General features: G+C 41.8%; 44 protein-coding genes, 11 tRNA genes, 1 pseudogene and 1 riboswitch. Of the genes and pseudogenes, 53 read left to right on the forward strand and 3 right to left on the reverse strand.

Going from position 1 to position 51018, the window contains the following annotated elements:
• The first annotated feature begins 78 nt into the window (after positions 1-78).
• From JCM16418_RS20270 to glmS, 18 genes and pseudogenes are all read left to right on the forward strand, one after another.
• A tRNA-Asn gene (locus tag JCM16418_RS20270) sits at positions 79-154 on the forward strand.
• Positions 155-157: 3 nt separating this feature from the next.
• Positions 158-233 (forward strand) — tRNA-Thr (locus JCM16418_RS20275).
• Between the two features lie 36 nt (positions 234-269).
• Positions 270-344: transfer RNA gene (locus JCM16418_RS20280), tRNA-Glu, on the forward strand.
• Positions 345-360: 16 nt separating this feature from the next.
• A tRNA-Val gene (locus JCM16418_RS20285) sits at positions 361-436 on the forward strand.
• Positions 437-490: 54 nt separating this feature from the next.
• Positions 491-565: transfer RNA gene (locus JCM16418_RS20290), tRNA-Gln, on the forward strand.
• Positions 566-570: 5 nt separating this feature from the next.
• A tRNA-Lys gene (locus tag JCM16418_RS20295) sits at positions 571-646 on the forward strand.
• Between the two features lie 38 nt (positions 647-684).
• Positions 685-768 (forward strand) — tRNA-Leu (locus JCM16418_RS20300).
• Positions 769-775: 7 nt separating this feature from the next.
• Positions 776-850 (forward strand) — tRNA-Gly (locus JCM16418_RS20305).
• 22 nt (positions 851-872) lie between these two features.
• A tRNA-Arg gene (locus tag JCM16418_RS20310) sits at positions 873-949 on the forward strand.
• Positions 950-959: 10 nt separating this feature from the next.
• Positions 960-1033: transfer RNA gene (locus tag JCM16418_RS20315), tRNA-Pro, on the forward strand.
• An 8-nt stretch (positions 1034-1041) separates the two neighbouring features.
• Positions 1042-1115, forward strand: a tRNA-Gly gene (locus JCM16418_RS20320).
• A 493-nt stretch (positions 1116-1608) separates the two neighbouring features.
• A complete protein-coding gene (ppc, locus tag JCM16418_RS20325; protein ID WP_036652644.1) occupies positions 1609-4404 on the forward strand; it encodes a phosphoenolpyruvate carboxylase in 2796 nt (931 codons plus the stop codon).
• A gap of 187 nt (positions 4405-4591) precedes the next feature.
• Complete coding sequence (sigW, locus tag JCM16418_RS20330) at positions 4592-5161, forward strand: RNA polymerase sigma factor SigW (protein ID WP_036652648.1); 570 nt, start codon at positions 4592-4594, stop codon at positions 5159-5161.
• Between the two features lie 117 nt (positions 5162-5278).
• On the forward strand, positions 5279-5893 hold the full coding sequence (locus JCM16418_RS20335) for a zf-HC2 domain-containing protein (RefSeq protein ID WP_036652652.1): 615 nt from the start codon (positions 5279-5281) through the stop codon (positions 5891-5893).
• Between the two features lie 275 nt (positions 5894-6168).
• Positions 6169-6995, forward strand: a pseudogene (gene cdaA, locus JCM16418_RS20340) (diadenylate cyclase CdaA).
• Positions 6996-7041: 46 nt separating this feature from the next.
• The gene (locus JCM16418_RS20345) at positions 7042-8469 is read left to right on the forward strand and encodes a CdaR family protein (protein ID WP_052020608.1); all 1428 of its coding nucleotides are present in this window, start codon (positions 7042-7044) and stop codon (positions 8467-8469) included.
• A gap of 41 nt (positions 8470-8510) precedes the next feature.
• Positions 8511-9851 carry a phosphoglucosamine mutase gene (gene glmM, locus JCM16418_RS20350; protein ID WP_036652653.1) on the forward strand — a complete coding sequence of 447 codons (1341 nt, stop codon included), beginning with the start codon at positions 8511-8513 and terminating at the stop codon, positions 9849-9851.
• A 581-nt stretch (positions 9852-10432) separates the two neighbouring features.
• Positions 10433-12265, forward strand: coding sequence for a glutamine--fructose-6-phosphate transaminase (isomerizing) (glmS, locus tag JCM16418_RS20355; RefSeq protein WP_036652654.1), 1833 nt, complete (start codon positions 10433-10435; stop codon positions 12263-12265).
• A 499-nt stretch (positions 12266-12764) separates the two neighbouring features.
• Here the strand turns inward: glmS and JCM16418_RS20360 are convergent, their stop codons facing one another.
• Positions 12765-14054, reverse strand: a complete 1290-nt coding sequence (locus tag JCM16418_RS20360) for a hypothetical protein (RefSeq protein ID WP_036652655.1) — start codon at positions 14052-14054, stop codon at positions 12765-12767.
• Positions 14055-14369: 315 nt separating this feature from the next.
• Here JCM16418_RS20360 and JCM16418_RS20365 point away from each other — a divergent pair, with 315 nt between their 5' ends.
• From JCM16418_RS20365 to JCM16418_RS20405, 9 genes are all read left to right on the forward strand, one after another.
• Positions 14370-14972: a hypothetical protein gene (locus tag JCM16418_RS20365; RefSeq protein ID WP_036652656.1), complete on the forward strand. Its 603-nt coding sequence runs from the start codon at positions 14370-14372 to the stop codon at positions 14970-14972.
• Positions 14973-15273: 301 nt separating this feature from the next.
• A riboswitch (purine riboswitch) is annotated at positions 15274-15373 on the forward strand.
• 76 nt (positions 15374-15449) lie between these two features.
• On the forward strand, positions 15450-16433 hold the full coding sequence (guaC, locus tag JCM16418_RS20370; RefSeq protein WP_036652658.1) for a GMP reductase: 984 nt from the start codon (positions 15450-15452) through the stop codon (positions 16431-16433).
• A gap of 83 nt (positions 16434-16516) precedes the next feature.
• Positions 16517-17233 (forward strand): purine-nucleoside phosphorylase, encoded by a 717-nt coding sequence (deoD, locus tag JCM16418_RS20375; RefSeq protein WP_036652663.1) that lies wholly within the window; start codon positions 16517-16519, stop codon positions 17231-17233.
• A 150-nt stretch (positions 17234-17383) separates the two neighbouring features.
• Entirely contained in the window at positions 17384-18367 is a 984-nt protein-coding gene (locus tag JCM16418_RS20380) for a ketoacyl-ACP synthase III (protein WP_036652664.1), read from the forward strand.
• 143 nt (positions 18368-18510) lie between these two features.
• Complete coding sequence (locus JCM16418_RS20385) at positions 18511-18939, forward strand: DMT family transporter (RefSeq protein ID WP_036652666.1); 429 nt, start codon at positions 18511-18513, stop codon at positions 18937-18939.
• A 46-nt stretch (positions 18940-18985) separates the two neighbouring features.
• Positions 18986-19702 carry a Crp/Fnr family transcriptional regulator gene (locus JCM16418_RS20390; RefSeq protein WP_036652668.1) on the forward strand — a complete coding sequence of 239 codons (717 nt, stop codon included), beginning with the start codon at positions 18986-18988 and terminating at the stop codon, positions 19700-19702.
• On the forward strand, positions 19699-20166 hold the full coding sequence (locus JCM16418_RS20395) for a DMT family transporter (RefSeq protein ID WP_036652670.1): 468 nt from the start codon (positions 19699-19701) through the stop codon (positions 20164-20166). The genes JCM16418_RS20390 and JCM16418_RS20395 overlap by 4 nt, the downstream gene beginning before the upstream one ends.
• 35 nt (positions 20167-20201) lie before the next feature.
• Positions 20202-20894, forward strand: a complete 693-nt coding sequence (locus JCM16418_RS20400; protein ID WP_036652721.1) for a YjjG family noncanonical pyrimidine nucleotidase — start codon at positions 20202-20204, stop codon at positions 20892-20894.
• Positions 20895-21059: 165 nt separating this feature from the next.
• Positions 21060-21563 (forward strand): DinB family protein, encoded by a 504-nt coding sequence (locus JCM16418_RS20405; RefSeq protein WP_373280735.1) that lies wholly within the window; start codon positions 21060-21062, stop codon positions 21561-21563.
• Positions 21564-21645: 82 nt separating this feature from the next.
• Here JCM16418_RS20405 and JCM16418_RS20410 read toward each other — a convergent pair whose 3' ends face one another.
• A complete protein-coding gene (locus tag JCM16418_RS20410) occupies positions 21646-22560 on the reverse strand; it encodes a tetratricopeptide repeat protein (protein ID WP_036652674.1) in 915 nt (304 codons plus the stop codon).
• A 75-nt stretch (positions 22561-22635) separates the two neighbouring features.
• Between JCM16418_RS20410 and JCM16418_RS20415 the strand changes: the two genes are divergently transcribed.
• The 21 genes from JCM16418_RS20415 (at position 22636) to pruA (ending at position 43211) form a co-directional block, all read left to right on the forward strand.
• The gene (locus tag JCM16418_RS20415; protein WP_036652676.1) at positions 22636-23424 is read left to right on the forward strand and encodes a WD40/YVTN/BNR-like repeat-containing protein; all 789 of its coding nucleotides are present in this window, start codon (positions 22636-22638) and stop codon (positions 23422-23424) included.
• Between the two features lie 147 nt (positions 23425-23571).
• Positions 23572-24852 carry a CapA family protein gene (locus tag JCM16418_RS20420; protein ID WP_052020610.1) on the forward strand — a complete coding sequence of 427 codons (1281 nt, stop codon included), beginning with the start codon at positions 23572-23574 and terminating at the stop codon, positions 24850-24852.
• Positions 24853-25088: 236 nt separating this feature from the next.
• Complete coding sequence (locus JCM16418_RS20425; protein ID WP_052020613.1) at positions 25089-28226, forward strand: hybrid sensor histidine kinase/response regulator; 3138 nt, start codon at positions 25089-25091, stop codon at positions 28224-28226.
• A complete protein-coding gene (locus JCM16418_RS20430; protein WP_036652678.1) occupies positions 28207-29349 on the forward strand; it encodes a response regulator in 1143 nt (380 codons plus the stop codon). Before JCM16418_RS20425 ends, JCM16418_RS20430 begins: the two co-directional genes overlap by 20 nt.
• Before the next feature lie 610 nt (positions 29350-29959).
• Entirely contained in the window at positions 29960-30070 is a 111-nt protein-coding gene (locus tag JCM16418_RS26515) for a daptide-type RiPP (RefSeq protein WP_036652680.1), read from the forward strand.
• Positions 30071-30282: 212 nt separating this feature from the next.
• Positions 30283-30396, forward strand: a complete 114-nt coding sequence (locus JCM16418_RS26520; RefSeq protein ID WP_305082453.1) for a daptide-type RiPP — start codon at positions 30283-30285, stop codon at positions 30394-30396.
• Positions 30397-30500: 104 nt separating this feature from the next.
• The gene (locus JCM16418_RS26525; protein WP_305082454.1) at positions 30501-30614 is read left to right on the forward strand and encodes a daptide-type RiPP; all 114 of its coding nucleotides are present in this window, start codon (positions 30501-30503) and stop codon (positions 30612-30614) included.
• 198 nt (positions 30615-30812) lie between these two features.
• Positions 30813-31883, forward strand: coding sequence for a zinc metalloprotease (locus JCM16418_RS20445; protein ID WP_148298876.1), 1071 nt, complete (start codon positions 30813-30815; stop codon positions 31881-31883).
• Positions 31880-32170, forward strand: coding sequence for a hypothetical protein (locus JCM16418_RS20450; RefSeq protein ID WP_036652683.1), 291 nt, complete (start codon positions 31880-31882; stop codon positions 32168-32170). Before JCM16418_RS20445 ends, JCM16418_RS20450 begins: the two co-directional genes overlap by 4 nt.
• Positions 32167-33318, forward strand: a complete 1152-nt coding sequence (locus JCM16418_RS23975; RefSeq protein ID WP_158442450.1) for a HesA/MoeB/ThiF family protein — start codon at positions 32167-32169, stop codon at positions 33316-33318. Before JCM16418_RS20450 ends, JCM16418_RS23975 begins: the two co-directional genes overlap by 4 nt.
• Positions 33315-33515, forward strand: coding sequence for a hypothetical protein (locus JCM16418_RS20460; protein ID WP_036652686.1), 201 nt, complete (start codon positions 33315-33317; stop codon positions 33513-33515). Before JCM16418_RS23975 ends, JCM16418_RS20460 begins: the two co-directional genes overlap by 4 nt.
• A 30-nt stretch (positions 33516-33545) precedes the next feature.
• Positions 33546-34493 (forward strand): ABC transporter ATP-binding protein, encoded by a 948-nt coding sequence (locus tag JCM16418_RS20465; RefSeq protein WP_052020617.1) that lies wholly within the window; start codon positions 33546-33548, stop codon positions 34491-34493.
• Entirely contained in the window at positions 34490-35200 is a 711-nt protein-coding gene (locus JCM16418_RS20470) for an ABC transporter permease (protein ID WP_036652688.1), read from the forward strand. Before JCM16418_RS20465 ends, JCM16418_RS20470 begins: the two co-directional genes overlap by 4 nt.
• A gap of 442 nt (positions 35201-35642) precedes the next feature.
• Positions 35643-36569, forward strand: a complete 927-nt coding sequence (locus tag JCM16418_RS20475; RefSeq protein WP_036652690.1) for an aldo/keto reductase — start codon at positions 35643-35645, stop codon at positions 36567-36569.
• 3 nt (positions 36570-36572) lie between these two features.
• Positions 36573-37160: a YdeI/OmpD-associated family protein gene (locus tag JCM16418_RS20480; RefSeq protein WP_036652692.1), complete on the forward strand. Its 588-nt coding sequence runs from the start codon at positions 36573-36575 to the stop codon at positions 37158-37160.
• Positions 37161-37313: 153 nt separating this feature from the next.
• Positions 37314-37949, forward strand: coding sequence for a hypothetical protein (locus JCM16418_RS20485; protein WP_036652695.1), 636 nt, complete (start codon positions 37314-37316; stop codon positions 37947-37949).
• A gap of 132 nt (positions 37950-38081) precedes the next feature.
• Positions 38082-38408 carry a thioredoxin family protein gene (locus tag JCM16418_RS20490; RefSeq protein ID WP_036652697.1) on the forward strand — a complete coding sequence of 109 codons (327 nt, stop codon included), beginning with the start codon at positions 38082-38084 and terminating at the stop codon, positions 38406-38408.
• A 185-nt stretch (positions 38409-38593) separates the two neighbouring features.
• On the forward strand, positions 38594-39799 hold the full coding sequence (gene rocD, locus JCM16418_RS20495) for an ornithine--oxo-acid transaminase (RefSeq protein WP_036652699.1): 1206 nt from the start codon (positions 38594-38596) through the stop codon (positions 39797-39799).
• 4 nt (positions 39800-39803) lie between these two features.
• Positions 39804-40709: an arginase gene (gene rocF / locus JCM16418_RS20500; protein WP_036652702.1), complete on the forward strand. Its 906-nt coding sequence runs from the start codon at positions 39804-39806 to the stop codon at positions 40707-40709.
• A 2-nt stretch (positions 40710-40711) separates the two neighbouring features.
• Positions 40712-41626: a proline dehydrogenase family protein gene (locus tag JCM16418_RS20505; RefSeq protein ID WP_036652730.1), complete on the forward strand. Its 915-nt coding sequence runs from the start codon at positions 40712-40714 to the stop codon at positions 41624-41626.
• Positions 41627-41639: 13 nt separating this feature from the next.
• The gene (pruA, locus tag JCM16418_RS20510; protein ID WP_036652704.1) at positions 41640-43211 is read left to right on the forward strand and encodes an L-glutamate gamma-semialdehyde dehydrogenase; all 1572 of its coding nucleotides are present in this window, start codon (positions 41640-41642) and stop codon (positions 43209-43211) included.
• Between the two features lie 112 nt (positions 43212-43323).
• Here pruA and JCM16418_RS20515 read toward each other — a convergent pair whose 3' ends face one another.
• On the reverse strand, positions 43324-43770 hold the full coding sequence (locus JCM16418_RS20515; RefSeq protein WP_036652706.1) for a MarR family winged helix-turn-helix transcriptional regulator: 447 nt from the start codon (positions 43768-43770) through the stop codon (positions 43324-43326).
• A 523-nt stretch (positions 43771-44293) separates the two neighbouring features.
• Between JCM16418_RS20515 and JCM16418_RS20520 the strand changes: the two genes are divergently transcribed.
• The 5 genes from JCM16418_RS20520 to JCM16418_RS20540 all read left to right on the forward strand — a co-directional run bounded on the left by JCM16418_RS20520 (position 44294) and on the right by JCM16418_RS20540 (position 50956).
• Positions 44294-45586 (forward strand): homocysteine synthase, encoded by a 1293-nt coding sequence (locus tag JCM16418_RS20520; protein WP_036652708.1) that lies wholly within the window; start codon positions 44294-44296, stop codon positions 45584-45586.
• Between the two features lie 199 nt (positions 45587-45785).
• Positions 45786-47033, forward strand: a complete 1248-nt coding sequence (locus JCM16418_RS20525; RefSeq protein ID WP_036652710.1) for a hypothetical protein — start codon at positions 45786-45788, stop codon at positions 47031-47033.
• 455 nt (positions 47034-47488) lie between these two features.
• Positions 47489-49462: a heavy metal translocating P-type ATPase gene (locus JCM16418_RS20530; RefSeq protein ID WP_036652713.1), complete on the forward strand. Its 1974-nt coding sequence runs from the start codon at positions 47489-47491 to the stop codon at positions 49460-49462.
• A 233-nt stretch (positions 49463-49695) separates the two neighbouring features.
• Positions 49696-50637 (forward strand): thioredoxin-disulfide reductase, encoded by a 942-nt coding sequence (gene trxB / locus JCM16418_RS20535; RefSeq protein ID WP_036652716.1) that lies wholly within the window; start codon positions 49696-49698, stop codon positions 50635-50637.
• A gap of 85 nt (positions 50638-50722) precedes the next feature.
• On the forward strand, positions 50723-50956 hold the full coding sequence (locus JCM16418_RS20540) for a glutaredoxin family protein (RefSeq protein WP_036652718.1): 234 nt from the start codon (positions 50723-50725) through the stop codon (positions 50954-50956).
• Positions 50957-51018: the final 62 nt, after the last annotated feature.

Below are 51018 nucleotides of genomic sequence, written 5' to 3' on the forward strand. Positions count from 1 at the left end.
AAAACTGTAAGATTGTTGGACACGCTTTGCGATGTCTAATAATCTTACAAATTGCGTTTGTACATCAAACGCTAATTTTCCCTGATAGCTCAGTTGGTAGAGCACTCGACTGTTAATCGAGTTGTCACAGGTTCGAGTCCTGTTCGGGGAGCCATTTGCTCTCATAGCTCAGTAGGTAGAGTGCATCCATGGTAAGGATGAGGTCACCGGTTCGAATCCGGTTGAGAGCTCCACAAAGCACATGATTCAGTCGCAGTTGAGTGATTTGCGGCCCGTTGGTCAAGGGGTTAAGACACCTCCCTTTCACGGAGGTAACATGGGTTCGAATCCCATACGGGTCACCATTATAATAACTCCTATGGAGGCTTAGCTCAGCTGGGAGAGCATCTGCCTTACAAGCAGAGGGTCGGGGGTTCGATCCCCTCAGCCTCCACCATATTTATTGCCTAATAAGAGCATGATAATATGATTGAGTTAAATTCATTCATCTTGGGGATTAGCCAAGCGGTAAGGCAACGGACTTTGACTCCGTCACGCATAGGTTCAAATCCTATATCCCCAGCCATTTATGAGCCATTAGCTCAGTTGGTAGAGCACCTGACTTTTAATCAGGGTGTCGTAGGTTCGAATCCTACATGGCTCACCATTTTACTCCTTGTTTTATAAGGAACTGCCTTCAAATGTGCGCGTGTGGCGGAATTGGCAGACGCACTAGACTTAGGATCTAGCGTCTATGACGTGGGGGTTCAAGTCCCTCCACGCGCACCATGATTTTGCGGACGTGGCTCAGCGGTAGAGCATCGCCTTGCCAAGGCGAGGGTCGCGGGTTCGATTCCCGTCGTCCGCTCCATTATTTTTACACCAATGTATTTGCGCCCTTAGCTCAGCTGGATAGAGCGTTTGACTACGAATCAAAAGGCCAGGAGTTCGAATCTCTTAGGGCGCGCCATTTTTACTTTCGGGACGTAGCTCAGCTTGGTAGAGCACCTGGTTTGGGTCCAGGGGGTCGCATGTTCGAATCGTGTCGTCCCGATACGTTACGCGGGTGTAGTTCAATGGTAGAACTTCAGCCTTCCAAGCTGATAGCGTGGGTTCGATTCCCATCACCCGCTCCAATTTTAAATCCAAAGCCGAAAGGCTTTTTTTGCTATATAACCTTCTATAACTCCTCACATCACTTGTAATTAAGGCCTCACATCTACATAACGTTATCATATTTTCACATGTAACCGATTATTTCTATAATGTAGCTAAGAAATTTAATTACAGAAAATCAAAATGATTCACATCGCTACGTTTGATTAATTGGAGTATTTATATGAAAATAATAGGGAATAACGACTTCAATGAAAATTATGTATAAAAATTTAGTTTAATGATTATTTAATAACCGCCAATTTCTGATAAACTATGTTTTATAAGGAATATAATGATTTTTTGATGAAAGAGTATAATGCATATAAATACATTAATAATCTATATGTTTTAATGTGTTCTTTATGCTTTATTAAATAAAAGTGCAGATTTTAAAATGCTTTTATTGTATGATATTAAGAAGGTGTCAAAAAGAGAAGACCATATAAACGGGATAGAGGCGGGAGGAGTATCATGACTGAACTGACGGTAGCCGCTAACAAAAGCAATTCAAATAACTTGCTGCGGCGTGACGTGCGATTTCTTGGAAACATACTCGGTGAAGTGCTTGTCCATCAAGGTGGAAATGAACTTTTAGAAATTGTTGAGAAAATTCGCGAGACAAGTAAATCTTTACGATCTGTATTCTTACCTGAATTGTATGACGATTTTAAGAATATTGTAGAAACGCTAGAGCCAGATATTAGACATCAGGTGATCCGGGCGTTTGCGATTTATTTCCAATTGGTCAACATTGCCGAACAAAATCATCGAATCCGTCGGAAACGTGATTATGAACGTTCAGCTGGTGAAGCAGTTCAACCAGGTTCCATTGAGAGTGCTATTCAAGACTTGAGGGAACGTAACATGGACGTTACTGAGGTAGAAAGTATTATTGAGAGCCTTTCACTTGAACTCGTCATGACTGCTCACCCGACAGAAGCCATGCGCAGAGCAATCTTAGATATTCATAAACGGATATCAGAAGATGTGATGCTACTGGATAATCCAACACTGACTTTCCGCGAGCGTGAACAACTACGTGAGAAATTGCTTAATGAAGTTATTACATTATGGCAAACGGACGAACTCAGAACGGGTAAACCTACGGTGCTGGATGAGGTTAAGAATGGTATGTACTATTTCCATGAAACCTTGTTCCATATACTACCTGATGTTTATCAAGAACTTGAGCGTTGCCTGACTAAATACTATCCTGGACAAAACTGGCATGTTCCTACCTATTTACGCTTTGGATCTTGGATCGGTGGAGACCGTGATGGTAATCCGTCTGTAACCGCCGATGTTACATGGAAGACTTTGCGTATGCAGCGTAAGCTATCGATTAGAGAATACCAGCGTATTTTGTCTGAATATATGCAATATTTAAGCTTTAGCACGTCGATTGTTGATGTATCAGACGAATTGCTTGATTCAATTAACAAAGATCGTGAACATGTAACGGTGACCAAAATGAATATCTGGCATAACGAGAAGGAGCCTTATCGGATCAAACTCGTTTATATGATGGAAAAAATGATCAATGTACTTGATGACAGTAAGAACGGCACAGCTGAGCGTTACACTTCTCCTGAGGAGTTCATTGCTGATTTAGGCGTTATTGACCGCAGCTTGCGTCATCATTATGCTGATTATGTAGCCGATACGTATATTAATAAACTAATCCGCCAAGTAGAATTGTTCGGATTCCATACAGCTGCGCTGGATATTCGCCAACATAGCCAAGAGCATGAGAATGCAATGAAAGAAATTTTGGCTAACGTTGAATTGACTCCTGATTACTCTGCTTTGACGGAAGAAGAGAAGATTGAGCTTCTTGCGAAGTTACTTACTGAGCCAAGACCTATTACTTCTAATTATCATGTTTATAGCGAAAGCACGAAGGAATGTCTGGATGTATTCCGTACGGTTTACAGAGCACAACAGGAGTACGGCAAGCACTGTATCACTAGCTATCTGATCAGTATGGCAGAGGGCGCTAGTGATATCCTTGAGGTCATCGTATTTGCTAAAGAGGTTGGATTATTCCGCCAAAATAGTGATGGTACGGTTGAGTGCACATTGCAATCTGTTCCATTGTTCGAAACCATTGAGGATTTGAACGCTGCTCCAGAGATTATGCGAACATTGTTTAACTTACCTATTTATCGTCAAAGTATTGCGTCTCGTAATGATCTTCAGGAAATTATGCTGGGCTACTCCGACAGTAATAAAGATGGCGGAGCCGTTACAGCAAACTGGGAGCTGCGGGTAGCATTAAAAGAACTGACTGCGGTGGGAGAAGAATTCGATATTAAACTGAAGTTTTTCCATGGTCGTGGTGGTTCTCTGGGCCGCGGGGGAATGCCGCTTAACCGCAGTATTCTTGCACAGCCTGCTTCTACTATTGGCGGGGGAATTAAGATTACAGAGCAAGGTGAGGTTATCTCATCACGCTACTCTCTACAGGGTATCGCCTATCGTAGCTTAGAGCAGGCAACATCAGCTTTAATTACAGCTGCCATTAATGCTCGCTATCCTGAAAGTGATGCGCTTGATGAGGAACATTGGGATAATATTGTTCGTGAAATGTCAGAAGTTTCACGTAATAAATATCAAGATTTAATTTTCCGTGATCCTGATTTCTTATCCTACTTCAAAGAATCAACACCTCTTCCTGAGGTGGGGGAGCTGAATATTGGTTCTCGTCCTTCTAAGCGTAAGAATAGTGACCGTTTTGAAGACCTACGTGCGATTCCTTGGGTATTCTCATGGACACAAAGCCGATACTTGCTTCCAGCTTGGTATGCAGCAGGTACAGGGCTTCAAAGCTTCTATGATAATAAGGAAGAGAATTTGAAGACCATGCAAGATATGTACGAAAACTTCTCGTTCTTCACTTCTCTGGTGGATTCGCTACAGATGGCAATCGCCAAGGCAGATATGGTTATTGCTAAAGAATATGCAAACATGTCTAAGAATGATGAAGCGCGCGACCGTATTTTTGGACTGATTGCGGAAGAATTTAAATTAACGTCCGAGCTTATCCTTAAGATTACAGGTCAGAAGGAAATTTTGGATAACGTGCCTGTTATTCAGGAATCTATCCGTCTACGTAATCCATATGTTGACCCACTAAGTTATTTGCAAGTGCAATTGCTTAGCGAGTTACGTGGTCTTCGTGATAAGGATGAAGATAACGCAGAGCTTCTACGAGAGGTACTTCTTACCATTAACGGAATTGCTGCAGGTCTTCGGAATACGGGCTGATACACATTACAACGACATGTCCTCATAGAACAGCTGTTAACCGAAATAGGAAAGTCAGGAGCCTTGAAAGAGGCTTTTGGCTTTCCTATTGTGCTGTAGGGGGCATGTCTTGCTTTTTAGAGAAAGTTGAATTACGCTTTATAAGGACTAGTAGGGTAGGTAGCCCATCAGCAAGTCTGGGGGAATCATGGTGGATAATATAGAAAATAGATTGACCAAGCTTGCTCTAAGAGGCGATCAGAGTGCTTTTGCCGAAATTGTTGAGCTGTATAAGGACAAAATTTATCATTTAGGATATAGGATGCTGAACAACCGTCATGAGGCGGAGGATATCGTTCAGGAGACTTTTTTACGTGTGTACAAAAATTTAGACCGGTATGATCAGAATCAGAAATTCTCCACATGGATTTATCGAATTGCAACGAACTTATGCATTGACCGGTTGAGGAAAAGAAAACCTACATATTCATTAGATGCGGATATGAATGATCAGGAAGGAATGGATGGCTACTCACTTATTCCGAGCGACAATCGTACACCTGAAAGTGAATTACTAATTTCCGAAACCCAAGAGATCATTTATCAGGCTATCGATAGTCTTCCGGCAAAATATAAATCAGTGATGATTCTAAGGTATCTCCAGGACCTATCCCTTCAGGAAATTAGTGATGTACTGGGTATGCCAGTGACGACAATTAAGACGAGAGTACATCGTGGGCGGGAATTTCTACGTAAAAAACTGGAGCCCAAGTTATAGTTTTCAAGCTTTTTAATGAAACATATCGAAGCCCCGTACGTATTAACAAATAAAACGAGTGATATGTCCTAGACTTGGGACTGAAATACAATTACTTTTAGGAAAGGATTGGCTCATATGGAATGCAAACTGGCCGTTTCTTTAATGCATGATTATTTAGATGACGACTTGTCCAAAGAGCAACAGATTGAGCTGAAGGCTCATTTGTTGACTTGTCTTGACTGTCGGATGCAGTTTAAAGAACTGGAACGGACGGATATGCTAATGTTCTCTCTCACCCATCATGCCTCGGCAGCGCCTTTTGAGTTAACCCACCGGATTATGAGCGCTATTCCACAGCAAAAAAAACAACAGCTTTGGGTCAAATGGGTCAAAAGACACCCAGCTATTACAGCAGCAGCTATTTTCTTAATGGTGATGCTGTTTAGTACAGTTAGCTTCTGGGATCAAGATGGACAATTAGTTGTTAAGGGCAACGATCTGGAACAAGTGATCATTGAAGGAGATACTGTGATTGTACCTGCAGGTAGAAGTATATCTGGCAATTTGACGGTCGAGAATGGAAAGACTCAGATATATGGAGATGTAAAAGGGAATTTGACGGTCATTGACGGATCGCTCTATCAGGCTTCAACTGCTCACATTTCGGGACAGGTGAAAAGCATTGATCAAGCAGTAGACTGGATCTGGTATAAGATTTCAAACATATTCTCGGACGTCGCCTATCGATAGAATACAATGTTAAAACCCTTATAAAAGGCGCCATTTGCTTGGAAAGCAGGCGCCTTTTTGTTGGCTTTTTTCCTAAAAAAATACAGTGATAAGCCTGCGCGGCTTGCAACCTGAGGTTGATCGTTATAACCTATGTAATATAGGGAAAATTAACTTATATAGAGAGAACGTAAAATGTTCTACATTCCAATTATAAAAACATTCATTTTTGCTGGATAGGGAATTTTAAATGTTTACATTTATTGAACATTTTAGAGGGGTACGGGGGCCAACATATGAGTTATTTTACGGACATGACGTGGAAAGAGTCCATTAAAGACATAATTGATGTTGCTATTGTTACATATATTATTTACCAGGTTATCCTGCTGGTGCGAGGAACCCGTGCTGTTCAGCTGTTAAAAGGTATTCTAGTCCTAGTTATTGTATGGGCACTCAGCACCTGGTTTGATTTGTATACACTCAAATGGTTGATGAACCAAATGTTCACCTTCGGTGTATTGGCGGTATTCATTATCTTCCAGCCTGAACTTCGGCGCGCACTGGAGCAGCTCGGTAGAGGGAAGTTTTTTGGACGATCCTCTGTTGAGGATGAAGAACTAAATAAGTTAATAGGCGAAGTGATTAAATCTGTTAATTATTTAGCTCGTCGAAAAATAGGAGCATTAATTGTTTTTGAAAGAGATACGGGGCTTAATGAATATACGGAGTCGGGTATCCCGATGCAGTCCGTTATTAGCTCACAACTACTCATTAACATTTTTATTCCGAATACACCTCTTCATGATGGTGCAGTTATTGTTCAGAACCAACGGATCTCGCAGCAGCCTGTTATTTGCCTTTATCGGAGAATCCTTTTATAAGTAAAGAGCTAGGCACACGCCACCGGGCTGCGATCGGTATCAGTGAAGTAGGCGATGCAATCTCGATTGTGGTATCTGAAGAAACGGGGCAAATTTCTCTAGCGATCAATGGACAAGTCGTGCGCGATATTAAAGAAGAGTCTCTAATTTCTAAATTATATGAGGAGCTGCGTCCCAATTCATCACTGAAAGAAAAACGTCCTGCGTTCTGGAAACGGAAGGGGAACGACAAAAAATGAACAAGTGGCTCAACAATAATAACTTTGTAAGGATCTTGGCACTCGCGTGAGTATTATACTCTGGGCCATGGTTCATTTGGATGATGTCACACCAACACCGTCAACAAGAATAGAGACTAAGATCATTGATAATATAAAAGTACAGCCTTTTGGCTTAAATGAGAAAAAGTACGTTCTTATCGGTATGGAGCCGCAAGAAGTCAGGTTAGAAGTGAAAGGGAAGCGTACCGATATCACATCATTATTCTCAGATGAATATAAAGTAAGAATTGATCTAAGTAAGGCGACCACAGAAACCAAGACGGTACCTTTAAAATTTGAGCTTCCATCTGGAGTCTCGGTCGTATCTGCGGTTCCTTCTGAAATTACGGTATATATTGAGAAACGTAATTCAGCAAATTTCCCAGTAACGATTGTTACGAAAGGGACAGCAGCAGAAGGGTATCAGGCAGGCAAGGTGGCTATGGATCCGGCGACAGTAAAGGTTACGCTGCCGGAAAGTGAACTGAGTGACGTGGATAAGGTGCAGGGAATTGTTGCCATCGATGGCCAAAGCAGCTCCATCAAGGGGAAACGGGTGAAGCTAGTGGCTTATGATAAGAGGGGCCGAGAGTTGAAGGATGCTGTTCTTGATCCATCTTCGGTTACGGTAGATGTACCCATTACACCTCCTTATAAAGCTGTACCAATAGAACTGCAATATACGGGGAATTTACCTGAAGGCCTAGTGATCTCTAAAGCAACACTTAGTTCAACTGAGGTGAAGCTGTACGGATCGCAGGAAGATCTCGCAGGTGTAAAGTCCTATACGGATGTTGAGGTGGATCTTACACAGATTAAAGAGCCCGGAACAATGGTTCTTCCTGTGGACTTGACGTTACCTTCTGGTTTTGAGAAAATCGAGCCTAGTTCGTTGCAAGTTGAGATCACCACGGTTTCAAACTCACAGCGAGTGATTGATGATATACCGATTACGATTAAAGGTGAGAGTAGTAAATTGAAGGCTACGATCACCAGTCCTTCTAGTCAAAAGATGTCACTCACATTAAATGGCGCTCCAGGGCTACTGAATAGCCTAACGAAGGATAATGTTCAATTGATCGCAAGTGTGAGTAATTTGAATCCAGGCACACATGAAGTTACACTTCAAGTCGTGCTTCCTAGGTACATATCCCGTGTGGATCAAGGGAAGCCGCTCACAGCAACCATTGAAATTAAAGGCAATACAACTGCAAACAATGCTGGGTCAGGAACAAGTTCAGATGGCAAGGATAAAGACAAGGATAAAGATAATACAGGTAGTACAGGTAGTACAGGTAGTGCAGGTAATGCAGGTAATGCAGGTAATACAGTTACAGATCCCAACAAAGATAAAGATGTTAGTGTTCCTGATCAACCGGTCGATGGGAATGTTGATAAGGGATCATCGACTTCACCCGATGGAGACGATACAGGAGATACTACATCACCGTAAACTAGAAGATAATAGAGGGTTACTCAAAAAGGAGATCAATTATGGGGAAATATTTTGGTACTGATGGAGTTCGGGGGATAGCAAATAAGGAATTGACGGCAGAGCTTGCATACAGTATCGGACGCTGCGGTGGTTATGTGTTAACGAGTGAAGTAGAGAAACCGACCATTGTCATTGGAATGGATACTCGTGTTTCGGGTGTTATGCTTGAGTCAGCATTGGTAGCGGGTCTATTATCTATTGGTGCACACGTGATTCGGATCGGTGTCGTTTCGACGCCGGCTGTTGCATATATAACAAGATTGCTTAAAGCAGATGCTGGAGTTATGATTTCGGCTTCTCATAATCCAGTTGAGGATAACGGCATCAAATTCTTTGCTGGAGATGGCTTCAAACTTTCGGATGAGACAGAACTGAAAATTGAAGAACTTATGGATGCAGAAGAAGATACGCTTCCACGCCCAGTAGGTAAAGATCTTGGTAATGTAATCATAGATAATCAATCTAAATATAAATATCTCGAATATTTAAAAACAACGATTTCTCACCGATTCGAAGGTTTGAAAATCGTACTAGATTGTGCGAATGGAGCGGCGTACGAACTGGCTCCTAAGCTTTTTGAAGAACTAGGTGCTGAGGTTATATCCATCGGCTGTGAGCCTGATGGTTTGAATATTAATGATCACTGTGGATCAACACATCCAGAGAAGCTTAAAGAAGAAGTGCTGCGTGTTAAAGCTGACTTAGGCCTTGCTTTTGACGGAGATGCAGACCGCCTGATTGCCATTGATAACGAGGGTGCAGAGGTAGATGGGGATTTCATTCTCCTCATTTGTGCTGAATATATGAATCGTAGTGGTAAGCTTAATGGGAATACGGTTGTATCGACCGTGATGAGTAACATTGGATTCTACAAAGCTGCTGAGAAATTGTCTCTTAAAACTGCTAAGACAGCGGTAGGTGACCGTTATGTTATGGAAGAAATGCGTAAGGGTGGCTATAACCTAGGTGGTGAACAGTCCGGACACGTCATTTTCCTCGACCATAATACGACAGGTGATGGCATTCTAACAGCTATCCAGCTAGTAGATACCATTCAAGCTTCAGGTAAGAAACTTAGTGAACTTAAAGATATGATGCGCAAATATCCTCAGGTATTGGTCAATGTGCGTGTCGCAGATAAGAGTAACTATGAAGGCAATGTGTCTATTGAGCAGGCGATTGTGGATGTGGAGCAGAAGCTTGGCGACAATGGCCGCGTGCTGGTTCGTCCTTCTGGAACAGAATCTCTGATTCGTGTGATGGCAGAAGGTCCAGATAAAGAAGAGCTGGATTTGTATGTATCGCAAATTGTAGAAGTCGTGAAGCGGGAATTGGTGTAAGTCGCAAGGTTTATTTTTAACCAATAAAGCGGACCTCGATACCCGGGCCGGTGAGACTAAAGATACGGTCTCATCGGCTTTTTTTGTACATAGGATGTCTTATGGATGGATATCATGGGGATTGTTGTCGATTGCCAAATGAGGCACAGATGAATATAATAAGTAAATGTCATTCTGAAATAGAGAGCGAGGGTTGTAAGGTAAGCATTACAAGCGCCAGAGCTTGAGCTAGCGCGGGACGGGTACAGCGTGTTTGTATCCACGGCAGCCAAGCTGACGAGGTGAAGGTGTTCGAAACATTCGGCGGGGACCTTCCGGTGATACACAGCCGTAAACCAAGACGGAAAATGAATGGGCGACTGTTCACACAACGATTTTGGTAGGTGTAAGCGAAATTATATATTTTCATGAGTGTACGGGTTATACCTTTCGTATTGTAGCATCGTACAGATTGTACATTCGTGAATGCACCTTGTATAACTGAATACATTGTTGTTTGCCGTACAATCTGGCTTTGCTGCACGGATTTCCCGTACGCTTCTTACCCTATTCTAATGAGAAGTGAACGGAGGAAATTTAAAATGTGTGGAATTGTTGGATATATAGGTACTAAGAATACGCAAGAGGTATTGATCGAGGGTTTGAAGAAACTGGAGTATCGTGGGTATGATTCTGCGGGTATTGCCATTTTCACCAATCAGGGACTCCAAGTGACGAAGGCTAAAGGAAGACTGGCTAATCTTGAATTGAAATTAGTTGATGCTCCACTTGTCGGAAGTGCTGGTATCGGTCATACACGCTGGGCTACGCACGGTAAACCTTCAGACGTGAACTCGCATCCCCATACGGATAATAGTCTTAAATTTTCGGTTGTTCATAACGGTATTGTCGAAAATTATTTGGACTTGAAGGATGAACTAACAAGTCAGGGACATGTATTTGTATCGGAAACAGATACAGAGGTCATCTCTCATCTGATTGCCCGCGAATACGATGGTGATATTGTGAAGGCTGTGCAACAGGCAATCAAGCACATGCGTGGTGCCTTTGCCCTTGGCGTATTAACGGAATACGAGCCCGATAAGCTGGTCGCTGTACGTCAAGCCAGCCCACTTATTATTGGTATTGGAGAAGGTGAAAACTTCATCGGCTCAGACATTCCGGCAATTCTGCAGCATACGCGTAATGTGTATATATTGAATGATGGTGAAATGGCTGTCCTGACGCAGGATGCCGTCGAACTGATGACCATCGAGGGGAATTTTATTTCTCGGGAAATGATTCATGTCGATTGGGATGCTGTAACAGCGGAAAAGGGCGGCTTCGAGCATTTCATGCTGAAAGAGATACATGAACAACCGAAGGCTTATCGCGACACCATGCGCGGACGGATTGACGAAGCGGGTAAACATGTCGTTTTGCCTGAATTAAAGCTCAGCTGCGAGCAAATTAAGAATATACGAAACATTCAAATTATTGCCTGTGGTACAGCGTACCATGCGGGTCTAGTAGGTCGTCATGCCATTGAACAGCTGGTTCGGATTCCAGTGGAAAATGATGTGGCTTCCGAATATCGTTATCGTTCGCCAATCGTTACACCAGAAACGCTAGTGATTGTTGTAAGTCAATCCGGTGAAACAGCAGATACACTTGCTGCACTACGTGAAGCACAGCGGAACGGCGCACATGTGCTCGCGATCACGAATGTGGTGGGCAGCTCCATTGCTCGTGATGCAGATGACGTAATCGTAACACTGGCTGGACCAGAGATTGCAGTAGCTTCTACTAAGGCTTACACTTCGCAGTTAATCGCATTCTATCTGTTTGCTCTATATCTAGCGGAAGTTCGTGGTTCGCAGACACCTGAGGTTATTTCTCAAGTGATCGCGGCTATGCAGGCGCTGCCTGAACAACTGGAGAGCATGCTCGCTAAACCAGAAGCGATCAAGGCCTATGCAGAACAAATTTCTAAGCATGAGCACTTATTCTTTATTGGTCGTGGACTGGATTATGCAGTCGTTCAAGAGGGTTCTCTGAAGCTCAAGGAAATCTCCTATATCCATTCCGAGGCGTATGCAGCGGGTGAACTTAAGCACGGCACACTAGCTTTAATAGAGGATGGTATTCCTGTGATTGCACTTGCAACGCAGGACGCTGTACTAGAGAAGACCGTGAGCAATATCAAGGAAGTTGGCGCGCGCGGTGCAGATATCATGGCCATTACGCATGAAGAGCATGTTACGGGATTACTGAAATCGGTAAATCAAGTGTTTGCTATTCCGAAGACGTTGCCGCTGCTGACTCCAGCATTGTCGGTCGTTCCGCTACAATTACTGTCTTACTATGCTTCGCTAGCAAGAGGAAATGACGTGGATAAGCCACGGAATTTGGCGAAGAGTGTGACGGTGGAGTAGGGGGAATGAGAGCCGAGAAAGAACAAGTGTCCCATTATAAAAAGTCATAAACCAGTAAAAGATGTCATGAACCGGATTGCAAGATGAATGATTCTCAGCATCTAGAAGGGAGCCCGAGGGGTTAATTCGTGGCTCCTTTTTAAAATGCTAAGAACAATATACATACTTTTTGATTGATAGTGAAAATGTTAAATAACATTGGCTATTAAAATAATAATTATTATAGGTACCTTTAATTACTGGATAATAACAGAAGAATGATCCTGGTAACCTATTTTTGGATTAAATTATCTACTAGATGAATAATCAACATCAATGGAGTTATTTTTAGTTAGTTAGTGGGAAATATTCATACAACAAGACTAAAATTTAGAGTCATAAGGTGTTGTAGATATAACTATAAAGACAATGAACCAGTTCTAAAAAGAGAATGCCCCTGTATTCTAAGATACAGGGGCATTCTCTTTTTTGGTATTACTAGATGATGCAGTACCTAATATTAATAGTAATTGTTTGCAACTGTTAATTGTCCGGTACCCAGGACACCCGTGCTACTAACTGCAAAGCCTATACTATACGTGAATACAGCTCCACTTATTTTTTGCTGAGTCGACGGCGATACAGCGTTCTTTGTCATTGTAAGCGTATATTGATCATTAACTGCATTTAATGCTTCGACAAATGGTATTTTTACACCGCAGACCTTGCTACCATATTGATATGCTTGTGGACCTACTCTAGTAACCACGGTTGATGTTGGAGTCCAGTTCACCGCAACGTTTAACAATGTACCAAATGTAAGTGTTGGATTAGAAATGGTTAATCCACCCTTTTTACTAGTCGTTATATTTCCCCAGTTTGCTAATGTAATTTCATCTAAATTTGCAGAACCTGAGGGAGAAGTAAGCACTTCGGTTCCTGTAACATTGAATACATAGAAAGGATTAACGTTAGATTGAAGTACATTGTTATAGTAATATTTATGACTAGTCACCTGCATACCAAATGAATCCGTTTGCGGACTAGTTTTGTTATAACTATATACATTTGAGAATGCTTTTAAACCAATTTCATATCTATATACGTTACCTGGTCCGTCAGAATATGTGAACGTTTTGGTATCGCTATCTGTAGCAGGTGGATTTGTTGCTAATACGGAAGGTCTATTTGGATCTGTGTTACTAGTAGAATTATCCGTCATAACCGGAGTAAACAGCTTTAACCACCAATGTTCATCCGAAATGTCTTTGTTATCGTTCAGAACATTAACATTCAGATCTTTTAAAATAGGTAAAGAACTGGTTGGAATTTCGAACATGGACAATTCTCGAGTACCCTTTTTCAATAAGAAAAATTGAATAACATCTGCATGATCTAACTCTGGACTAAATAGAAGCTTGTTTGTTGGAATATCTTTAATGATAGATAAATTAGGTATATCGAAATTTGAAGTTTGATCAGAACTATCACCTACTACAGTATTATCTGAAGATTCTGATTTGTATAACTTGGAAGAAATGTTTACGGAGTATGTATCATCATTGTAAGACACGGCTCCTGCTAGATTTAACTCATCATTCTGTAACGTGACGTTACTAAGATTAAAAGAAGCTTCTTGAACATGATCAAGCATTTGTGAACCGTCTGAACTTAAATTTAAATTTACCTTCCCTAAAAATTCTGTCTCCACATCTGAAGCTGCTTCCGCGCTAGCATAAGGAATACCGCATAGAATCAGAAGCGCACAGAGCATACTACTTACAAAATTCCTCACTTTTACTTTTGACATAGATTATACCTCCAATATAATATGATAGAAACACAGTTAAATATTATAATCGATGTTATATATTGTCAATAGTTATATGAATAATAAATAAATATATAAATAATGGGGATATTTTGCGAGAAGGAGTCGGATTTTTGGAAAAAGGGCTGCGCGGTAGTATTCAAAAATGTATTGAATTTAGAGATATTTTTATCTTGAGGTTGCATCCAATAAACTCTATGGTGTATACATATTCTATAGTTTAGCACGTGCTAGATTACACCCATTATGTTATATGTAGCGAAGCAAAGGTTATAGCGAAAAGGAGGTGTGAATATGATAAAAAATACAAAATATTATAAAAAAGCACTATTTATTGCATTAAGTTTTCTTCTTATCGGTTCAGTCTTATTTAATGTTTATCAGTATAAAACAATACATAATGAAAGAAACAACTATGACAATCTGTCCCAAATTTATATGTCGAATCACGAATTAACTTTTTCAAATGTATTTGCATTAATGGGAGATTCAGAAGCAATGGTATACATTAAAACTCCAGAGCATGTAAGTAAAATCATAGAAGGGATATATGAATCAAATTTTTATTATTTGGCTTCTTCAAATTTTATAACGAGTAATAAAGTACAGAACAAAAGCATATCCACAGTAAATACTAGAAATTTAATTGAAAATGGCTATTTAGATAAGTTGAAATCTTATCGTACCTATCTTAGTGACAAACAAGATATCCCTTACGAGGATATTAACGAAATCTCGCTGGTTATGAAGGATTTGCAGACCATATCAAGCTGGCTTAAGAAAAAATATGATCATCATGATTATCAATTTTATAATGATCAAGATTTTTATCAAGAAGTCTATAAAGAACTTCAAAGCAATATTAAACAATATTATTTTAATGGTTTTAGTAAATAACCAGATGCGATGAAAATCGCATCTTTTTTAATTCCTGATGCTGCGCAACAACAATGGATTCTTTAGAGGTTGGATGCTTGGAGCATAGACACAACGAGAAAACAATTCAGGTTGAATTATGCTTGGTGAACTTTTTAATCGTGATCGTCAGACCAGATATACAGATGTAATCTTCATCAGAATTTTATGAAAAACCAAACATTTGAACAATATCGTTCGATTTTCTTTTAGTTTTAAATGAAATCCGAACGATCAACGTTTACACATCATAAAAGTTCGTATATAATAAAACATGTGTTTAAAAAAATACGTTACATTAATTCGTATATTCTTAGAACTATGGCCTAAGAGTCTCTACTAGGAGCCTAAAAATCCTAACTACGAATGGGTGAGATTAGTCTACCCATTTATAGTTAGGATTTTATTTGTGCCTATGCGAACATGACCATTAAAATTTTTCTTCAAGGAGTGTATATCGTGGAAAAAGTATTTGATTATGAAGATATCCAGTTGATTCCGAATAAATGTGTGGTTAACAGCCGCTCTGAATGTGATACCACTGTGACATTAGGAGGTCGTCAATTTAAACTTCCTGTTGTGCCAGCCAATATGCAAACCATTATTGATGAAAAGATAGCCCTGTATCTTGCTGAAAATAATTATTTTTATATTATGCATCGGTTTGAGCCAGAAAAGCGGTTGTCCTTTGTAAGGGATATGCAGGCAAAAGGTTTCTACGCTTCCATTAGTGTTGGCGTAAAAGAAGAAGAATATCAGTTCATTGAAGAGCTTGTAAAGGAAGGGCTTATCCCTGAATTCATAACAATCGACATTGCACATGGTCATTCAAATGCTGTCATTAATATGATTCAGCATATTAAAAAACACCTACCTGAGAGCTTTGTCATTGCTGGTAACGTGGGTACACCTGAAGGTGTACGAGAACTTGAGAATGCCGGTGCGGATGCGACAAAGGTTGGGATTGGACCCGGTAAAGTATGTATTACCAAAATTAAAACAGGATTCGGAACTGGAGGCTGGCAGTTGGCAGCACTTCGTGGGTGTGCAAAGGCAGCTAGTAAACCGATTATTGCGGATGGTGGGATACGTACACACGGTGATATAGCCAAATCAATCCGTTTCGGTGCATCGATGGTCATGATTGGCTCCCTTTTTGCTGGACATGAAGAATCACCAGGCGTATCTATTGAAAAAGATGGGAAGCTTGTTAAAGAATATTTCGGCTCTGCTTCTGAATATCAAAAAGGTGAAAAGAAGAACGTTGAAGGTAAGAAAATGTACGTTGAATTTAAAGGTTCTTTGCAGGATACATTAACTGAAATGGAGCAAGACCTTCAATCTTCTATTTCATATGCGGGTGGAACCACTTTAGAATCCATTCGTCGCGTTGATTACGTTATTGTCAAAAACTCTATTTTTAATGGCGATAAAGTATATTAATCCTTCAAAAACATATACTGGTTTTTAAAATTCCGCTCGATATAGTAAAATGAAGTGGAGTTACAAAATAGGAGGAATATACAATGCCAACACCACACAATACAGCACAAAATGGAGAAATTGCAAAAACGGTATTAATGCCAGGAGATCCTCTACGCGCGAAATATATCGCAGAAACTTATTTGGAGAACCCAACTCAATTTAATACAGTACGTAATATGTTTGGATACACTGGAACTTATAAAGGTACTCAAGTCTCTGTAATGGGTTCAGGAATGGGCATGCCAAGTATCGGTATCTATTCTTACGAGCTATATAACAGCTATGGTGTGGAAAACATCATTCGTATTGGTAGTTCAGGTGCATACACAGATAAATTGAATTTATTTGATTTGGTGCTTGCAGATAGCGCATGGAGTGAGTCAACATATGCCTATGTACAAAGTGGAGTAGAAGGAAACACTCAACTACCTAGTAGCTTATTGAATGAGAAAATTGAAGCGGCTGCTAAGAAAATCAATCAACCCCTTCTGACTGCAAAAATTCATTCAAGTGATGTCTTCTACCACGAGAGCAATGTACCTGACCACAATCATTTTTATAATGAAGAAGGTTGCGTTTGCGTAGAAATGGAAAGCTATGCTTTGTTCCACAACGCTAAAGTGTTGGGTAAACACGCTGCATGTATACTTACTATTTCAGATTCTCTTGTAACGCATGCGGAGACAACTGCTGAAGAAAGACAAACATCGTTCAACAGCATGATGGAAGTTGCGTTAGAAGCAGCTATTTCTCTGTAAAACGAATAAGTCATTAGAAAACCTCTTAGGATATGATGTCCTTAAGAGGTTTTTTTGCATGGAAATAAATGAATTGGTAACAAAATATTAATACCAGGTACTAATACTAAGTGCTATAATAAAAGCAAAAAAACAATGAGGTGGAATGATATGCTTAAATCTAAAGCCCGTATCACAGCGATCGGTACGTATGTACCTGAGAATAAATTATTAAATGAAGACTTAGAGAAAATGGTAGATACGAACGATGAATGGATTGTTCAACGGACTGGCATCAAGGAACGGAGAATAGCTGGGGAGGAAGAATATGCTTCGGATTTAGCCATTCATGCGATAGAGAATTTGATTGAACAGTACGATAAGGATTTAAATGATGTTGATTGTATTATCGTAGCGACAACAACGGCAGACTATGCTTTTCCTAGTGTGGCTTGCCGGATTCAGAGTCATTTCAACATTCCTTGCACTGGAGCTTTTGACTTAAATGCCACCTGCGCAGGATTCACATACGCTCTACATTTAGCGAACAGTCTGATTACATCTGAGGCACATCGCAAAATACTAGTTGTCGCTGCGGAGACTTTATCGAAAGTCACGGACTATACAGATCGCACAACATGCATACTATTTGGTGATGGAGCAGGTGCTATGTTAGTCGAATATGATCCGGATCATCCTAGCTTCCAAGCAACTCATTTAGGAACGAATGGTGATGGTGGTATTCATGTGTATCGAACAACCTTCGCAACTTCAATGGATGGAAAGCCTTTAAACGAAAGTGGGAAATTGGTTCAGAACGGAAGGGAAGTATATAAATGGGCGGTCCGTACGTTACCCGTGGGAATAGAAGAATTATTACGCAAGGCATCACTAGTCAAGGAGGATATTAATTGGTTTGTACCTCATAGCGCCAATTTAAGAATGGTCGAATCCATATGTGAAAAATCTGAAATTTCCATAGAGAAAACGCTGACGAGTATGCAGTATTTTGGAAATACATCCGCGGCTTCCATTCCATTAGCTCTGGGTTTAGGAATTGATGAGGGAAAAGTCCAATATGGAGATACTTTATTGCTCTATGGATTTGGGGGAGGACTTACGCATTTAGGACTTGTTGTCACATGGAATATATAATAGAGACTGAAGATCCAGTGGCCTTGCTGCGGATCTTTAGTCTTTTTTCTCTACCATTTCCCACCTAAGGACATATGTCCTTCCCAAAACACCTATATCTATCATTTAATAAATATAGAAAATATAATTTGGGGAGAGAACACATGAAAGGGATCATATTTGCGCTTTTGGGTGGAGCATTTATTACCTTACAAGGCGTAGCTAATGCGCGCATTAGTCAAGATATTGGTACTTGGCAAGCGGCGACAATTACGCAGCTAACTGGCTTTATTGTGGCCTTTATTATCCTCATGTTCGTCAAAGAACGTGGAGAATGGAAGAAGTTTAAGCAAGTGAACCCGCTATATATGTTAGGGGGAGCTTTTGCGGCGATTATTATTTTCAGTAATGTGACGGCTATTCAGCATATTGGTGTTACCCTTTCCATTTCTGCTATCATGATTGCACAGCTAAGCATAACCTTTATCATTGATATTAATGGTTGGTTTGGTCTGGATAGAAAGAAGATGAGGGCACCACAATTTATCGGCATCGGGTTGATGATTGCGGGTGTGGTCATACTAGGATTTTAATAGGATAAACATTTCAGTGGGTTAAGGGTTGGAGGTGTGGACGGACATGATTGAAGTTAAGGATCGTGAGCTACTAGAATCATATCTGATCGATTATCATATAGAGTCGATATTCAATGAACCGTTATTGCCACTCTTGAAGTTGTATAGCTGTAATCAAGGTGAAATCATCTGTTCTCAAGGCGAACCTTCCGATATGCTGTACGTGCTTGTTAAAGGGAAGACTAAAATTTATACCACCTCGGTGGAAGGAAGGACGCTTATTCTATCCTTCAAGACGCCGCTAGAGCTTATTGGAGATATTGAATATGTACATGGAACGGATATTATCAATACGGTTGAAGCGGTATCGCCAGTCTATATGATTGGTGTTCACCATCGTTGGTTGCGAAAATATGGAAGTGAGCATGCGCCGCTACTTCAATTTTTGCTTAAAATCATTACACAGAAGTTTTACATTAAATCCAATGCGCTGAGTTTCAATTTAATGTATCCCGTGGAGGTTCGATTAGCGAGCTATCTCTTATCTGTCTCATTTGATGAATCGGATGCACAGTTTAAAGGTCAGCTAAGAACAACCGATCTAAAAGACGTGGCGAATCTGATTGGAACCAGCTACAGACATCAGAATCGGATCATTGGGCGGTTCTGTGCAGACGGTCTAATAGAACGTAATAAAGGGTGCATTGTCGTGAAGAATAGAGAAGGATTACGCGCAATGGCAAGTAGGAATATTTATGAAATAGGAGATCAAAGCTTATGATGCTAGGACTTATCATGGCGATTATCGCAGGTTCGCTAGTGGGTATTCAAAATATTTTCAACAGTAAAGTGAGTGAGCGTGCAGGCTCTTGGCCAACAACGACGTTAGTACTAGCCATGGGATTCTTAGCTTCATTGACGATGGGCTTGATCTTTGAAGGGAAAGAACTATTTAATCTGGAGAACATGAAGCTCTGGTATTGGTTTAGTGGATTGATTGGTGTGGGCGTAGTCACCTGTATGGTGCGGGGAATTCGATTACTTGGTCCTACGTATTCCATCATGATTGTGATGACTGCCCAGCTCGCATTCGCTCTATTATGGGATTCTCTAGGGTGGCTAGGTTTAGATAAAGTACCTTTTACATCGAAGCAGCTCATTGGCGTGCTGGTCATTGTCGGTGGTATCATTGTATTTAAGATAGGCGGTAGACCTGAGAAGCAGAAGGCGTCCGTTAAAGTTTAAACTAAATTACAGAAGCAGATGATGGGGCGATGACGGTGAAAACATATAAGACATTATTATTTGATGTGGATGATACACTACTCGATTTTGGAGCAGCTGAGAAATTAGCCTTAAGACTACTATTTGAACAGCAAAAAATCCCCTTAACCGATGAAGTTGAGGCTAATTATAAAAGAATTAATCAGGGGCTGTGGAAGTCTTTTGAGGAAGGTAATATAGGGCGAGAAGAGGTCGTAAATACTCGCTATTCTCTTCTATTTAAAGAGTATGGTCAAGAGGTGGATGGTGTGCTATTGGAAAAGAGCTACCGAGGGTTCTTGGAAGAGGGGCATGATCTGATTGAGGGTGCTCTTGAATTGATAACTGACCTGCAAGATAAGTATGACGTATATATTGTTACTAATGGTGTTTCGAAGACTCAAGATAGACGCTTACGTGATTCAGGATTACATCCGCTTGTGAAGGATATTTTTGTCTCCGAGGCAACAGGTTATCAAAAGCCGATGAAGGAGTATTTTGACTATGTCTTTGCTCGAATTCCTAATTTTGCAGTGGATCAAGCCTTGATCATTGGAGATTCATTAAGCGCAGATATTAAAGGCGGACAGCTAGCAGGTTTAGATACGTGTTGGTTTAACCCGGGAATGAAGCTTAACGATTCAGGAATTGTTCCGACTTATGAAATTCAAAAGCTGGATGAGCTGTATCGTATTCTAGATGCAAACTAGTTCTTCGTAACCAAAGTATATGGGGCAATACCAACAATGTACTGGACAAGCATAACTAAAATAATCAGGTAGCACACACCCTTTTTCAGCTTAATGAGTTGGAAAAGGGTTTTTTCTATTCATTGTTGAATATCCATACTTGTAAGAAAAAGGAGGGCGATTAGCATTAAGAATCCAGCGATTGAAATGTATAATTATCATGTCTGGGCCAATGAATTAATCATTAATCGCATTAAAGAACTTCCTAGAGAAATCTATCATCAGGAAACGCTCAGTGGATATCCTACATTATCCAAGGTACTAGCTCACTTGTATTTCGTGGAATATGCATGGTTTGAAATTATCTCAGGGAAAAGTATGAATGAAACATTTGAAACTGCGAATCAAATGGGAGAACAGCTTGAGGCTAAGGATATTGAAGAGATGGAAATTCTCTTTAATGAATTATCTGCAAGAAGCAAACAACGTATTCATTTGGAAGAAGACATGGAGAGGATCATCATCGTGGATAATCCCTACGCGGGGATACTGAATACTACGCCTACGGAATCCGTTCTACATGTGGTCACCCACGGGTCTTATCATCGTGGAAATATAGCTACCATGCTACGACAACTGGGGCATACCTCAGTTATGCAGGATTATGGACTGTATTTATATTCAAAGTAATGTACAACAACAAATGAATTGCAAAAGAGCTTCCGAATGGGAGCTCTTTTTAGACATGGATATTACATTGTGGTGTCTTTATTTACGCTTCGTATTCTGGATGATTATGTCTTTTACATCCAAACAAATAGCATCCCGTATACATAGATGTATTAAACACCATTACGGGGATATACCCTGAGGACATTCGTTCTAGGATAAGCTCATATTCATTCCGCTCCAGAAGTAACTGATTAATATATTCTTCTTGATCTTGTTCTGTCCAATGTTCGTCATACTCGGCATCATGATCTGTCTCGATCTCTTCGTTCTTATCTTGAATAACATCATTTACAATTTCTTGAGCACGGGAAATATTGTTTGTCTGTAATAAAGAGTAGATAAACCGATTAACCCAATTAGGTTGTTTCCAGTAGCTTTGCCAACCCTTTTCAAACCACTGAATGGCTTGTTCAAAAGATCCTATTTCTACATATAATTCTGCAACTTCAATTTCACCAACAAATTCTTCATCTTTATCCGAAAATAAAGCTAGTTTACGCTGTGCTTCACCTAATTGACCAAGTTCAATCAGACATTTCACATGACTATACATCGATTGATCCGAGTCATTTGCGCCACGCAGGAAATATTGGGAAGCCTCTTCTAATTCTCTTAAATGATATTTGGCTACACCCAGGTTTTGGTATGCTCCAACCGAAGGATGGATGGCGATAGATTGAAGTAAGACATTTGATGCTTCTTGCCATCGCTGCTGTTTAAGATAGATTTCTCCCAAGAGACTATATGGAAAATAAGAGATAGGTTTAAGGTTAATCGCTTCTAAAATGAATGCTAATGCAGTTTCGTCATCGTCTTCCTCATAGCTGTATATCCAAGCGACATTCGTAAGGGACTGAACGTCTCTTGATTCTGCTACTGCCTTTTTGAAAAGCATGAACGATTCATCATATTTATTCGCCTCTAGTAATTCAATGGCTCTCAGGTTCGTGTTCAATAATGTTCTCCTTTTGTCATTTATTATAATTAAACTTAGCTTATCATAGGTTTGAAGGGAGGCGAACAGAAACAGATGAAGAAAAATTGGATACGATTTCTCGTGTTACTCGGATTAGCTATTGTAGTAGCGTATATTATAATGAAAATGGAAAATACAACACTAGAACAAACACCCAGTAAACAAACAATAGATTATGAGAATAGCGTTAATATGAAGACAAAGGAAACGGATCAGGGAATCGGTAACTCTGTCGAAAATACTGATTCAGAAGCAGTGAAATCAAGCGCGAGCTTCATGCTAAACGATCATGTGCAGTGGAGAGCCGATTATTATGCCCATGGCATGTTTCAACAGGATATGGTCTTGTATCAATCGGAAGATGGTGGGGATACATGGATCAAGATGGGAAACTCACAGGAGCAGGGCAGCACTCTTCCAGCGAGGGGGAATCATAGTGGTTTATTTTTCCTGAATCGTACAACGGGGTGGGTAACCACAAGCTCACCAGCAGAGGGAGATATCGGACTTTATATGACGCAGGATGGGGGGCAAACATGGACCCATCAAACGCCGCAGGTACCTATGAAATTCATGAGGGAGCAGTTTAATACATCATTACCATTCTTTACTTCATCAAAGTTTGGGATTGTGGTGGCTAATAACACAAGCAAGAATTTGCTGTGCTACATGACAGATAATGGCGGACTGGACTGGTATCCCATTGAACAACAATTAAGAGGAACATATGGCGATGTAAAGTGCGAGATTTATAACTCCAGCTCAAATGGTGTAAGTCAGTGGACATTTACATATAGTGATCAAACATGGACATCCGTGGATGGAAGGGCTTGGATTCAATAAAAACTACTGAGAACTGGAAAAGATAGAATAATAGCTTGAGTTCGTAAGAATCATTCATAACTACGATATCGGAGTCATATTGTGAAGTCATACTTAATAGATATCTTTAGACGGAACGAATAAGAGAAGGTGAAGGAGGGAGAGCTATTGCACCTGTCTCTGCGGCACTATATAAAGAGAACAACTACAGTCGGAATGATCTTTATCCTTATTATCCTAGCATTGATTGAAAATACGTATTTGCTTAACCCGAAATTGGAACAAGCAGTATCTACGAGTTCGGGGAATGGACATACAATAGAATCGCGTGCGGTTGTTTCCGTTGATCAGATGACTCACATCACATTTGCCGCCGCGGGTGACATTATGTTTCACAGTCCACAACTGATAAGTGGATATGATTCGAAGAGTGGTACGTATGATTTCAAAGCTGTCTTTCAAGAGGTACAGCCGATTATAAGCGCTGCGGATATCGCGATAGCCAATTTTGAGACGACTACAGCTGGAACTGCTAACGGTAAATACACAGGATATCCTCAGTTTAATTCACCGGATTCCGTTGTGGATGCGATTAAATATGCTGGGTTTGATGTGTTGTCTACGGCCAATAACCATAGTCTAGATATGGGAAGCAAGGGGCTTATCCGCACGGTAAAGACGATTCAGAAGCGTATGCTGGACAACGTGGGTACTTACATACAGAAACCTAGAAGCCGTGTTTTGTTAAAGGAAGTTAAAGGGGTTAAGATGGCGTTCTTGTCTTACACGGAAAGCACGAACGGGCTGGATAAGAAACTAACGCCTGCGGAGCGGGATTCTCTCATTAACATTTTGGATGAGGACAAGATCAAAGAAGATATTTGGTATGCTAAACAAAATAAAGCAGATCTCATTGTCGCCTTTATGCACTGGGGAGTTGAATATGACAATGAACCTTCAATCAATCAAAAAAGATTAGCAGCATCTTTTGCCAAAGGGGGCGTAGATATTATCCTTGGCAGTCATCCTCATGTGATTCAGAAGTCTGAGCAATTGAAACAGACAGGTTCAACGAGCTTTGTCATCTATTCGATGGGTAACTTTATATCCAATCAACGTTACGAAACAATGAGTAATGAAGCGACAGAGGGTGGCATTATTCTTGTTTTTGATATTCAAAAGAATCTTGAAACCAATCAAACGATGATTAAGCATGTTAGATATGTGCCTACATGGGTATATCGAAGCGAAAAAAAGAGTGATTCCAAATATACATATCGCATTATACCTGAAGGAACTACAGAATTTGCAAAGATTCTATCGAAGGGTAATCAGCAGAGGATGAAGCAATCCTATACAGCAACCGTTGCCAAGATGGATCAGCAATCCTTCACTGATGTAGCATTACAGAGTAGATATCCGAAGGGGAATGTTGCGTTACAATGGTAATATTTCTTATGTAGAGGCTTGCCATGTCTAGGAAAACATTTAATTTAAAAAAGGAGCAAGATCTTTATAAGATCTTGCTCCTTCTTTTGTTGATAGCATATTTAGTCCTAGCCTCTTTGTAGTATTTATGTGACAATTATCGATGGATTTTTCACTCGGATTAGAAAAACTTTGGTACAATATTCCTTGGAGTTTTGCTAGCTTAAGAATCAAATGATTGAATTAGGAGAGTTTTAATGATTAAGCAGAGATGGGCTATTCTAGCTGGAGTTGCTCTAGTGATATTTTTGCCCTTAATATTTATTATTCAAAGTATGATATTCCCTCAGCAAATGCCCGAAGCCATCCAAGGGCAATTAGATTTAAGTGATTGGAATTTGTCGGAGGATGGACCAGTCGCTTTAAATGGGGAATGGGAATTTTATAGGAATCAGCTCTTAAAGCCAAGTGATTTTGATACATCACGAGAGGATAGCACTCAAATTCCACGGTTAAGTGGGATCGTATCTCTGCCAGGGAAATGGAATGACTATATTTCAGAGGATGGGCGTTCGAAGGCTACAGGTTTTGCGACTTTTCGACTTGTGATTCAGTTGAAAGAAAAAGGAATGGTCTATGGTGTTCGGACGGATATTATTCGTTCAGCGAATCGGATATTCGTGAACGACGAAGAGGCGGGAGCGAGCGGTAGTCCAGGAACATCAGCAGCTAAGAGTAAGTCTAACAATATCCCCTATATTGGATTTGTTCACATCGAGGGATATCAAGCCGAAATTATCGTTCAAGTATCTAACCATATTTATTCTTCTGGAGGTGTGTTCTCTTCCATCTTGTTTGGAGATAAGCAGTCGATTATGAAGGGCAGAGATCTTGCTCTATTTATTGACTTCATGACCTTAACGGGATTCCTATTTCCGGCTGTTTATATTCTAATGGTTTATGGACTGCGTAAAAAAGATCCATCTCTTCTCTATCTGGGGCTGTTTTGTTTATGCGCCATGGTCTATGTGGTCACTCACGGTCAAAAGATGCTCGCTACGATATGGCCATCACTCGAGTACGAGTGGTTTATCCGACTACAGATGATTTCATCAGCGCTTCTTTATTTATTTCTAGTTCGCTATGTTGCAGTTGCCATACCACAATCGGTTCATAAGCTGGCCATTCGCATATGTGATTTTGCTTCCATTTCTGCTGTCGGTACTGCACTGTTGCTACCCGTTATCGTTTTCTCTAATTTGGAACCACTCATTTTTACATTCTCATTGGTTAGTGTGTCTTATATTGCATTTGTAATGATCTCCGGCATGAGGCGGCGCTCAGGGGATAAGGGACTTATGCTCGTTGGCGTACTAAGCATTCTGATCATTATTGTGTGTTATATTGTGGATTTAATGGGGATCGTCGAAAGTCTTACCCCCGTACCATTGGAGATGATGTTATTTGTAGTTACACAAGCTCTCTTACTTTCCCAACGCTTTGCCCGCACATTTGGTCAGATTGAGCAGCTCTCAGCTAGATTACTTACGCTGGATGGACTAAAGGATGAATTTATGGCGAATACGTCGCATGAACTTCGGACACCGCTACATGGTATTATCAATATTGCTCAGTCCCTTATGGAAGGTGCGGCGGGGGCGCTAAATAGTAAACAAAGCCATGATCTCTCCATGATTGTTTCAACAGGTAAGCGGCTGGCTGCACTCGTTAATGACATTTTGGATTTCAGTAAACTCAAACATGGAGATATTGTGCTTAAGCGGCAACCCGTTGACTTAATTGCCGTCACGCAATCTGTATTGGAAGTAACGCTACATATTGCAAGCCATAAAGAAGTTCGCTTCGAGCAGGTTTGGCCCGATAACTTGCCTTATCTGAATACGGATGAAGATAGGCTAAGACAAATCTTATATAATTTGCTTGGCAATGCAATTAAGTTTACGCATGAAGGACACATTCGTATTGAAGCTGTATTTGAACATGAGTGGGTTCGTATATCAATATCAGACACAGGGATTGGTATCGCTAATGATCGAATGGATGACATATTTAAATCCTTTGATCAGGGTGGATATTCAGCAGAACGGGAGTACAGTGGAACAGGGCTTGGACTAAGTATTTCAAAGAAACTAGTCGAGCTCAGTGGTGGACAAATATGGGCCGAATCCGTACTCGGACAGGGATCGACGTTCTATTTTACGCTTCCGGCTATTCATGGACAGGCCTTAGAGAGGGTGAAGCAACAGTTACATGATCATCGACTTGAAATGTATCATGGTTACGATGACGAGGAATCAAACCAGGTGCAGGAAGTGAACATGGAAGGCGCTTCTTCTACGGTGCTACTAGTTGATGATGATCCTGTGAATCTGCAGGTACTACGTAATCTTCTTTCGATCGAGAAATATAAGATCATTTCTGCAGACAACGGGGCCGAAGCGATGGAGCACTTAAGGACTGGACAGTCGATCGACCTCATTATTGCCGATTGGATGATGCCCGGCATGTCTGGTATAGAGCTTTGTCAGGCGGTACGCCATCGATTCTCTCTATTTGAATTACCTATCCTGATCTTAACGGCCCGAAGCTTGCCAGAGGATGTCCGTACGGGTATTCAAGCAGGTGCGAATGACTTTCTTCGCAAACCGGTGGATGCTGATGAACTGCGGGCCCGTGTACGTACATTGCTTGAAATGCGCAGGTCGGTGCGAAAGGCAATATCGTCCGAAATGGCATTTTTGCAAGCGCAAATCAAGCCTCACTTTTTGTATAATGCGTTAAATACGATCATAGCTATATTGCCATCTGATCCTGAGAAAACGACAAGGCTTCTGCTTGAATTAAGCCATTATTTGCGAGGCAGCTTTGACTTTCAGAATCGGGATCAACTGGCCACATTGCAAAAGGAACTTGCATTAATTCATTCCTATTTGTTCTTGGAAAAGGCTCGTTTTGAAGAAAGACTTCAGATTGTATATCAAGTGGATACCGATCAGAATGTTCTAATTCCACCGCTAACTATTCAACCCATTGTAGAGAATGCGGTAAGACATGGCATTATGAGTAAGGCCGCAGGTGGCACGGTTCAAGTGATCATCCATGAGCGGGCAGGTCATATACATATTGCTGTTACTGATAATGGGGTAGGAATTGAGCAGGAACGCGTTAAGTCTATACTGCTCGGTGCAGAGAGAGACGGGGGAGTAGGCTTACGAAATATCCATACCCGATTGCTAACTCTGTATGGTAAGGGACTGCATATCGTTAGTGAAATTGATCGAGGTACTACTGTGAGTTTTGAAGTCCCTTTAGCACGCGTGACGGACAAGAACAATGGAAGGAGGAGAATGAGACTTGAGAGCTTTAATTATTGATGATGAAAAACCAGCTTTGCTTCAATTGGAGAGACTTCTCCAAGCCGATGGCCGTATTAGCGTTGCTGGTCAATTTACTTCTGTGCAATCAGGATTAAACCACTTATTAGAGAATCATGTGGATGTTATATTTTTGGATATTGGTATGCCAGAAATGAATGGACTAGAAGCGGCAGAGCACTTTTATCGTATGCAGCCGGAAATCCAAATTGTCTATGTCACAGCGTACAACAACTATGCTATTGAGGCATTTGAACTTCATGCTCTAGACTATCTGTTAAAGCCCGTAGATCCTGAGCGCTTCTCTAAGACAATAAAGCGGATCGAATCCCATATGCAGCTTTCGAATATGGCTACAACGCCCATAACTAATCCTTCGATGGCGATGTGCTTTAGTCATTTGACATTAATGGGTCCATCCGGAGAGTTAAAGTTGAAATGGAGAACCCAGAAGGTACAAGAGTTATTTTCTTTCTTTATCCATCACACGAATAAGTGGATAACGAAAGAGACGCTGCTTGAAACGTTATGGCCCGAACTTGGACTGGATAAAGCGACTACTCAGCTGCACACCTCAATCTACCAAGTTCGTAAGGTGCTCAAGGAGTGGGGAGTTGGAGCAGGAATCGAATATGCTCATGATAGCTATCGTTTGCTGAAGGAAGGGTTCGTAACGGACATCGAGTTATTTAAACAAGATTGTACAGTGCATTCTTTGATGGCGGAAGAAGATTGGCAGCGATTGGATGCGGCACTAAAGCGGTATAAGGGAGATTACTTAGAGGACCATGATTATTTTTGGGCAAGGCCTTTAAGAGAAGAGCTAAATCAAATGTATATTGAAGCTAGTTTACGTGCTGCAGGTTATGAACATCAAACAGGAAAAAGCCAGCAGGCTATCCAGCGATTGCTAGTGCTTCAGCAGAAGGAAGCCTTTTCTGAAGAAATTTGTCGTAGCATACTGATCATATATGCCTCAATGAACAATTATAATGCACTCCTCAATTATTATAATTCCTACATGATTTTACTTCGAGATGAACTCGGTATCGAACCCGATGTTCAAACGACACAACTGTATAATAAGCTGATGAGTGAAGTTCGAGAAGATGCCAACAATTGAAGGAACATGTCGTTGGTTGTCCAGAATTTGTACAGACCTAGCTGATACAATGAGCGAGTCCATAGATTTTAGCAACATATATCGAGATGTTCTCCTCTAAGCGGTGACTCCTCATAGAATTAAAAAAAGAAGGCCCTGCCAGGGGTCTTCTTTTTTTTCTAACTCAGCGTGAAAACATATGCTGTACAAGGGTTACTTGTTCCGATTTCTTTTCCAGACAACGATCCAGCAACATAAGGCTGCAGCGAAGGCAACGATAATGGGAATGAGTTGATTGTTAGTCATAAATCACCTCGATCAGTGTAATGGACTACACGATTATACGTATGAAGATATGCAATATTTTACATGTGGTAAATGGAAAAATAAAGAAATATTTAATCGAGTATTTCTACCTAAAAACGACATGTAATCACACTTTCGCTACCTTTTTACAAATCTCTTAGAAGGTGAAAAGCATGTACCTATTCTTTATAAACATAATAAAAATACCAAATAAAAAAAGTATTGTAAATTATTGGTTATTATAATATATTGAAATTGAAATTTGGCCCATATGTACATAATGACCTATTTTTAATCTCTACATGGGCATAAGGAGGTGATAATAATGGTCATGGAAGAGCTTGAATTAGTAGATGCACCCGTGAGTGATTTCTCCGCAGGTTTGGCGGTGGGTATTGGATTTGGACTGGGAATATTGGCGTTGGTAGGTTGTTAATCATACTAAATCGATGTTGAATGAATCTATTTATGATGAAGGAGGCTGAGAACATGGTTATGGAAGAACTTCAATTGGTAGATGCTCCTGTAAGTGATTTCTCTGCAGGACTTGCTACAGGTATCGGTATTGGACTAGCTATTTTAGGTTTGATGGGCTGTTGATCCAATAGGATATCACCATTTAATTTTAGGACAAGGAGGAGATAACTTATGATGATGGAAGAACTCGAAAGAGTAGAAGCACCTTCGGATGCAACATTCTGGGGCGGTGCAGCTATTGGTACCGTTGCAGTTGTAGGGGTCGGACTGCTCTTCTGTTCGTAATAAAGCTTTAGAAATTTAAAACAATGCAGCCCTAAAGCATACAGAGATTAATTGAGTAATGATAGCTTGGTACTAATACATTCTGAAAAGGGGAGGTGAGTCTCATGATGATGGAAGAACTCGAAAGAGTGGAAGCTCCTTCAGATGCAACATTCTGGGAAGGAGCAGCCATTGGTACTGTTGCCGTGGTTGGGATTGGATTGCTGTTCTGCTCTTAAAATAAACTTCTCCTCATTTAAGGTACTCATAATCTCACTATGTTTATACGTAGGGCATCAGGTGCGAACTCATAAATTTTATATGTAATTGCTTGAACATACTCAGATGAAGCCTCGCTTGGTCTGATCAGGCGAGGCATTATATTTATGGATCTTGACAGGAAGTCTAGGGACGTACCACTTATGATTGGAGGTGACATGATGAGTCTGACTTTGAAGAAGGAAATTCAGTTCTACCCGGTAGATGGGGGATTATTTCACGTCTATGATCCGGGAACAATGAGGCATTTTAAAATCGGTCAACGCGAAGTCCAATGGTTGAATCTTCTTAACGGGGAAAATGACAGGGATGACTTGGCTCAGATCATTCCAGAAGAGCATGTCGATGCCTTCATGATGCAGGCTGAGCGGATGCAGTTGGTTGTATCGCAGCAAAAACGGCGTAGAATAAATCCACTGAAGCTGAAATTTCGGCTACTCAATCCGAATCGGATGCTTGAATCCATTCCACGATTTAACCTCGTATATCGCAAGGTGTTAAATGCTGCATTTGTCATTTCATTACTTATCAACATCGTATGGCTGACGATGCATTGGCAGTTAATGGCCGGAGCTCTACTTAGTTTCAACTTAAATATGGGCTCAATCATTTTTTATGTCATTGCAATTCTATTTATAGGTTTTATCCATGAACTCTCCCACTCGATCGTCGCCAAATCCTTCGGTATCCATGTTCCTTCAATTGGTCTAATGCTATTCTATCTACATCCTGCGTTTTTCGCAGACGTAAGCGGATTAAATCTACTTAAAAGTAAGCGTCAGCGCATCAATATCCTACTTGCAGGTCTGATGTCTAATTGCATTATGGTGACTCTATCGATCCCACTCTATTATATTCTATTCAACCACTCCTCCTTGCTCTATCTGATTTACTTCATGATGTTAAACGTAACGATTATGTTCGTAAATATGGTTCCTTTTGTAGAATACGACGGGTATTATCTGTTCTTAAATTTGGTTAATGATCCGGCTTTCAAAATAAAATCACGACAAAGCATGTTCAATCCACGTCGTGCTAAATCGGAACATCTTATTTTTGGGATTATGTCTAATTTATTTATTGCTTCGCTTCTATTCTCTGCGATTCTGATGATCAGAAGATATGTACTGACACTGACCAGTTCTAATTTGGTCGATTATGTGACTATTGGACTTCTACCCATCGTCTACCTAGCATTTATGCTCTTGCAGAATAGGAGGACCGCATGAATCATAACACAGCATACTATTCCATGAATCCTTTTGCATTTATTGCAGAAATTGATGCCGGATATCTCATATACAATACCGATGATATGCAGGTGTCTTTAGGAAAAGAAAGGGAACCTTTAATACAGTTTGTAAAGGAGCATCGTACGTTTGCCATTGACGAAGTAAAGGTGTTTTTAAGTGATCAGGAGATCGAAGAGTATATCCAAAAACGTATATTTTTGCCTGGAGAAGGGATTACAACGGAGGTAGATACTCGAGACAAATGGGCTTCTTTTCGTTATTGAGTGGAGATTTTGAGCAGTATCATCAAAAGCTTCAAACGGCGCATGTGCTGCTGCTTGGTGCGGGAGCGATTGGAACGCATGTACTATGGAACCTTGCAGCTATGGGTGTTGGAAAGGTTACCGTAATTGACTTTGATGTAATCGAGGAGAGTAATTTAAACCGCCAATTGATGTATCATCCAGGGGATATAGGGGAGTCGAAGGTAGAAGTCCTTTGCGAGCGTATTAAACAGTTCAACCCCTCGATGGAGCTGTACCCAATCAGGTTGAAGGTGGAATCGCCAGCAGATATTGAGCGCTATATCGACAGCAAGTCACTGGTAATTAAGGCGATTGATACGCCTGAAGAAGCGACAGAGTGGGCGAATGGAGTTTGCGTTAAACATAAAATCCCACTGATTAATGGTGGTTTTCTTGATCACATCGGTGTGGTGGGTCCCATCTATTTACCCAATGAGTCACTATGTGCAGCATGCCTTGGCTTTGGCAATGCAAGACGAATCTACGGTACAGGTCCAACCTTTGGACCACTGACGATGATGGTGGCTTCAACGGTATCGATGTTTTCTTTTAAAATTCTAGTCGGTCAAACGGCAGAACTTCGTAATAAGCTCCATCTCTTTAATACGAAGACAAGTCAGTGGGATATCTTGCCGTTACGTGCTGCTGAGCGATGTCCTGTATGTGGACATAATCCCCATGAGAATGTGGTCGAAGCACCTGCTGTGAATAAGCAGCGGATATGGGGTTATCGGGGGAGTATGGCGGGAATATTCATCCTTGCGTCTCTCTTAAGGTATTTTACAGGTGATGTCTATGTGGGAATGTTGGCACTGCTTATGTTACTCATTTCATTTCTATTTATTGATTCGTGGTTTGAGGACCAGCCTGCTGAACTACGCAAAGAAATTTTTATTGTGAGCTCTATCTATTGTGGCATAAGTCTCATTACCAATTTGGTCATTAATATAAATGCCTTCTTTACAGCATCAGGCCGTGGATTTGATTTCGTGTTTGCAATCATTCAGAACTTTAGTTTGACAGTGCTTGAAATCAGCGTAGCCATTTCCATCCTATTCTTCCTTAGTAATGCTGTGGTGTTTGTGATTAAATATATCACTCGGAAAGGAGACATGTGGTTATCATGATCTTGAGAAAAGCGTTACTTGTCGCATTAGCAGCCATTATTATCATGATCACGGTTCTGTCAGCGAATCTGAGCCAGGTTCTTGGAATGAGCCAGGATGTCATCATATGGGGCGATATGGTGCTGGCCGCTATTCTATTTATCGTTATTGTAATGCAAATACGAAAGAATGGTTGGGCTTCACGGCGCAATCAGTAGATCACATCCTAAATCTACGGAGGTAAATGCATGGAGAAGTATATTGAGGTCAAAGGACTTGTGAAGCAATACGGTGAGGTAAAGGCATTAAATGAGGTTTCATTTTCAATCAAAAAAGGTGAAGTTGTGGGAATTGTTGGTCCCAATGGCTCGGGTAAAACGACGCTACTCAAAATTATGCTAGGTTTAATAGATGCGACCAGTGGCTCTGTGTCGATTGCTGGCATTCCGGTCTTTAACAACTCGATGGATGCGCGTAGAAAAATTGGTATTGTCATGGAAGATCAAGGCTTATATGGACAAATGAAGGTGCGCAAATACCTTGAATTTTTTGCTAAGTTATATGGGTTTTCTAGTCTTACCCCATCGACCATTGATTTAATGGAATCGCTAGATTTGCAAAAATACGAGCAAGTGGAAATTGCTAAGCTGTCTAAGGGAAATAAACAGAAGGTAAGCATCGTTAGATCGATGATACATAATCCCGAAATTATTTTCCTGGATGAGGCTACAGATCATTTAGATCCTGAAGTTCGGGAGTCCGTCATTCATCACATTAAACATTTCCGTAGTCAGGGTAAAACTATTCTGATGTGTAGTCATAATTTACATGAGGTTGAACAGGTGGCTAATGAAGTGCTTGTGCTTAAATTTGGTCAATTAATCGATAATATTAGGTTGGATAATAAACATAAACAAGGAAGTAAAACGAAGGAGCACTTCATGATGCAGGTAATGGCTAACCCTGTGCTAATGAACCTTTTAACGAAGAGATGGGAGCAGAAAATTAGAAGTGTTACGAGTGAAGATGAAGTGACCTACACGCTTCATTGCGAAGTGGACCATTTAGATGAGATGCGTAGACTAATGTTGATGATGGCTGAGGAAGGAATAACTGTGTTTGACTTAAGAAGACAACAAAGTCAGAGCCTGAATGAAATGTATATGTCCGTGGTAAAGGAGGCAGTGCATCAATGATAGGTATGATACTAAGAAGAGAACTTTCCGATTTACGCTCCCAGCGAGCGATGGTGGTGATGATTTTTGTATTCGGGGTATTGCTTCCGGTGGCAGCAGCATGGTATTTGGGAAGTGCGCTAACGGCTGACTCCACGCTTGATGAGAGTATATATATGTGGCGTGCGGTTGCTGTGTTGATGTGTTTCATGCCATCGTTCCTACCTGCAGCTTTATCAGCAACCAATCTTGCAGGGGAATTTGAAATGAGAACGCTCGTGCCTTTGCTGGCGACGCCTATTTCAAATCGAGCTTTATTTCTGGGAAAAATGTTCTCCATTCTACTACCCGCACTTTCTGTCGTGCTTCTGTCGCAAATGATATTCTACATTGCCACACATAATGTGGAGCAATTGACAGACGGCGCATCTTGGCGATTTTATGCTATTCTTGCCACAGCTACCATCGGCTATTATTTCCTTGTTGTAGCCATCGGTTTTATGGTGGCCTATAAGGTAAGAGAAATTCGCAATTCACAGCAGTATGGTGCTCTAATCATGATGCCTATTATGCTGGGTTCCATGGTTGGACTCGGGTACAGTGTTGTGAAACTTAATTTGGATCATATCCTGTATGTAACCTTGCCGCTGTGCATTATCATTGTGATCCTTGCGATTACGCTGGTGCCAACATTATGGAACCGTTCTAAATTAGCAGAGCGTTTCTAATCCATGACAGTAAAGTAGAAGTTCAATTCCAGTAGTTTCTGGGGAGGACTTCTGCTTTTTTTATGTAATACTTTATGAGGAGGAACTTATGAAATATTTTAAGATTGAGAGGTAATTGATCTATGAAGAAAATGTTTTCTCGATTAAGTAAATATTCTTTAATTTCGATCTTAATTATTATTGGATTTCTCTTTCTTCTTATGATCACAGCGACTATTATATTAGCCTTAAATGACTTAACATCTGGACGTTAGAAGTGATTAGTTGCTCTATTCTGGTAGTAAATGGTAAGCTTAACTGAACCAATAAAGGGTAAAAAAGGTATATAGGAACAACCAATTCGATTACTACTTATTTTAATATATTTCAATATTCTAGAGAGGATGACTAGAATATGAAATATAGTAATATATTTCAATATAGTAGAAAGGGTGACTAGAATATGAAATATAGACGTTTGGGCAAAACAGATTTGAAGGTTTCTGTAGTAGGTATTGGCACATGGCAATTTGGAGGCGACTGGGGCAAGGACTTCATACAAAAAGACGTAGATGCCATTCTTAACCGCGCGCGAGACCGAGGCATTAACCTAATCGATACAGCCGAATGTTATGGACCTTACCATCTGTCGGAAAGTTTGATCGGGAACTTCTTGAAACGGGATAAACGAGAAAACTGGGTTGTAGCTTCAAAGTTTGGCCATAAATGGCATGATCACTGGGATAACGCATGGAGTGTGGATGAAATCCGCATACAACTTGATGAATCCTTGAAGGCGCTACAGACCGATTATATTGACCTATATCAGTTCCACTCTGGTTCAGACGAAGTATTTCATAATGATGATTTGTGGACACTTCTGGACAAGCAGGTTCAGGCAGGTAAAATCCGCAATTTAGGCATTTCGATTGGTAGCAACGATAACCTGGAGCAGACGAGTAAGGCTACTGAGCTTAACGCTAAGGCGATACAGGTCGTGTACAATCGGCTTGATCGCCATCCCGAAGAGCGAGTTTTCCCTTCTTGTATCGAGCAGGATCTCGGTGTACTTGCCCGCGTACCATTAGCGAGCGGATACCTAAGTGGTAAATATAAGCCAGGCACCATATTCGAGGATAATGTACGTAAACGCCATATACGTGGGGATATTGATGATCGCCTACGACAAGTAGAACATATTAGGCAAACCGAAGTTCCAGGAGGTACACCGATGGCTGAATGGGCACTCGCATGGTGTTTGCAGCATCCAGCTGTAAGCTGTGTTATTCCAGGTTGTAAGAGTCCTGAGCAGGTTGATGCGAATGCTGATGCCGCTGAGCTAGACTTAGTGAAGGATGATCATCCGAGCGCATGGGGGAACAGTAATTAATTTATGGGTGACTATCCTATCATTCGATTTGAAGATCAGCTGTCCTGGGAAAAATGGTTAGATATCAATCATCAGGTATCTTCAGTCGTTAGGCTGCAACTTGCGAAGAAAAACTCTGGATTGATTACGTTGTCCTATGCAGAAGCGCTAGATTCTGCCCTATGCTACGGCTGGATTGATAGTCGTAAAGAAGCATATGATGATCAGCTCTGGATTCAGCGGTTTGGCCCGCGTGGACCTAATAGTATTTGGTCCGTGGTGAACAAGGAGAAGGTTGAGCTGCTTATTCGGAATGGACGGATGAAGCCTTCTGGACTGAAGGAAATTGAAAGGGCCAAACAGGACGGAAGATGGGATGCAGCGTATGAGCCGCAGAGTCGTGCTGCCGTGCCTGAAGATTTGGAGCAGGAATTCAAGCGGGTGCCTGCGGCAAAAGAATTTTTTGATACACTCGATAGTCAAAACCGCTATGCTATATTATTTCGGATACAAACGGCAAAGAAGCCAGAAACGAGAACGAAACGCATTCATCAATTCGTTGATATGCTAGTCAGACAAGAGAAAATATATCCAGGGAATAAAAAGACCTAGATTATTGAAGAAAGCCCCGAACGATTGTAAAACGTTCAGGGCTTTTCTTTGTGGGGAATAATTTCGATACATACCGAATATGTTGCTTGTTGAGAGATGTTATTGTGCTTCTAGAGAGGAACTCGGATCTTTTAGAAAAGGCAGGTATCATTCATGTTATTAAATATTAGCGGGATTATTGTTATTATTTATACCGCCCTATGTATTGTGTTTGTACATCAGTATAGATTACTGCTGGTTAATATGACTGGGAATGTCGTAGCTATGACGGTGGGGCTAATCTCTAATCTGACGATCGGTGTGATCCTCGGCATGATCTGGCGGGATAACCTGGTGCTATCCACAGGAGTGTCGATCGCTTTCTGTTTTATGATTGGATATTTAATTGGTAGGCCAATACATATGCTTGCAGTGGTTGAGGGTATAGGAGGAGGTATAATGGGCGGCGTACATGGGGCGATGCTAGGAGAAATGATTCCCGTGGCGAAATGGGATGCTATGTTGTTCATTATGGACGCTTTATTTATTGCAATTACTGCATTAGTCATATATATCATTCATGCTCAGATTGATCTAGAACCTAACGCAGAGATTGCTGTGCAAACTCATTCAAACTTAGATTCCACAGTTTTACATACTGCATCTCTACGTAGAGCACCCGCACGTTTTTCCTTTTGGGTGCTGTATATTATTCTACCTGTGATTATTCTCTGCGCAGCAGCTTTTATTGGGCATAGCCCATCTATCGATCAGAACCCTTCTTCTGGACACGACATGCACTCGATGTAGATTGTAGACATCTATCTGCTTTGCAAACCATGAGTGAACCAGATAGAATAGCATTGTAAAGGCTGCGTTTGTGATGAATATGATTGCAACCCAGACCTATCCATGCTTAATGATCTGAGGAGGATACCTATAATGGAACGCATACAAACAGAACAGCAGTACAAGGAGCTTATTGATCAAGACGGCTTAACCGTCATTAAATTTGATGCAACTTGGTGTCCGGATTGTAAGACGTTAGATAAATTTCTTCCTGATATTATGGCGAAGAATCCGGATAAGCAATTTTATGCTATGGACGTGGAATCATTCGAAGGGGTTACGGATCAGAATGATGTGCGCGGTATTCCAAGTCTGCTCGTATTCCGCAATGGTGAGAAGATTGCTCATCTGCACAGTAAGTTCGCTAAGACTCCTTTAGAAGTGTCTGATTATTTAGAGAAGCTTGAGTCCAAGCAGTAATTCTTGATGTCGGTAAGCTTAGTTTATTACATGAGATGTACTCAGGCATCCTCTCATTTTCTTCACGGTAAATACGTGAAAGTGGGAGGGTGCTTTTTGTTATGCCTATATAAATCAAACATGAAATGTATAATGCCACAATAAAATAGACAGAAGTACGATTCAAATAAGCAGGAGGTGCAGTTATGGCAACGACGGAGCAGATTCTGAACATGATGGGCCGATACAGCGCCAATAATTATGATCCGCTGCCCATTGTCATTCGCAAAGCAGAGGGGGTCTGGTTAGAAGATGTAGAGGGAAAACGTTATATGGATATGTTAAGTGCATATTCGGCTATGAACCATGGTCACAGGCATCCTGCAATCATTCAAGCATTGAAGGATCAGGCTGATCAAGTGACGCTAGTATCTAGAGCTTTTCAGGCAGAGGCTCTGGGGCTATTCGTTAAAAGATTGGCTGAGTACACCGGTAAAGCTAAAGTTCTAGCGATGAATACAGGTGCTGAAGCTGTTGAAACTGCATTGAAAGCTGCACGCCGCTGGGCATATCGCTGTAAGGGGGTTAAAGAGGATCATGCGGAGATTATCGTGTGTGAGGGTAACTTTCATGGACGTACGCTGACGCTGACCTCCTTGTCCTCTTCAGAATTATATAAAAAAGATTTTGGACCCTATACCCCAGGATTCCGCCTGATTCCTTATGGTGATATCGACGCTTTGCAGCAAGCTATTACGCCACAAACAGCGGCGTTTCTATTTGAGCCCATCCAAGGAGAAGCGGGTGTTATCCTTCCGCCAGATGGATATCTGGCTAAAGCGAGGGAGCTATGTCGCAATAATCGTATTCTCATGTTGGCAGACGAGATTCAAACGGGCTTCGGGCGAACGGGCAGGCGCTTTGCATGTGATTGGGAAAATGTTGTACCCGATATCTATATGATGGGCAAAGCACTGGGTGGAGGCATCATGCCGATATCCGCTATTGCGGCAGATGATGAAGTATTGGATCTATTTGAACCGGGTTCGCACGGTTCGACCTTCGGGGGTAATCCACTCGCCAGCGCGGTAGCAATCGCAGCACTAAGCGTGCTGGAAGATGAACAACTTGCCGAACGTTCCAATCGTCTAGGAGAACAGTTCATGTATGAACTCCAATCCATTATTCATCCTGATATTGTAGAAGTGCGTGGACGAGGGCTATTTATTGGCATGCAACTCTCTACGCAGGCAAGGCCATTTTGTGAAGCGCTTGCTGAGCTTGGTTTACTTTGTAAGGAAACACATGACACAACCATTCGTTTTGCACCCCCGCTGACGATTACGGAAGAGGAGCTTGAGTTTGCAATGGTACGCATCAAGCAGGTTTTTAGCGGTGAAGGAGGCCGGTAGACATATGGGGAAATCAGCGATTACGGTCATAAGTGTACCGTTTGGTATGGGAGCTGGACGTCCTGGAAGTGAGATGGGGCCCGATCATATCTTGAAATTTGGATTGGTTAAGAAATTACATCAGCTTGGCTATGAAGTGAGTTACGATAAGCGAATCCTACTTCCTGAGCATATAGAAATAGCAGCTAATATCAGTTCGCCTATGAAGCATGAAGCAGAGGCAATCGCAATCAGTAGCGTGTTAGCACGGGAGGTGGCAGACACGGTGAGGCAAGGGGGGACGCCGCTTATTCTTGGGGGAGACCATAGCATATCTATGGGAACGCTTTCAGGACTGACACAACACTATAGGGAGCTAGGCGTGATTTGGTTCGATGCTCATTCTGATTTGAACACGGAGGCAACGAGTCCTTCCGGTAATATGCATGGCATTTCGCTTGCGGTCGCTCTCGGACTTGCAGGGATTAAGCCGCAGGAGATTGCCTCGGGAGCAGTTCCGATCAAGCCGGAACACTGCGTTATTATAGGTGCGCGAGATTTGGATCGAGGAGAAAAGGCGTTTATTCGCTCCTGTGGTATTACTTGCTTTACGATGCATGAGATCGATCGCTTAGGCATTGAGCATGTCGTAAACGAGGCATTACGAATCGCTGGCGATGGTACGGATGGTATTCATTTGAGCTTTGACATTGATAGTGTGGATCCCATTGAAGCACCTGGAACAGGTACACCTGTACGAGGAGGCGTAAGCTACCGCGAAGCTCACTTAGCACTTGAGTTAATGAATGAATCGGGTGTGATTACGTCCGCTGATTTTGTCGAGGTTAATCCGAGCCTGGATCATAACAATCAGACTTCTAAACTTGTGGTTGATCTGATTGGCTCCCTATTTGGCAGCCGAATTTTATGAATATGGAGCATCTGTTTAAAGTCTTCTTTCTGAGATTTGCTCGCAGCCGAATGGCTAATCGCTGGGCTAAACGATATGGATTACGGCTCGGTGCAAGTCGTTTTGTCGCAGGAGAAACGATCGAGCAGGCAGTCGAGGCTGTGCGTCTGTTGAATAACAGCGGAAGGATGGCAACGCTTGATTATCTGGGTGAGTTCGTATCTTCGGAAGCGGAGGTGAGAGAGGCAGCGGCAATGTGCATCCGTACGCTAGACGCGATCCATACGGCGGATATTCAGGCGAACTTATCTCTTAAGCTGACCTCGCTCGGGCTGGATTTAAATCCGGCTCTCTGCCAAGAACTGATGGAATCGATTGTTTCCACGGCTAGTGATTACGGGCTGTTCGTGCGAATTGATATGGAGGATTACAGCCACTGTCAGCCAGCGATTGATCTACTGCGCATATTGCGGCAAAGCTATTCTAATGTAGGTATTGTCATTCAAGCCTATCTATATCGATCCGAAGAAGATGTGAAGGTACTTGGTGCGGAACAAGTTAATTTACGCTTTGTCAAGGGGGCTTATCAAGAATCAGCACAGGTGGCTTTTCCGCTCAAGGAGGATGTGGATGCCAATATGATCAAGCTGATTGGTATGCATCTTATCTCTGGAAGCTACACCGCGATTGCGACTCATGATGAGCAGATGATCTTAGAAGCCCAGCGTATAATTGCCAACGAAGCGATTCCGGTATCGCAGTATGAATTTCAGATGCTTTATGGTATTTGTGAAGAGCTTCAGTTACGCCTCGTTAGGGATGAATTCAGGGTAAGGGTGTATGTGCCTTTTGGAGTGGATTGGTTTGGTTATTTTATGAGGCGCCTTGCAGAACGACCAGCTAATATCTGGTTTGTACTAAAGAATTTCTTTAAATAAAGGAGAGGTAGCCATGAGCTATATAACCCCTAACGCCATCTTTCATAATGAACCTTTTACGGATTTCACTATTGCGGAAGAAAGAGACGATTTCCTTCAAGCCCTGTCTAATGTCAAAAGCAAATTAGGTGCCCACTACCCACTACTTATCGGAGGGGAATCCATATATACAGAGCAGAGAGAACTGGTGTCGTTAAATCCGGCTGAGCCGGAACAGGTCATCGGTTATGTGAGCAAGGCTGGGCAGGAATTTGCGGAACATGCGATGCAGAATGCACTTTCAGCGTTCACTTTATGGAGCGCCGTACCTGCAGAGCAACGTGCTGTAGTTCTCTTGAAGGCTGCTTCGCTGCTTCGTATACGCAAGCATGAATTTTCAGCCTGGCTCGTTTATGAGTCAGGAAAAAATTGGGCCGAAGCTGATGCCGATACCGCAGAAGCCATTGATTTCATGGAGTATTATGCCAGAGAAATGATCCGTCTAAGTGAAACTTCCGTTCATCAACCGCTCACTTCAATATCTGGTGAAGATAACAAGTTAAAGTATATTCCTCTCGGCGTTGGCGTTATCATTCCTCCATGGAATTTCCCGCTTGCCATTCTTGCGGGTATGACTTCCGCTGCAGTTGTATGTGGGAATACGGTTGTGCTGAAGCCGGCTTCTACCACTCCTGTGATTGCTTATCAATTCTGTAAATTGATGAAGGAAGCGGGTGTACCGAATGGAGTAATCAATTATGTTCCAGGTAGTGGAGCGGAAATTGGTGATTATTTAACCTTACATCCAAAGACCCGCTTTATTTGTTTCACTGGATCGAAGGAAGTTGGACTGCGTATTAACCAGTTGGCTGCACAGACGGAGAATGGACAAATCTGGATTAAACGTGTCATTGCAGAAATGGGAGGAAAAGACGGCATCGTGGTGGATGAGACAGCCGATCTTCCCGCAGCAGCAGTAGCTATTGTGAATTCGGCGTTTGGTTTTCAAGGTCAAAAGTGCTCGGCAGCTTCCAGAGCCATTATCGTCGAATCTGTATATGATGAAGTTGTCAGTAGAATTATTGAGCTAACTCGTCAATTGAAGGTGGGGCTGCCGGAACAGAATGCTTCTGTAGGGCCCGTCATTGATGAGAATTCATTCGAGCAAATTCTGGAATATATTGAAATTGGTAAGGAAGAGGGTAAACTCGTCATTGGCGGGGAGAAGGTAGAAGGCTCGGGATATATGATTCAGCCTGCAGTATTTATTGATGTCGATCCGAAATCTCGCCTAATGCAGGAGGAAATATTCGGTCCTGTGTTAGCCGTAACACCTGCACGAAACTGGGAAGAGGCAATCAGAGTCTATAATGATACAGAGTTTGGATTGACAGGTTCTTTCTTCTCTACTAATGAGGTTAGAATACAAGAAGCGCTTAACCGCATGCATTGTGGTAATTTGTACGTGAACCGTAAATGTACGGGTGCACTGGTAGGTGCACATCCATTCGGAGGCTTTAACATGTCAGGTACGGATTCAAAAGCGGGCGGGCATGACTATTTGCTACTATTCACGCAAGCGAAGCTGGTCTCAAGGAAGATTTAATAACTCGCATTACTTTTAAATATAAATCTAATGAAATAAATAAAAAAAGCACCTACTGAAGCCCTTATGCTGTCAATAGGTGCTTACATATAAATAAGTGTGATCATTTGCCTTACGTACGTTTACGCTGAAGACGGATTAGATCACTCAATTGTTCAAGTGTATCCAGCATCTGCTCTGCGTCTGCATCGGTCAGACCTTCGATCGTTTCTACGATTCGCTCTGAACGCATTTCGGAGATATGCTCTAGCAATAGAGTACCTTTGTCCGTCATGCATACATGGACATAGCGGCGGTCCTGATCGGAGCGTTTGCGAACGATCAACTGTTCCTTCTCAAGCTTGTCACAAATTTGGGTAATCGCGCTTGTGGTAAGACCTGTAAGTTTGACAAGATCTGTTCCTCGCTGACTCCCATTCGATTGCAGGTGCTGAAGGATGTACGCTTCGGTTGAGCTGAGCTTAACTTGCCGGATCAGACTCGGATAATCAATAAGACGAGGTAAACGATCCATCAGTTCGCAATACCTTAAAGCGAGCTCCTTGGATGAAGAGTGCAAGTTAATCCCCCCTTAAACGGAGGCATAGGTTTGATATAGACCAGCATCCGTTAGTTTCTTTACTTAATACGCACTAAAACAAAAATAGTCTCGCACATGACTATTCTGCATGGTTCATCATGGAGCATGCAGTTGACAATATGCAATGGAAGATATATACTTCTCTCTGCACTTTCAACTAGTAAGTTCATATCCTATGAGCTGTAACTAGTGAAATGATAGGATTATGCAACCAAGGATGCTCAAACATACTTGGCTTAATAGTCATATCTGCAACGTTCTCAAAATCTCAGGGTTCTTTTTGGCAGCCGTTAGACGGCTGTCTTTTTTTTATGTTTTTTTCAGTTATTCGGCTCCTATTATAATGTTTTTCATCAATTACAAAAATATTTATCATACTTTTCTGATAAAATTTATATGATTTGTTAACTTCATCTTTTCAAACCTAGCAAATTATGAGAAAATATGAAAAAAATCGCGCTTATGAACCATTCTCATAAACGTGTACAGGGAGGTTTTAACCATGTCAAAGGAACGTCCATTGTCACTTGAAACGTTAGCCGTTCATGCAGGCCAAGAGATTGATCCAACAACACTGTCCCGTGCCGTACCGCTGTATCAAACAACTTCGTATGGTTTCAAAGATAGTGAACATGCAGCCAATCTGTTTTCGCTTCAAGAATTTGGTAACATATATACACGAATTATGAATCCAACGACGGATGTATTTGAGAGTCGGATTGCGGCTTTAGAAGGGGGTGCAGGTGCGCTAGCTACAGCTTCAGGGCAGGCAGCGATTACCTTTTCTATTCTAAATATTGCAGGAGCAGGGGATGAAATTGTCTCTTCCTCAACGCTCTATGGTGGTACTTTTAATTTATTTGCAATTACGCTTGCGAAACTGGGTATTAAAGTTCATTTCGTAGATGCAAGCAATCCCGATAATTTCCGTAAAGCTATTACTGACAAGACAAAGGCTGTTTATGCGGAGACAATCGGCAATCCTAAGGGTGATGTGCTTGATATCGAAGCTGTGGCTAACATCGCACACGAACACGGCCTGCCTTTGATTGTGGATAATACGTTCCCAAGTCCATATTTGCTACGTCCGATTGAGTTCGGAGCTGATATTGTAGTTCATTCGGCTACGAAGTTTATTGGAGGCCATGGTACTTCAATTGGCGGCGTCATTGTGGACGCTGGTAAGTTCGACTGGAAAGCAAGTGGCAAGTTCCCGGGTCTTACAGAGCCAGATCCAAGTTACAATGGTGTCGTCTATACGGATGCGGTTGGTCCGATTGCTTATATCATTAAAGCACGTGTACAATTACTGCGTGATTTAGGATCATCTATTTCACCATTCAATTCATGGCTCCTACTTCAAGGTCTAGAGACGCTTCATTTACGCATGGAACGTCACAGTCAGAATGCATTGAAAGTAGCGGAGTATCTTGAGAAACATGATCTTGTAGAATGGGTAAGTTACGTAGGGCTTTCAAGCCATCCATCTTATGAACTCGGGAAAAAATATTTGCCTAAAGGCCAAGGTGCCATCTTGACCTTCGGTATCAAAGGCGGCAAAGATGCGGGGCGTAAGGTAATTGAGAACGTGAAGCTATTCTCTCACTTGGCTAACGTAGGTGATTCCAAATCCCTAATTATTCATCCAGCGACCACAACGCATGCACAGCTTTCGGAGCAAGAACAGATTGCTGCCGGCGTGAATCCAGAAATGTTGCGTCTATCGATTGGGACCGAATCTATTGATGATATTCTCTATGATTTGGAGCAGGCCATTCAGGCCAGCCAACAATAATTACGAGTGTACTGAAGTAATCTATACGGAATCAGCACTTATTTATAATCAAGCAGCCTATGTCCTTATCGACATAGGCTGCTTTTTTTAGCATTTGGACACTGTATATTTCAGGCATAACGCTAATACGCTGTAATGTAGGGCTTTGAGACAGAGTGCAAGTCACTCATATCTTGGGAAAAGAGGGTGGACCGCCATAATGAAAGATGATCGGTGTCAGAATAACTGCTGTGAGGCCGGTTCTTGTTTCAGCTCGCTGAAAATGGAAGCGGTTTATCACCCGCTACATGTAGAACAAGCGACGGCAGCCGGTGATCTGTATGGAGGTGACGAAGAGATGCCTTCCAAGCAGAGACGCTTACTTGAGCTTCTGGATAATGCAGAGTCAGCGCGTGCGTGCTCTCTACCGGAAATGGCTTCGCTTGTAGAGATGGCTATTACGGGAACCATCACCAAGGAGGAAGCATTACTGTCATTAGATGCTGTAAGTATCGGGGATGTATGTAAAGAAGCTGCAAAATTCCAGAAGAAAATGAATTATAGGGATTTTCTCACTGCACCTGAAACACTGCTTGGTTGGAGCGACGAGGTACGTTCACTTCGAGTCTTTATTGAAGAGGGTAAGTGTAGTAGACAGTCGAGCCGTGGACTAAAAGGTTCCGCAGGCTTGATGTTACTAAGAGAAGAAGAATGGTTGGAATATGGAGAAGGCAGAGATCTGTATGAAGCATGGTTAAGTCAGGACGCAATAGGAGAAGTTCAGAAACGGGATGCTATTGAGGGAAGGTTGCTTCACCGCTGGAAGCTCAGATGGGAAGGGATATTTCACAGTGCGGAAGGTCAATTCGTGACGGCTGCGATGATCCATAGAACAACTGAAGTTGAACCAGGATCTATACGGTTACACAGGTTAAGAGATATCCAGCTCGAAGCATTATTCCGGGCGATGCTTTCATATGAAACGGAACCACAGCAACATAATCAGACAGAACCTAGGATCGATTTATTAATCCCGTATCCCGCAAATGGAGAATCCTTTCAGATGATGCATGATTTTATTGATCGTGTGGCAGAAGAGACACTTTGTGCACAGCAGAGGTTCGTACATTATCGAGTAGGCGTCCTTTTAGATGAGAATAGCAAACCTGAAGTAGCGTTAGAGGTTGCTCGTTATGCAGATGTAATCGTCATGAATCTTGCGGATGAACGCTTGTTAGCTCTGCAACAGATGATTAGGCCAATTCGAGGGATCAAGCCAGCCATTCGGATCTGTGCTGCCGGGACATTAGGGATGTCTAGCCTACCTGCGATCTACCGAATGGAATTGTCTGAGGTAAGCTGCACATCTGCTGAGGCGGATTCGATTAGAATTGCTGCGGCACAGTGGGAGTTATTAGATCAAATGCAGGAGGCAATTGATCCAACAACTTCGTCTGTACGTTTATGATCTCTGGATGAATATAAATATTGGCGGCTAAGCATCCCCATAGATTTTAAATAAGATTTAAGCGAAAGGGATTCTCTTCAGAGATCCCCAAAAGCTTAAATCTTATTTTTTTGTTCAAATGGGTATTCACCTGTTTACATCACACAGAATCAAGCATATACTATAATCATAAAAAGTTGCACTTAGGAAAAATTATTGCAATGATGCAAAAATGATTATCATTCTCATTTAGAATTTCATATCTATACCGATTACATGGTGGGTAACTTCTTACTCTAACGATGAACAAGGAACTCAGATAGAGTTCTAAACCCTTGCGAATCAACGGTTTGTGTTCAATTTTTGATCGGTATGACATGCTGCTCCGGCTTGCCCGGAGCAGCATGATTTATTTTAAGGGTAGTAAGAATGCTTTTCATTCTCAATTGAAAATTAGAAAGGGAAGGTGAATTATCATGCAAAATATTCAGCAAGCTCCAGGTTCTGCTGTACAGCAAAATAGATTTTCAAAAAAATCGAATATTCCCGGACCTGGTAAAAAAGGTCGATTTGATCTAAAAGGAATGCTTCAAAATCAGGAGATGCAAGCCGCACTGCTTAGCGGAGTACTCATGCTGACGGGATGGTTAGTGAGTCCATACTCAGGCGTGATGTCCGTAATACTCTATATTGTCTCTTATACAGCAGGAGGATGGCAGAAAGCGAAAGAAGGCGTCGAGACGCTGATTCAGGAACGAGATCTAGATGTGAATTTACTTATGGTTGCCGCTGCCCTTGGAGCTGCAGCGATTGGGTATTGGAATGAAGGGGCGATGCTGATCTTTATCTTTGCACTGAGCGGGGCGTTAGAGAGTTACACTAACGAGCGGAGCAAGAAGGATATCTCGTCGCTCATGGCGCTCAAACCTGAAACTGCACTCAAAATTGAGAACGGAGAGATGAAGCAGGTTTCGATTGAACAGCTTCAGATTGGAGACTTGTTTCTTGTGAAGCCAGGCGAATTGATTCCAGCAGATGGAAGTATCCAGCGAGGATTGTCCTCTGTCAATCAGTCTTCGATTACCGGAGAATCCCTGCCCGCAGATAAAGTAGCAGGCGATGAAGTATTCGCAGGTACGCTGAATGGAGAGGGAGTATTATACGTTGAGGTAACCAAATCAGCAGAATCGACGGTATTTGCCAAAATCATTCGTTTGGTCGAAGAAGCGGAGAGCGAGGTACCCGATTCTCAGCGCTTTATGAAGCGTTTTGAATCGGTGTATGCTCGAATCGTCGTAGCCGTAACCTTATTACTTATTTTTCTCACACCTTTGGTGCTGAATTGGAGTTTCTCAACTTCTTTTTATAAAGCGATGGTCTTCTTGGTCGTAGCTTCACCTTGCGCACTGGTTTCTTCCATTATGCCAGCTACATTATCAGCTATCTCAAACCGGGCACGTCGGGGAATTCTATTTAAGGGCGGGGCACATGTTGAGAACATGGCTTTGACTTCGGTCGTCGCGTTTGATAAAACAGGCACACTCACTTTAGGCAAACCTGAGGTAACCGACTTTATTGCAGCAGATGGATATGACCACAACGAACTTCTCTCCGTGTGTGCATCCATAGAACAATTGTCAGAACATCCACTTGCCCGAGCGATCGTCCGCAAAGCGGAAGATGAAGAAGCACAGATCATCGCGGTTGAATCCGGCGCTGCTGTAACAGGCTGGGGCATGGAAGGCGAGGCATTTGGTAAGCATTGGAGAATCGGTAAGACAGATATGCTTGATTCGACTGAAACAGAGCAAGATACGCAGCTTAACATCTGGCGTGGGCATCGAAGCAGGTTGAATGCCGAAGGTAAAACGGTCTCCATTATTCTGGATGGAGATCAGGTTGCGGGAATGATTGCGATGCAGGATATTGTCCGTCCACAAGCGGCAGAGGCTGTTGCTCGTCTACAAGCGATCGGTGTGAAGGTAGCGATGCTAACGGGCGACAGGTATGAAACAGCGAAGGTGATCGGTGAACAGGTTGGAGCAGATTTAATATATGCAGACTTACTACCTGAAGAGAAGGTGACCTATGTTCAACAGCTTCGCGAAAAGTATGGTCATGTCGTGATGGTAGGGGATGGCGTGAATGATGCACCTGCGCTAGCTACTGCGACCGTCGGTATGGGAATGGGGATGCATGGGAGTGGAACCGCTCTTGAAGTAGCAGATGTGGTTCTGATGAATGATAACATTGAAGAAATTGCACCAACAATTACGGTTTCTCGGCGTGCACAACGTATTGTGAAACAAAATATGGTGTTTGCAATTAGTATGATTTTGCTTCTAATGGCAGGGAATTTTGTAACGGGTATCGCATTGCCGCTGGGAGTCGTAGGGCATGAGGGTAGTACCATTCTCGTTATTTTGAACGGGCTGCGGTTGCTATTATAATTTAGGATTTAATGATTTAGGGCTTCCCATCAGCACGTGACTGCTAGGGGAAGCCCTTTTTTGGATATCTAAGATGTTGTGGTGTTCACAATCTAGATACAACAACTGTATACTAGGGGTGGTATACTAAGACTATTGACAGAACTATTATTTTATATAATAATTACTATTAATTAATAATTATTTTAAATAATTTTCGTGTACTTCATTTGAAGCTCGAAAGGAGATTATATATGTATAAATCTATTATTGTCGGAACAGGACCAGCAGGTTTAACTGCTGCGATTTACTTGGCACGTGCTAATTTGAGTCCACTCGTTATTGAGGGTCCACAGCCGGGTGGACAATTGACCACTACGACTGAAGTTGAGAATTTCCCTGGTTTTCCTGAGGGCATTATGGGCCCAGAGCTTATGGACAACATGCGTAAGCAAGCTGAACGCTTCGGTGCAGAATTCCGCACAGGTTGGGTGAATGATGTTCAAATGGGAAGTCGTCCTTTCAAGCTTAATGTTGAAGGAATTGGAGAACTGGAAACAGAGACACTGATCCTATCTACTGGAGCTACGGCTAAATATTTAGGTATTCCTGGTGAAGAAGAGAACGTTGGACGTGGTGTTAGTACTTGCGCTACTTGTGACGGATTCTTTTTCCGTGGCAAAGAAATTATTGTAATCGGTGGCGGCGATTCCGCGCTTGAGGAAGCGAGCTTCTTGACTCGTTTTGCTTCTAAAGTTACACTGGTACACCGCCGCAGTGAACTACGCGGTTCAAAGATTATGCAGGATCGTGTTCAAGCAAATGAGAAAGTGGAGTGGGGACTTAACCGTACACCGCTGGAAGTTGTATCTGATGAACGCGGGGTTAAAGGTTTGAAAGTGCTAAACAATGAAACGGGTGCAGAAGAGCTAATTGAAGCGAGCGGCGTGTTCGTAGCGATTGGTCATCATCCAAATACCGGATTCTTGGGTGGACAGATTACGACAGATTCCAATGGATATATCGTAGTTCAGCCGGGAACGTCTGAGACTAATATTCCAGGTGTATTCGCCTGTGGCGACGTACAAGATACTCGTTACAGACAAGCGATCACAGCAGCAGGTAGTGGCTGTATGGCTGCTATGGACTGTGAGAAATTTATCGAAAGCTTGGAGCATAGTGCAGTATTAAAGTAATGTAAATCAACTAAATTATCATGTTTAATACCTAGTTTTCTAGGACAAGGTTATATCCTATTCTTTATATGAGGTGAAATTAACGATGGAACAAATTATCGTATACACAAGCACGAACTGTCCAAATTGTCGACAAGTGAAGACATTTCTGGCAGATAAGGGTCTTGAGTATGAAGAACGCAATATTGAACAAAATGATGAGTTTGCTCAACAGGTCTGGGATATGGGCATGCGCGCAGTTCCTGTGACTGTGATTGGGGAGTATCGTATTCTTGGTTTGAACACAACTCAATTTGCGAAGGCTCTGAATCAAGCTTAAATGTAAGTTTAGGCATGCATAGAATGCTTTGAAATATAAAAGGGTACCGTCCTGAAGTAGGG

It is taken from the genome of Paenibacillus pini JCM 16418, assembly GCF_000576305.1.
Taxonomy (GTDB): Bacteria; Bacillota; Bacilli; order Paenibacillales; family Paenibacillaceae; genus Paenibacillus_AQ; species Paenibacillus_AQ pini.

What these genes read in the sequence shown, in the direction of transcription:
- ppc (WP_036652644.1), top strand. Translation starts at nt 1,609, where the DNA reads ATGACTGAACTGACGGTAGCCGCTAACAAAAGCAATTCAAATAACTTG.
- sigW (WP_036652648.1), top strand. Translation starts at nt 4,592, where the DNA reads ATGGTGGATAATATAGAAAATAGATTGACCAAGCTTGCTCTAAGAGGC.
- JCM16418_RS20335 (WP_036652652.1), top strand. Translation starts at nt 5,279, where the DNA reads ATGGAATGCAAACTGGCCGTTTCTTTAATGCATGATTATTTAGATGAC.
- glmM (WP_036652653.1), top strand. Translation starts at nt 8,511, where the DNA reads ATGGGGAAATATTTTGGTACTGATGGAGTTCGGGGGATAGCAAATAAG.
- glmS (WP_036652654.1), top strand. Translation starts at nt 10,433, where the DNA reads ATGTGTGGAATTGTTGGATATATAGGTACTAAGAATACGCAAGAGGTA.
- JCM16418_RS20360 (WP_036652655.1), bottom strand. Translation starts at nt 14,054, where the DNA reads ATGTCAAAAGTAAAAGTGAGGAATTTTGTAAGTAGTATGCTCTGTGCG.
- JCM16418_RS20365 (WP_036652656.1), top strand. Translation starts at nt 14,370, where the DNA reads ATGATAAAAAATACAAAATATTATAAAAAAGCACTATTTATTGCATTA.
- deoD (WP_036652663.1), top strand. Translation starts at nt 16,517, where the DNA reads ATGCCAACACCACACAATACAGCACAAAATGGAGAAATTGCAAAAACG.
- JCM16418_RS20380 (WP_036652664.1), top strand. Translation starts at nt 17,384, where the DNA reads ATGCTTAAATCTAAAGCCCGTATCACAGCGATCGGTACGTATGTACCT.
- JCM16418_RS20385 (WP_036652666.1), top strand. Translation starts at nt 18,511, where the DNA reads ATGAAAGGGATCATATTTGCGCTTTTGGGTGGAGCATTTATTACCTTA.
- JCM16418_RS20390 (WP_036652668.1), top strand. Translation starts at nt 18,986, where the DNA reads ATGATTGAAGTTAAGGATCGTGAGCTACTAGAATCATATCTGATCGAT.
- JCM16418_RS20395 (WP_036652670.1), top strand. Translation starts at nt 19,699, where the DNA reads ATGATGCTAGGACTTATCATGGCGATTATCGCAGGTTCGCTAGTGGGT.
- JCM16418_RS20415 (WP_036652676.1), top strand. Translation starts at nt 22,636, where the DNA reads ATGAAGAAAAATTGGATACGATTTCTCGTGTTACTCGGATTAGCTATT.
- JCM16418_RS20425 (WP_052020613.1), top strand. Translation starts at nt 25,089, where the DNA reads ATGATTAAGCAGAGATGGGCTATTCTAGCTGGAGTTGCTCTAGTGATA.
- JCM16418_RS26515 (WP_036652680.1), top strand. Translation starts at nt 29,960, where the DNA reads ATGGTCATGGAAGAGCTTGAATTAGTAGATGCACCCGTGAGTGATTTC.
- JCM16418_RS26520 (WP_305082453.1), top strand. Translation starts at nt 30,283, where the DNA reads ATGATGATGGAAGAACTCGAAAGAGTAGAAGCACCTTCGGATGCAACA.
- JCM16418_RS26525 (WP_305082454.1), top strand. Translation starts at nt 30,501, where the DNA reads ATGATGATGGAAGAACTCGAAAGAGTGGAAGCTCCTTCAGATGCAACA.
- JCM16418_RS20445 (WP_148298876.1), top strand. Translation starts at nt 30,813, where the DNA reads ATGATGAGTCTGACTTTGAAGAAGGAAATTCAGTTCTACCCGGTAGAT.
- JCM16418_RS20450 (WP_036652683.1), top strand. Translation starts at nt 31,880, where the DNA reads ATGAATCATAACACAGCATACTATTCCATGAATCCTTTTGCATTTATT.
- JCM16418_RS20460 (WP_036652686.1), top strand. Translation starts at nt 33,315, where the DNA reads ATGATCTTGAGAAAAGCGTTACTTGTCGCATTAGCAGCCATTATTATC.
- JCM16418_RS20465 (WP_052020617.1), top strand. Translation starts at nt 33,546, where the DNA reads ATGGAGAAGTATATTGAGGTCAAAGGACTTGTGAAGCAATACGGTGAG.
- JCM16418_RS20470 (WP_036652688.1), top strand. Translation starts at nt 34,490, where the DNA reads ATGATAGGTATGATACTAAGAAGAGAACTTTCCGATTTACGCTCCCAG.
- JCM16418_RS20475 (WP_036652690.1), top strand. Translation starts at nt 35,643, where the DNA reads ATGAAATATAGACGTTTGGGCAAAACAGATTTGAAGGTTTCTGTAGTA.
- JCM16418_RS20480 (WP_036652692.1), top strand. Translation starts at nt 36,573, where the DNA reads ATGGGTGACTATCCTATCATTCGATTTGAAGATCAGCTGTCCTGGGAA.
- JCM16418_RS20485 (WP_036652695.1), top strand. Translation starts at nt 37,314, where the DNA reads ATGTTATTAAATATTAGCGGGATTATTGTTATTATTTATACCGCCCTA.
- JCM16418_RS20490 (WP_036652697.1), top strand. Translation starts at nt 38,082, where the DNA reads ATGGAACGCATACAAACAGAACAGCAGTACAAGGAGCTTATTGATCAA.
- rocD (WP_036652699.1), top strand. Translation starts at nt 38,594, where the DNA reads ATGGCAACGACGGAGCAGATTCTGAACATGATGGGCCGATACAGCGCC.
- rocF (WP_036652702.1), top strand. Translation starts at nt 39,804, where the DNA reads ATGGGGAAATCAGCGATTACGGTCATAAGTGTACCGTTTGGTATGGGA.
- JCM16418_RS20505 (WP_036652730.1), top strand. Translation starts at nt 40,712, where the DNA reads ATGGAGCATCTGTTTAAAGTCTTCTTTCTGAGATTTGCTCGCAGCCGA.
- pruA (WP_036652704.1), top strand. Translation starts at nt 41,640, where the DNA reads ATGAGCTATATAACCCCTAACGCCATCTTTCATAATGAACCTTTTACG.
- JCM16418_RS20520 (WP_036652708.1), top strand. Translation starts at nt 44,294, where the DNA reads ATGTCAAAGGAACGTCCATTGTCACTTGAAACGTTAGCCGTTCATGCA.
- JCM16418_RS20525 (WP_036652710.1), top strand. Translation starts at nt 45,786, where the DNA reads ATGAAAGATGATCGGTGTCAGAATAACTGCTGTGAGGCCGGTTCTTGT.
- JCM16418_RS20530 (WP_036652713.1), top strand. Translation starts at nt 47,489, where the DNA reads ATGCAAAATATTCAGCAAGCTCCAGGTTCTGCTGTACAGCAAAATAGA.
- trxB (WP_036652716.1), top strand. Translation starts at nt 49,696, where the DNA reads ATGTATAAATCTATTATTGTCGGAACAGGACCAGCAGGTTTAACTGCT.
- JCM16418_RS20540 (WP_036652718.1), top strand. Translation starts at nt 50,723, where the DNA reads ATGGAACAAATTATCGTATACACAAGCACGAACTGTCCAAATTGTCGA.